The 57,350-nt window shown below is 64.6% G+C and carries 51 protein-coding genes and 2 pseudogenes (1 of these 53 running past the window's edge); 26 read left to right on the top strand and 27 right to left on the bottom strand.

The genetic code is table 11. The features are described 5' to 3' along the window. The 3 genes in view from nirB to MKL11_RS25785 are tightly spaced (at most 40 nt apart) and all read left to right on the top strand, a layout consistent with a single transcriptional unit that may run on beyond the window. Positions 1–1,187 carry the end of a nitrite reductase large subunit NirB gene (nirB, locus tag MKL11_RS25795; protein ID WP_243948473.1) on the top strand. 1,261 nt of this gene lie to the left of the window's left edge, so 1,187 of the gene's 2,448 nt are visible here — the last part of the coding sequence; the start codon falls outside the window, past its left edge; it ends in the stop codon at positions 1,185–1,187. After that, positions 1,187–1,525, top strand: a complete 339-nt coding sequence (locus MKL11_RS25790) for a Rieske (2Fe-2S) protein (protein WP_243948472.1) — start codon at positions 1,187–1,189, stop codon at positions 1,523–1,525. Before nirB ends, MKL11_RS25790 begins: the two co-directional genes overlap by 1 nt. Before the next feature lie 40 nt (positions 1,526–1,565). After that, complete coding sequence (locus MKL11_RS25785) at positions 1,566–2,918, top strand: MFS transporter (protein WP_243948471.1); 1,353 nt, start codon at positions 1,566–1,568, stop codon at positions 2,916–2,918. Between the two features lie 221 nt (positions 2,919–3,139). Here MKL11_RS25785 and MKL11_RS25780 read toward each other — a convergent pair whose 3' ends face one another. Continuing rightward, complete coding sequence (locus tag MKL11_RS25780; RefSeq protein WP_243948470.1) at positions 3,140–3,418, bottom strand: DUF6522 family protein; 279 nt, start codon at positions 3,416–3,418, stop codon at positions 3,140–3,142. A 1,356-nt stretch (positions 3,419–4,774) separates the two neighbouring features. On the opposite strand from MKL11_RS25780, the gene MKL11_RS25775 reads away from it, so the two are divergent. Further along, positions 4,775–6,352 (top strand): ABC transporter substrate-binding protein, encoded by a 1,578-nt coding sequence (locus MKL11_RS25775; RefSeq protein WP_243948468.1) that lies wholly within the window; start codon positions 4,775–4,777, stop codon positions 6,350–6,352. 622 nt (positions 6,353–6,974) lie between these two features. Here MKL11_RS25775 and MKL11_RS25770 read toward each other — a convergent pair. From MKL11_RS25770 to MKL11_RS25745, 6 genes are all read right to left on the bottom strand, one after another. Continuing rightward, positions 6,975–7,313 carry a DUF6285 domain-containing protein gene (locus tag MKL11_RS25770; protein WP_243948466.1) on the bottom strand — a complete coding sequence of 113 codons (339 nt, stop codon included), beginning with the start codon at positions 7,311–7,313 and terminating at the stop codon, positions 6,975–6,977. Between the two features lie 2 nt (positions 7,314–7,315). Then, a complete protein-coding gene (locus MKL11_RS25765) occupies positions 7,316–8,326 on the bottom strand; it encodes a phosphotransferase family protein (RefSeq protein ID WP_147907804.1) in 1,011 nt (336 codons plus the stop codon). A gap of 3 nt (positions 8,327–8,329) precedes the next feature. Continuing rightward, positions 8,330–9,097, bottom strand: a complete 768-nt coding sequence (locus MKL11_RS25760; protein WP_243948464.1) for an SDR family NAD(P)-dependent oxidoreductase — start codon at positions 9,095–9,097, stop codon at positions 8,330–8,332. A gap of 1 nt (position 9,098) precedes the next feature. Further along, positions 9,099–10,277, bottom strand: coding sequence for a beta-ketothiolase BktB (gene bktB / locus MKL11_RS25755; protein ID WP_243948462.1), 1,179 nt, complete (start codon positions 10,275–10,277; stop codon positions 9,099–9,101). A 160-nt stretch (positions 10,278–10,437) separates the two neighbouring features. Continuing rightward, on the bottom strand, positions 10,438–11,643 hold the full coding sequence (locus MKL11_RS25750) for an acyl-CoA dehydrogenase family protein (protein WP_243948460.1): 1,206 nt from the start codon (positions 11,641–11,643) through the stop codon (positions 10,438–10,440). 38 nt (positions 11,644–11,681) lie between these two features. Continuing rightward, entirely contained in the window at positions 11,682–12,401 is a 720-nt protein-coding gene (locus tag MKL11_RS25745) for a GntR family transcriptional regulator (protein ID WP_243948457.1), read from the bottom strand. A 298-nt stretch (positions 12,402–12,699) separates the two neighbouring features. Here MKL11_RS25745 and MKL11_RS25740 point away from each other — a divergent pair, with 298 nt between their 5' ends. The 5 genes from MKL11_RS25740 to MKL11_RS25720 are packed head-to-tail and all read left to right on the top strand — an operon-like array spanning position 12,700 to position 20,092. After that, on the top strand, positions 12,700–13,764 hold the full coding sequence (locus MKL11_RS25740) for a TRAP transporter substrate-binding protein (RefSeq protein WP_409565913.1): 1,065 nt from the start codon (positions 12,700–12,702) through the stop codon (positions 13,762–13,764). A 52-nt stretch (positions 13,765–13,816) separates the two neighbouring features. Beyond that, the gene (locus MKL11_RS25735) at positions 13,817–15,394 is read left to right on the top strand and encodes a class I adenylate-forming enzyme family protein (RefSeq protein ID WP_147907799.1); all 1,578 of its coding nucleotides are present in this window, start codon (positions 13,817–13,819) and stop codon (positions 15,392–15,394) included. Positions 15,395–15,452: 58 nt separating this feature from the next. Next, complete coding sequence (locus MKL11_RS25730; protein ID WP_243948455.1) at positions 15,453–16,385, top strand: AEC family transporter; 933 nt, start codon at positions 15,453–15,455, stop codon at positions 16,383–16,385. 24 nt (positions 16,386–16,409) lie between these two features. Continuing rightward, positions 16,410–18,140 carry a thiamine pyrophosphate-binding protein gene (locus MKL11_RS25725; protein WP_243948452.1) on the top strand — a complete coding sequence of 577 codons (1,731 nt, stop codon included), beginning with the start codon at positions 16,410–16,412 and terminating at the stop codon, positions 18,138–18,140. Positions 18,141–18,199: 59 nt separating this feature from the next. Beyond that, a complete protein-coding gene (locus MKL11_RS25720) occupies positions 18,200–20,092 on the top strand; it encodes a TRAP transporter large permease subunit (RefSeq protein WP_243948450.1) in 1,893 nt (630 codons plus the stop codon). Between the two features lie 501 nt (positions 20,093–20,593). On the opposite strand, the gene MKL11_RS25715 is transcribed toward MKL11_RS25720, so the two are convergent. Genes MKL11_RS25715 through MKL11_RS25695 form a run of 5 tightly spaced genes read right to left on the bottom strand, consistent with a single transcriptional unit; the run spans position 20,594 to position 27,794 of the window. Continuing rightward, positions 20,594–21,682 carry a PfkB family carbohydrate kinase gene (locus MKL11_RS25715; RefSeq protein WP_243948448.1) on the bottom strand — a complete coding sequence of 363 codons (1,089 nt, stop codon included), beginning with the start codon at positions 21,680–21,682 and terminating at the stop codon, positions 20,594–20,596. Then, positions 21,679–22,794 (bottom strand): hypothetical protein, encoded by a 1,116-nt coding sequence (locus MKL11_RS25710; protein WP_243948447.1) that lies wholly within the window; start codon positions 22,792–22,794, stop codon positions 21,679–21,681. Before MKL11_RS25710 ends, MKL11_RS25715 begins: the two co-directional genes overlap by 4 nt. A gap of 1 nt (position 22,795) precedes the next feature. Continuing rightward, complete coding sequence (locus MKL11_RS25705) at positions 22,796–24,703, bottom strand: hypothetical protein (protein WP_243948446.1); 1,908 nt, start codon at positions 24,701–24,703, stop codon at positions 22,796–22,798. Positions 24,704–24,714: 11 nt separating this feature from the next. Further along, the gene (locus MKL11_RS25700) at positions 24,715–25,854 is read right to left on the bottom strand and encodes a hypothetical protein (RefSeq protein ID WP_243948444.1); all 1,140 of its coding nucleotides are present in this window, start codon (positions 25,852–25,854) and stop codon (positions 24,715–24,717) included. Next, positions 25,851–27,794: a trehalose-phosphatase gene (locus MKL11_RS25695; protein ID WP_243948441.1), complete on the bottom strand. Its 1,944-nt coding sequence runs from the start codon at positions 27,792–27,794 to the stop codon at positions 25,851–25,853. The genes MKL11_RS25700 and MKL11_RS25695 overlap by 4 nt, the downstream gene beginning before the upstream one ends. 829 nt (positions 27,795–28,623) lie before the next feature. Between MKL11_RS25695 and MKL11_RS25690 the strand changes: the two genes are divergently transcribed. The 3 genes from MKL11_RS25690 (at position 28,624) to MKL11_RS25680 (ending at position 31,487) form a co-directional block, all read left to right on the top strand. Continuing rightward, complete coding sequence (locus tag MKL11_RS25690) at positions 28,624–29,817, top strand: tyrosine-type recombinase/integrase (RefSeq protein ID WP_243948439.1); 1,194 nt, start codon at positions 28,624–28,626, stop codon at positions 29,815–29,817. Between the two features lie 432 nt (positions 29,818–30,249). Then, on the top strand, positions 30,250–30,636 hold the full coding sequence (locus MKL11_RS25685; protein WP_243948437.1) for a hypothetical protein: 387 nt from the start codon (positions 30,250–30,252) through the stop codon (positions 30,634–30,636). Positions 30,637–30,827: 191 nt separating this feature from the next. After that, positions 30,828–31,487 (top strand): carboxymuconolactone decarboxylase family protein, encoded by a 660-nt coding sequence (locus tag MKL11_RS25680; RefSeq protein ID WP_243948435.1) that lies wholly within the window; start codon positions 30,828–30,830, stop codon positions 31,485–31,487. A gap of 230 nt (positions 31,488–31,717) precedes the next feature. Here the strand turns inward: MKL11_RS25680 and MKL11_RS25675 are convergent, their stop codons facing one another. Then, positions 31,718–32,704: an SDR family oxidoreductase gene (locus tag MKL11_RS25675; RefSeq protein ID WP_243948433.1), complete on the bottom strand. Its 987-nt coding sequence runs from the start codon at positions 32,702–32,704 to the stop codon at positions 31,718–31,720. 245 nt (positions 32,705–32,949) lie between these two features. Between MKL11_RS25675 and MKL11_RS25670 the strand changes: the two genes are divergently transcribed. The 4 genes from MKL11_RS25670 (at position 32,950) to MKL11_RS25655 (ending at position 37,103) form a co-directional block, all read left to right on the top strand. Then, positions 32,950–35,151, top strand: coding sequence for an ATP-dependent RecD-like DNA helicase (locus MKL11_RS25670; RefSeq protein ID WP_243948430.1), 2,202 nt, complete (start codon positions 32,950–32,952; stop codon positions 35,149–35,151). A 256-nt stretch (positions 35,152–35,407) separates the two neighbouring features. Then, the gene (locus MKL11_RS25665) at positions 35,408–35,638 is read left to right on the top strand and encodes a hypothetical protein (RefSeq protein WP_243948428.1); all 231 of its coding nucleotides are present in this window, start codon (positions 35,408–35,410) and stop codon (positions 35,636–35,638) included. 451 nt (positions 35,639–36,089) lie between these two features. Next, a complete protein-coding gene (locus MKL11_RS25660; RefSeq protein ID WP_243948426.1) occupies positions 36,090–36,605 on the top strand; it encodes a hypothetical protein in 516 nt (171 codons plus the stop codon). A gap of 66 nt (positions 36,606–36,671) precedes the next feature. Then, complete coding sequence (locus MKL11_RS25655; protein ID WP_243948424.1) at positions 36,672–37,103, top strand: response regulator; 432 nt, start codon at positions 36,672–36,674, stop codon at positions 37,101–37,103. A gap of 470 nt (positions 37,104–37,573) precedes the next feature. On the opposite strand, the gene MKL11_RS25650 is transcribed toward MKL11_RS25655, so the two are convergent. The 4 genes from MKL11_RS25650 to MKL11_RS25635 form a co-directional block, all read right to left on the bottom strand. Beyond that, the gene (locus MKL11_RS25650) at positions 37,574–37,840 is read right to left on the bottom strand and encodes a hypothetical protein (protein WP_243948422.1); all 267 of its coding nucleotides are present in this window, start codon (positions 37,838–37,840) and stop codon (positions 37,574–37,576) included. Between the two features lie 112 nt (positions 37,841–37,952). Next, complete coding sequence (locus tag MKL11_RS25645; protein WP_243948420.1) at positions 37,953–38,153, bottom strand: hypothetical protein; 201 nt, start codon at positions 38,151–38,153, stop codon at positions 37,953–37,955. 8 nt (positions 38,154–38,161) lie between these two features. Beyond that, on the bottom strand, positions 38,162–38,344 hold the full coding sequence (locus tag MKL11_RS25640; RefSeq protein WP_243948418.1) for a hypothetical protein: 183 nt from the start codon (positions 38,342–38,344) through the stop codon (positions 38,162–38,164). Positions 38,345–38,534: 190 nt separating this feature from the next. Next, positions 38,535–38,852 (bottom strand): hypothetical protein, encoded by a 318-nt coding sequence (locus MKL11_RS25635; protein WP_243948416.1) that lies wholly within the window; start codon positions 38,850–38,852, stop codon positions 38,535–38,537. A 1,171-nt stretch (positions 38,853–40,023) separates the two neighbouring features. On the opposite strand from MKL11_RS25635, the gene MKL11_RS25630 reads away from it, so the two are divergent. The 4 genes from MKL11_RS25630 (at position 40,024) to MKL11_RS25615 (ending at position 42,958) form a co-directional block, all read left to right on the top strand. Then, positions 40,024–40,287 (top strand): hypothetical protein, encoded by a 264-nt coding sequence (locus MKL11_RS25630; protein WP_243948414.1) that lies wholly within the window; start codon positions 40,024–40,026, stop codon positions 40,285–40,287. A gap of 780 nt (positions 40,288–41,067) precedes the next feature. Next, positions 41,068–41,223, top strand: coding sequence for a hypothetical protein (locus tag MKL11_RS25625; protein WP_243948412.1), 156 nt, complete (start codon positions 41,068–41,070; stop codon positions 41,221–41,223). A 64-nt stretch (positions 41,224–41,287) separates the two neighbouring features. Next, positions 41,288–42,529, top strand: coding sequence for a DUF2806 domain-containing protein (locus MKL11_RS25620; protein WP_243948410.1), 1,242 nt, complete (start codon positions 41,288–41,290; stop codon positions 42,527–42,529). A gap of 201 nt (positions 42,530–42,730) precedes the next feature. After that, entirely contained in the window at positions 42,731–42,958 is a 228-nt protein-coding gene (locus tag MKL11_RS25615) for a hypothetical protein (protein WP_243948408.1), read from the top strand. An 84-nt stretch (positions 42,959–43,042) separates the two neighbouring features. Here the strand turns inward: MKL11_RS25615 and MKL11_RS25610 are convergent, their stop codons facing one another. Beyond that, entirely contained in the window at positions 43,043–43,231 is a 189-nt protein-coding gene (locus MKL11_RS25610; RefSeq protein ID WP_243948407.1) for a hypothetical protein, read from the bottom strand. A gap of 660 nt (positions 43,232–43,891) precedes the next feature. Between MKL11_RS25610 and MKL11_RS25605 the strand changes: the two genes are divergently transcribed. From MKL11_RS25605 to MKL11_RS25585, 5 genes and pseudogenes are all read left to right on the top strand, one after another. Next, positions 43,892–44,752: a hypothetical protein gene (locus MKL11_RS25605; protein WP_243948406.1), complete on the top strand. Its 861-nt coding sequence runs from the start codon at positions 43,892–43,894 to the stop codon at positions 44,750–44,752. Between the two features lie 338 nt (positions 44,753–45,090). Further along, entirely contained in the window at positions 45,091–45,348 is a 258-nt protein-coding gene (locus MKL11_RS25600; RefSeq protein WP_243948405.1) for a hypothetical protein, read from the top strand. Between the two features lie 14 nt (positions 45,349–45,362). Next, on the top strand, positions 45,363–45,617 hold the full coding sequence (locus MKL11_RS25595; protein WP_243948404.1) for a hypothetical protein: 255 nt from the start codon (positions 45,363–45,365) through the stop codon (positions 45,615–45,617). Positions 45,618–45,752: 135 nt separating this feature from the next. Next, positions 45,753–46,387, top strand: a pseudogene (locus MKL11_RS25590) (SOS response-associated peptidase). 102 nt (positions 46,388–46,489) lie between these two features. Then, complete coding sequence (locus tag MKL11_RS25585; protein WP_243948403.1) at positions 46,490–46,633, top strand: hypothetical protein; 144 nt, start codon at positions 46,490–46,492, stop codon at positions 46,631–46,633. Positions 46,634–47,182: 549 nt separating this feature from the next. Here the strand turns inward: MKL11_RS25585 and MKL11_RS25580 are convergent. The 9 genes and pseudogenes from MKL11_RS25580 to MKL11_RS25535 all read right to left on the bottom strand — a co-directional run bounded on the left by MKL11_RS25580 (position 47,183) and on the right by MKL11_RS25535 (position 55,835). Continuing rightward, positions 47,183–47,578: a response regulator gene (locus tag MKL11_RS25580; protein WP_243948401.1), complete on the bottom strand. Its 396-nt coding sequence runs from the start codon at positions 47,576–47,578 to the stop codon at positions 47,183–47,185. 372 nt (positions 47,579–47,950) lie between these two features. Next, the gene (locus MKL11_RS25575; protein ID WP_243948400.1) at positions 47,951–48,127 is read right to left on the bottom strand and encodes a hypothetical protein; all 177 of its coding nucleotides are present in this window, start codon (positions 48,125–48,127) and stop codon (positions 47,951–47,953) included. 177 nt (positions 48,128–48,304) lie between these two features. After that, positions 48,305–49,465 (bottom strand): alpha/beta fold hydrolase, encoded by a 1,161-nt coding sequence (locus tag MKL11_RS25570; RefSeq protein ID WP_279600715.1) that lies wholly within the window; start codon positions 49,463–49,465, stop codon positions 48,305–48,307. Continuing rightward, positions 49,360–49,845, bottom strand: coding sequence for a hypothetical protein (locus MKL11_RS25565; protein ID WP_243948398.1), 486 nt, complete (start codon positions 49,843–49,845; stop codon positions 49,360–49,362). The genes MKL11_RS25570 and MKL11_RS25565 overlap by 106 nt, the downstream gene beginning before the upstream one ends. Before the next feature lie 1,802 nt (positions 49,846–51,647). Next, positions 51,648–52,016 (bottom strand): annotated as a pseudogene (locus tag MKL11_RS25555) (hypothetical protein). Positions 52,017–52,105: 89 nt separating this feature from the next. Further along, on the bottom strand, positions 52,106–52,318 hold the full coding sequence (locus MKL11_RS25550; RefSeq protein WP_243948397.1) for a hypothetical protein: 213 nt from the start codon (positions 52,316–52,318) through the stop codon (positions 52,106–52,108). A gap of 2 nt (positions 52,319–52,320) precedes the next feature. Beyond that, entirely contained in the window at positions 52,321–53,430 is a 1,110-nt protein-coding gene (locus tag MKL11_RS25545; RefSeq protein WP_243948396.1) for a hypothetical protein, read from the bottom strand. 267 nt (positions 53,431–53,697) lie between these two features. Next, positions 53,698–53,871 carry a hypothetical protein gene (locus tag MKL11_RS25540; RefSeq protein WP_243948394.1) on the bottom strand — a complete coding sequence of 58 codons (174 nt, stop codon included), beginning with the start codon at positions 53,869–53,871 and terminating at the stop codon, positions 53,698–53,700. Between the two features lie 365 nt (positions 53,872–54,236). Next, on the bottom strand, positions 54,237–55,835 hold the full coding sequence (locus MKL11_RS25535) for an ABC transporter substrate-binding protein (RefSeq protein ID WP_243948494.1): 1,599 nt from the start codon (positions 55,833–55,835) through the stop codon (positions 54,237–54,239). Positions 55,836–55,963: 128 nt separating this feature from the next. Here MKL11_RS25535 and MKL11_RS25530 point away from each other — a divergent pair, with 128 nt between their 5' ends. After that, entirely contained in the window at positions 55,964–57,094 is a 1,131-nt protein-coding gene (locus MKL11_RS25530) for a serine hydrolase domain-containing protein (RefSeq protein ID WP_243948392.1), read from the top strand. The last annotated feature ends 256 nt before the right edge of the window (positions 57,095–57,350 follow it).

Below are 57,350 nucleotides of genomic sequence, written 5' to 3'. Positions count from 1 at the left end.
CGGCGGAGACTCAGGTCTGTAACTGCAATGGCGTAACCAAGGCCGGCATCGCGGCCTGCGTTATAGCTGGCGCTAATAGCTCCAAAGCGGTGATGACCCAGACCCGCGCCGGCATGGGCTGCGGCGCCTGCAAGGGTGAGGTGACCGAACTTGTTTCGTGGCTCCTGGGCGGTGAGGTCGAGGAGGACCCGTCGGTCCACTACTACGTGCCGACTATCCCGCTGCGGAAACCGGAACTGATGAGAGAGGTGGTCGCCCGCGGCCTCAAGTCGGTCTCCTCGGTGTTCCGCGAACTCGGGAACGGCGAGGTCGATGCCGGCGCTAAGCCGGCGCTCGCCTCATTGCTGATCACCGTATGGAAAGGCGAGTACGACGACGAGCGCGACGCCCGTTTCATCAACGACCGCGTCCACGCCAACATCCAGAAGGATGGCACCTTCTCGGTGATCCCGGAGATGCCCGGCGGCGTCTGCACGCCCGACGAGCTGGTCCGCATCGGCCAGGTGGCGCAGAAGTACAACGTCCCGCTGGTGAAGCTGACCGGCGGGCAGCGCGTCGACCTCGTCGGCCTCAAAAAGGATGATCTGCCCAAGATCTGGAGCGACCTGGGCTTCAAAGCGGGCTATGCCTGGGGCAAGAGCTACCGCACCTGCAAGAGCTGCATCGGCACCGATTTCTGCCGGTTCGGGCTGGGCGATTCCATGGGCTTCGCCCAGCGCATCGAGCGGCGCTACCGCGGCATCGACAGCCCGGCTAAACTCAAGCTTGCCACCGCTGGATGTCCGCGTAACTGCTCCGAAGCCTACGTGAAGGATGTCGGCTTCGTCGCGATCGGCGACGGTAAGTGGGAGATCTACGTCGGGGGGGCTGCCGGCGCCCATATCCGCAAGGGCGACCTGCTCACCACCGCCAAGGACGAGACTGAGGCGATGCTGATCGGCAGCCGCTTCATGCAGTTCTACCGCGAAAATGCGAAGTGGAAGGAGCGGACCTACACCTTCATGGAGCGGGTCGGCCTAGAGCGGGTCCGCGCCGTGGTGGTGGAAGACAGCGAGGGGATCTGCGCCGATCTCGACGCGGCCATGGAGGCCTCGATCGCTGCCTGTGTCGATCCCTGGCTCGAGGCGGTCGCCCCGAAGACTGCCAACCAGTTCACTTCGGTGATCCCAGCAAAGGAGGAAGTGTGATGGCGGCCGGCGAAGTGCTGCTCGGCGCGGTCGAGCAAATCCCGACCGGTGAGGGGCGCACCTTCCGCGTCGGCGAGCTGGAGATCGCCGTATTCCACACAGCAGAAGAACAAGTCTACGCGACACAGGCTCTCTGCCCGCATCGCCAGGGGCCGCTGGCAGACGGTCTCCTGGGCGGGACCACGCTGATGTGCCCACTGCACGACCGAACTTTCGACCTAAAATCCGGTTGCGGCACGAGCCACGAGCATCTCGGTCTCGTCACCTATCCAGCTTGGGTCGTCGACGGCCAGATCTGGGTGCGGCCGGAGCCCGTCCAGGCCGAGGCGGCGGAGTAAAATCGGCGACTTCTTTCCAAACAATCAAGGAGTCTCTGCCATGGTCTCGCAGAAAGCGATCCGGATCGAGCTCTTCAATTTTAGGACTCCGCAAATGCGGGCCTTTCACCTGACCTGGATGGCCTTCTTCGTCTGCTTCTTCGCTTGGTTTGCGACCGCCCCGCTAATGCCGATCATTGGCGCAGACCTCAAACTTACCAGCGGGCAGATCTACAACATCACCATCGCCGGCGTGTTCGCTACCATCTTGGCTCGAACGATCATCGGGCCAATGTGCGACAAGTACGGGCCACGGCTCACGTATACGATCCTTTTGGCACTGGGCTCGCTGCCGGTCTTTGGTGTCGCGTTCGCGTGGGACTACAGCTCGTTCCTGATGTTCCGCCTTCTCATCGGCATCATCGGTGCGAGCTTCGTGGTCACCCAGTACCATACCTCGGTGATGTTTGCGCCAAACGTCGTTGGGACCGCCAACGCAACCGTCGGCGGTTGGGGCAATGCCGGCGGAGGATTTACGCAAAGCGTGATGCCGCTCGTCCTCGGCGCGATCGTGGCCGCGGGTGTCAGCACAGGTACCGGTTGGCGCTACTCAATGATCGTACCTGGTGTGCTCATGCTTGTCATGGCAGGTCTGTACTGGCGGTTCACACAGGACACTCCAGAGGGCAACATCCCGGAACTGCGCCGCCAAGGGGTTTCGGTCGATAGCGGCAAAAAGGGCGGCTGGGAGGTGATGAAAACCGCCGCACAGAACTATCGGGTCTGGCTACTCGCGGCCTGTTACGGAGCCTCGTTCGGCGTCGAGTTGTTCGTGCACAGCATCGCGGTCACGTACTACTACGACCACTACCATCTCTCAGTGATCGATGCCGGGTACGCGGTCGGCGCGTTCGGACTGCTCGCACTGTTCGCGCGTGCGCTTGGCGGCCTGTTGTCCGATCGTGTCGCCCACACCAAGGGACTCGACGGTCGCACATGGCTGCTGTTTGGCCTGATGATGGGCGAAGGTGTCTTCCTTGTAGCCTTTTCTCAGGCCAGCGCCGTAAGCTTGGCCATTACGGCCATGCTCGTGTTCGGCCTATTCACGCACATGGCCTGCGGCTCGCTCTATGCGCTCGTGCCGTTCATAGATCGGAAGGTCCTCGGTGGCGTTGCCGGCATTATCGGTGCTGGCGGCAACATCGGTGGCGTCGCGGCAGGTTTTCTGCTTCGCGGTACCGGCGACGTGCAGCTCTGCTTTCTCATCCTCGGCTGTGCCGCGATCGCGTGCGCGTGCGGAGCCGCCCTCATCCGATTCTCGATCAAACATAAGCAGGACGAGCAGGCGCTCTACGATGCGGCCATCGCACAGCGCTATGCCTTGATGGGCGGCAGCGCATCTGTCCTAACTTAATCTTCAGTCATCCGTAACGCATCAAAACAAGCCACCTATATCAATGCATTTCTAAGACAGGTATTAATGGTCATTAACGACCAATGCAGTACGGGAGTAGAATGACTACTGGTAAATTTAACATAATTTTTACTATCGTCAAAACAATCCACCGTCACGCATCTGAGATGCTGCCGTCCGTCAATCTGAGCTCAGCATGAATAGTTGTGATTGCATAATAATTACGCACTTGTTTTTCTTATGGTGCCAGGCTGAGATTCCCACCGAAATTCGGTGAGCAACATGCCGTCGGCTGCGAATGTGCCTTGCCAACCCAGCCTGCCGACGATGATCGTAATCCGTGATCGGCCTTTGTCTTTGCCATATCCGCGCGCGATGCGGCTCTCAACGCACCCAAGATCAGCTTGTCTTAACAGCACCCATTCTTCTACGCCAAACCGCTGCGCCAGTTCTGCAGGCGTTATAAGCCAACCTCCATGCTCGTCGAGATCGAGGCGCACTGGCTAGTCCTCCGCTTCTCAAGCGGTTTTGCAAGCACCAGACCACGTTCAAACGGTGTGTACCCACGCATCTTCACCAACGAGTGCCTCCGCCAAACTTTGTGTCGTAGTCGACGGCCCTCATAGCGCCCCCAAGCATTTCGATCGCAATCGATCAGACTCGAACCGGGAGCCCTAACTGGAACGGCGCTCCGTCTTGATTTTCCTGTGCACGGGCTGAAGTCGACGCAGCGCGTCCTGAACTCGCCTGTGTAATGCTGGGGTCATCGACGGGTCCAAACGTTCATGTTGGGTTCGATCTCTGTGCTCAAATGGGTCCGAGTTGAGACGTACCTCGCGCTTCGATCGTGCAGGACAGGCTCTCGGTCTCCATGATCTTCCCGCCCCCATAGGAGCGCCCGAGCAACGCTGTAGACCGCTGTATGGCCCTTCGATGACACGTCTCAATGGCGCACCTTGAATGGCCGGCAGATGAAGCTTACGACGAGTTGGCTGATCATACGCAGGAGATACCGCAGACTGCTTCAGATTTTTTTTTGCACTGCCCGCGGCCATGTCATGAAGGCTAACCTGGCCTTGCGTCTATCGCCGCTGAGAAGGTGGTTGTGATCTGCAACCCTTAAATAATGGGCCGCCACATTATCGGTGGGTCTTGATCGGGCATCGTGCTGCCGTCCAAAGGAGCCCACTCTTTTTGGATGGCCGCTATGTTCCCGCAATCGGAGAAGACAAGGTCCCGCCTCTTAAACCTGGCTTCGATTGTGATACCGCTCATGAGTTTGAGCACGACGGGCTTACCATCGAAGGGCCCCACGATGTCCATCCATTCTGGCATCGCCTTCCACTCAGCCAAGTCGGTCACGGTTCACCTCTGCCGATGATCGCGAACATCATCGGCAGATTCCACGCACGAGATGGGCCAGGTGCAATTGTCGGGCTTGATCTCAGTTTTACGCAAATCCCTACTGCGTGGCGCGGCAGATCATCCCGTGATGGGCTGGAGGCCGGTCTCGGGGAAGCCGCGGGGTGTTAACGCGGTCCCTGTGACCAGGCGTTTCACTTGATAGAGCGCCTACCCGGACCGATGTCCGTTCGCTAATTCGCTCGGATGCGAATGGTCCTGCGTCGGGGCCGTTTTACGAATGTCCGCAATGCGGAAGAGACCGATGCCTATGAAATAGCTGGGATGGGCGCGAAGCGGCCGGAAGGTACTGGTCTAGAGCGGCCTCTGGACGAATGAGGCGGGCAACAGACGCTGCCTCTCACAGGGGGATCTGGTAGGTCACCTCAGCCGCCGTCAATCCCCTGGCATGCCATCTGCACAATAGACGCCACCCATAGGATTGGAGGCGCTCAATGAGGCGACGCGATGTTCTTGCTGGCGCCACGGCTTCCCTCATCGCCGCGCCGAGCCTCGTGCGTGCACAGGCTGCTACAACGCTCAAGTTCATCCCCTACGCTGACCTTGCTCTGCTCGATCCGCTAGTCAGCGCCTTCGTCACCCGCAACCACGTGATGATGGTCTTCGACACCCTCTACGCCCTCGACGCCGCCGGTGTGCCCCGGCCGCAGATGGTTGGGGCTGAGAACATTGAGGACGGCGGCCGGCGCGTGCGCCTTACCCTGCGCGACGGCTTGAAATTTCACGACGGTAGCCCTGTGCTCGGTCGGGATGTCGTTGCCAGTCTCAAGCGATGGGCGAGCACCGACTCCTTCGGCCAAGCGCTGATGGCGGCAACCGACGAACTCTCGGCGTCGTCCGACACGATGGTCGAGTTTCGCCTGAAGCGCGCGTTCCCGCTCCTGCCGAACGCTTTGGCCAAGCCGACGAACCTCATGGCGGCCATCATGCCGGAGCGGCTGGCCGCGATCCCGCCTACCACCCGCCTGACTGAGATGGTCGGCTCAGGCCCATTCCGCTTCGTCGCCAACGAGCGCGTGCCGGGCGCGCGCAACGTGTACCGCCGCTTCGAGGGCTACGTGCCGCGGACTGACGGAGCGCCGAGCTTCTGCGCCGGCCCCCGCATCGCCCATTTCGAGCGCGTCGAGTGGTTGACGAACCCGGACCCGGGCACGCAAGTCGCTGCTCTCCAAGCCGGCGAGGTAGACTGGGTCGAGCAACCGCTGATGGATCTCGTCCCCAGCCTGCGCACGAATAAGGCGATCAAGCTGCAGGTCGTGGAGGACAAGGGTCTGATCGGCGTCTTGCGCTTCAACTTCCTCCACCCACCCTTCGATAACCCGGCAATCCGGCGCGCCGTACTGCGAGCTGTCAATCAGACTGAGTTCATGCAGGCGGTCGCGGGCGACAACGCCGCCGTGGACATCCGCGTCGGCGTGTTCGGCCCCGCCGGCCTGCCGATGGCCAACGACGCCGGAATGGAGGCCCTAGGTGGGAAGCACGACCTCGGCACGCTCAAGCGCGACATCGAGTCGGCCGGCTACAAGGGCGAAAAGGTCGTATTCCTGACGGCGACGGACGTCCCGCGCATCAACGCGATCTGCAGCGTGGGCGTCGAGATGATGCGTCAACTCGGCCTGAACGTCGACGAGGTCTCCACCGACTGGGGGAGTGTCGTGCAGCGTTCCACGAGTCAGCAGCCGATCGACAAGGGCGGCTGGAGCGTGTTCGGCTCGTTCTGGGGCGGCTACGACATGATGAACCCAGCCGGCCACCTGCTCCTGCGCGGCACCGGGCTAAGGGCGTGGAACGGCTGGCCCACGGACGAGCGGCTCGAGAACCAGCGCCAATCCTGGATCGACGCGGCGGACCAGGCCGGGCGGCTCGATATCGCGCGGCAGATCCAGGTCCAGGCGTTTGAGGACGTCCCGTTCCTGCCTTTGGGGTCTTACCTCCAGCCGACTGCCTATCGTGCCGACCTCGAGGGGATGCAGGTTGGTCTGCCGCTGTTCACAAACATCCGGCGGTGTTAAATACGGATCTTGCGCCGCGAACCTGCGTATGTCCCGGGCTGGCCGAAAGCCGCCGATCCGCTTTTGGACGGCTGATGCGGATAAGCGGACAAGCCGCTACCGACCCAACCTCGTCGTAAAAATCGATCTATGGTGCGCCCGAAAGCGGTTGTTCAACTCCGTCGGGCGAGGATTGGCATGACGTCGGCACCGAGGTCGTTTACGCGGCATGGGACTAGAGCCGAGCGGAGAGTGCGCGCGATGCCCTGCGTTTTCAGGGGCAAGAGACGCGGGTAATCGCGTTGTTTGGTGCTCTGAACGTCGGCCTCATTGATCCATCAGATCCAGGCGCGCGCTAGGTGGGGCTAGGGCGAACCTGCGTGAGGACGATCCGTACAGGGATTGGCACGAACCGGAGGTGCCCTGGACAGAAGCTACATCCTTCGACCTCTAACCAATTGACTGCGTCTGTCAGTCCGGCGCCGTCGAGCACGCGAGCTACCTCGCGTTCGCCTCTCGCGTGGTCGACGGTCCTTCGACATAGTCGACACGATCAAACTACATGATCGGATTTTGATTCAATTATAATCTATGTAGATCGGCTTTGCAGAAAAAGTACTTTATTTATCGTGTATTATAAACATTATTTATCTGGCGCCGACGGCTTCCAAATTTGTGCTGCTACTTCGACCGCTTCGGTAAGCGCTGCTTGGAGATCCTCATCCGCATCGTGCTGCCCCTCTCGGATGGTTCGGACCAGATTCTCCATCGGATTGTCGGGCGCGCCTGCGCCATCGAGCACGCGCGCGCCGGCCTTTGCGAGCCGGTCCGCCTGCACGATTTCGCGGGCGGCAATGCCGATGGCGTTGGTGACCATCAGGGCGACGTAGCGCGGGCGGCCGGTGAGGCCGGGCACGACCTCCTCGGTGAGGGCGCGGCGGGCCGCGTCGAGGAGGGCGGCGCCGGAGGGTTCGTCCTGCATGCTCAGCTCCATGCCGCGGGGGCGGTCGCCCGCAGGATCGCCCGTTCCAGGTCGGGCACCATCCGGCCGGTCAGTGCCAGTTCGAGGGAGAACTCGCGCCCGGAGACGTGGCGCGCGCCCTGCTCCAGCGCGATCACCGCCCAGCGCACATGGGCCATCACCTCCCAGTAGGCCACGCGCGCCGGATCGACCGTCCGCCCGCTCTCGGACGTGTAGCCCCGGTAGAAGGCCGCGCGGGAACCGACGCCGCCCGCCTCACGCTCGGGCCGGCCGAAGCGCCAGCAGGCGGCGCAGAACCAGCCGAGGTCCTGATCCGGGTCACCCCAGCCGGCGAACTCCCAGTCCAGCACGGCCGTGAGGCCGGATCCGTCGACCATGTAGTTGCCCGTCCGGAAATCCCGGTGGACGAGGGTCGGCGCCGGGCAGGCCGGGGCGCGGACCTCCCCCCAACGCAGCCCCCACTCGATCGCCGGGCGCCGGACACCAATACCGTCGAGGCTCGCGCGCAGACGCGCGATCTCGGCTCGTGCGGGATCCGGTTCGGGCGCGCCCAGGAAGGCGAGCCCGCCCGGCAGCGCCCGTGGGTCGAGCGTGGCGTGGATCTTCGCCAGTTCGCGGCCCAGGGTCTCGGCGAGCTGCTCCCGGTCGCCGCCGAGGCTCGGATCCTTGGCGATCCGCGGGCCCAGCCCCACGCCCTCGACCAGCCCCATGACCGCGAACGGGGCGCCGATCACTTCCGGATCCTCGCAGAAGGCGACGGGTTCGGGCACCCGGACCCCGGCGTTCCAGACCGCCTCTAGGATCCGGAACTCCTCGGCACGGGTCCGGCTCGACGCGATGGTGGCGGCCGCATCCATGCGCAGCACGAAGGCGCGCACGTCGTCGCCGACCCGGCAGCTGACGAGCCGATTCTCCTGAATGGAGCCGCCGCCGAGGGGACGCGTATCCGCGATGGCGAGGTCCGGGCAGCCGAGCGTCCCGGCCAGCCAGATGCGCAGCCGATCCTGATCCATCCGCTACAGGCCCGACACGAGGTGGCCGCCATCGACCGCCACGACGCTGCCGGTCATGTACGCCCCGGCATCGGAGGCGAGCAGGAGGAGCGGCCCGTCGAGTTCGGCCGCCTCCCCCAGACGCCGCTGCGGCACCCGCTTGATCAGGGCCTTACCGGGCTCCGATTCGAAGAACGCGTCGTTCAGCTCGGTCTTGATGTAGCCGGGCGCCAGGGCGTTCACCCGGATGCCGTAGCGCGCCCATTCGAGGGCGAGGCTCTTGGTCAGCTGGACGACCCCGGCCTTCGAGGCCGCGTAGGGCGCCAGTCCGCCGGTGACCCGCAGGCCCAGGATCGACGCGATGTTGACGATGCTGCCGCCCGCGCCGTGGCGGACCATGCGCCGGCCGGCCGCCTGAGCCACCAGCCAGACGCCCTTCAGGTTCGTATCGAGGACCCCGTCCCAGTCGGCCTCGTCGAGGTCGAGGGCGGGCTTCGTCGCGGTGATCCCGGCATTGTTGACGACGACATGGACCGGACCGAAGCGGGCCTCGGCGGCGTCGAGGGCCCGCTCGATGCTGGCCGCGTCGGTGACGTCCATGACGACGGCCTGCGCTTTTCCGCCCTCCCCGGAGACGCCGGCGACGGTCTCGGCGAGGGCGTCCGCCCGGCGCGCGCAGAGGGACAGGTGCGCCCCCGCGCGCACCAGCGTCCCGGCGAAGTGGCGGCCGAGGCCGCTGGAGGCGCCGGTCACCAGGACATGCCGGCCGGCGAGATCGAAGAGGTCGGCCATCTCAGCGCAGCCGCTCGACGGCCATGGCGATACCCTGTCCGCCACCGATGCACATGGTCACCAGCCCGTAACGTCCGCCCGTCCGGGCCAGCTCGTAGAGCGCCTTCACGGTGATGATCGCCCCCGTCGCGCCGATCGGATGGCCGAGCGCGATGGCGCCGCCGTTCGGATTGACCTTCGCGGGGTCGAGGTCGAGTTCGCGGGAGACGGCGCAGGCCTGGGACGCGAAGGCCTCGTTCGATTCGATCACGTCGAAATCGGCGGCCCGCAGGCCCGTCCGCTCCAGCAATCGGCGCACGGCCGGGACCGGACCCATGCCCATCTCGGACGGGTCCACGCCGGCATGGGCGTAGCCGACGATGCGGGCCAGGGGCGTGCGGCCGTCCCGCTCCGCCCGGTCGGCGCTGGACAGGACGAGGGCGGCGGCGCCGTCGTTGAGGCCCGAGGCGTTGCCGGCCGTCACGCTGCCGGTCTTCGAGAAGGCCGGGCGCAGCTTCGCCAGATCCTCGGCGCTCGCGGCCTTGGGGTGCTCGTCGGTGTCGAACGCCACCGTCTCGCGCTTGCGCTGCACGGCGACCGGCAGGATCTGGTCGCGGAACCGGCCTTCGCGGATCGCCCGCGCGGCCCGGGCCTGGCTCTCGGCCGCGAAGGCGTCCTGCTGGTCGCGGGAGACGGCGTAACGCTCCGCCACGTTCTCGGCGGTGACGCCCATATGGCCGTTGCCGAACGGGTCGTTCAGCGCGCCCAGCATGTAGTCGACCAGCACGGCATCGCCCATGCGCTGGCCGGTGCGCCCGACCTTCAGCAGGTGCGGCGCGCGGCTCATGCTCTCGGCTCCCCCGGCGACCGCCGTGTCGGCATCCCCGAGGAGGATCGATTTCGCGGCCGAGACGATCGCCTGCAAGCCGCTGCCGCAGAGGCGGTTGACCGTCATGGCCGGCACCTCCTTGGGGATGCCGCCCTCCATGGCGGCGACGCGCGCGAGGTAGGCGTCCCGCGGTTCGGTAGGAATTACGCTGCCGAAGACCACGTGGCCGATCGCTTCGGGTGCGGTCGCGGCGCGCTTAAGTGCCTCCGCCACGCACTGGGCCGCCAACGCCGCCGGCGGGATCGCCGCGAGCGACCCCCCGAACGTGCCGATCGCGGTCCGTACCGCCCCTGTGATCACGACATCGGTCATCGTCATAAACTCTACGCTTCGGTGCGTCTGTCAGGTCCTGTCGCGAGACGCGGACATCCGATCCCGGCACCGCGTGCCGCGGTGCCGGGCCGCGGGCGCGGGCAGATCAGGATGCGGGTACGGGGGCGTGACCACCGGCGCGTCGTCCCCGTCCCGGCGGTCACGCCCCGACGGTCCACGTCCAGAAGGCATCGCCCTCCGCCTCGAGATTGCGGTTGAGCACCATCTTGTGGACCTCGTCGGCGCCGTCCACCAGCCGGGCCTGCCGGGCGTAGCGGTAGATCCACTCCAGGGGCGTGTCGGTCGAGTAGCCCCGGGCGCCGTTGATCTGGATCGCCACGTCGGCCGCCGCGTGGAGGAGATTGGCCACGTGGACCTTGGCCATCGAGACTTCCTTGCGGGCGAAGCTGCCCTGGTCCAGCGCCCAGGCGGCCTTCATGACCAGCAGCCGGCCGATCTCGATCCGCATGGCGAGGTCGCCGAGCATGAGCTGGATGCTCTCCCGGTCGGCGAGCCGGATGCCGAAGCCATGGCGCTCCGCCGCGTAGGCCCGGGCGATCTCGACGCAGCGCTTCGACAGGCCGAGCCAGCGCATGCAATGGGTCAGCCGGGCGGGGCCGAGGCGGATCTGGGTCAGCTTCAGGCCGTCGCCCTCGTTCATCAGGACGTTCTCGGCCGGGATCTCCAGACCGTCGAACAGCAACTCGCAATGGCCGCCATGCTCCTCCGGGCCCATGATCGGGATCCGGCGCAGGATCTCCCATCCGGGCTGGTCCTTGTGGAACAGGAAGGCGGTCAGCCCCCTGCGCGCATCGTCGGAAGTGCGCGCCATCAGGATGAAGTGCGCGGCCTCCTCGGCCCCCGTGATGTACCATTTGCGGCCGGTGACCACGTAGGTGTCGCCCCGCCGCTCGGCCCGCGTCTGGATCATGCCGGGATCGGAGCCGCCGCCGGGATGCGGCTCGGTCATGGCGAAGGCGGAGCGGACCTCGCCGCGCACGATCGGGGCGAGCCACCGCTCCTTCTGGGCCTGCGTCGCGACCTTCTCCAGCACCATCATGTTGCCGTCGTCGGGGGCGGCGGAGTTGAACACGACCGGCCCGAAGATCGAGCGGTTCATCGCCTCGTAGCAGACCGCCATGCCGACCTTGTCGAGGCCGGCCCCGCCGGTCTCCGGCCTGAGCTGGAGGCACCAGAGACCCTGCTCCTGCGCGAGGCCGCGCAGCCGGGCCAGTTCGCCTAAGCCGATGTTCCCGTGCCCGTCATAGGCGGGCGGGTCCGCCTCCAGGGGCAGGATGTGCGTGTCGACGAAGGCCGCGATTCGGGCGCGGTACGCCTCGACGCCGGCAGAAATGGTGAAATCCACGTCGTACCCTTTAGTCCTGCTGCGCTCGATGCGCCCGGTCACCCAATTCTGGAATGCGCGGTCAGCGAACGGCTCTTGTGCCGGGCCGCCGTCTGCTCCTGGAGCGCGCGCAGCTGGCCCGAAAACTTCTTCGAGGCGCGCGCGATGTGGGCGCGCCCCAGCGTCTCGGCCTCCGCGGGCTCCCCCGCGATGATCGCGTCCAGTATGGTGGTGTGCTCGTTCCAGATGTCGCTGGAGATGTCGCGCTCGACCCGCAGCACCGCGCCCATGATCCGGCGCATGAAGTGCCAGTGCGGACGGGCTGCCTCCTCCACCGACCGGTTGCCCGATATTGCGTAGATGAACTGGTGGAAATCCAGGTCCGCGGCGATCTGCCGGGCGACTGATCCGCCGCTGATCGCCTCCCGGCCCCGCGCGATGAGGGCAGGGCCCTCGGCCTGAGCGCGATCGGAGCCCCGCTCGGCTGCCAGCCGGCAGGACAGGCCGTCCAGTACCTCCCGGGTCTCGTAGACGTCCCGCAGCACGTCAGCGTCGAGCGGCGTCACGATCACCCCGCGTTTCGGGGCGTCGGCCACGAAGCCGCGCTCGCGCAGCAGCATCAGCGCCTGCTGCACCGGCTGCCGCGAAACCTCATAGGCGGCCGCGAGCTCGTCCTGGATCAGCCGCGCGTTCGGCGCGAGCGTGCCCTCGCAGATCTCGGAAAGGATCCGCTCGTAGACCTGCTCGACCAGACTTAGCACTGGCGCCCCGCCCGCCATCTTTCCCGCCCGCCGTCTTTCCCGCCACCCGTTAAAGCGATCCTGCACCATTTCAGCGCTTGTGCAAATTCAAAACTCGCATACCATATTCGAATTCAAAGTGAGTCGGCGAGGGTTCCTAAGGCGCTGGGCCTGGAGACGCGATTGGGCGGATGCTGAGCGCCATCTCAGTGTTCACGCCGATGAGGTCTTTGCCCGGCCGCTGGATGCGTCACCTGACGCTGTCCGGCGGGAGCCGGCGGACTTATACAAAGCCGCGTGCGACGGTTCGCAACGCGGCGAGCATGGGAGGAACGCCGTGACCACGCCAACCAACGCGTCCATTCGCCCGGATCGGACCGCTCCCCTCGGCCGCCGGGCTTTCCTCGGGCTCGCCGGCGCGGCAGCGCTCGGCGCAGGGACCGTGCTCAGCCCGGCGGTCCTACGCGCGCAGGGGGCGCCGCTTAAACTGAAGTTCGGCAACGACGTGCCGCTGACGCACTCACTCAACGTCCGGCTCGCCGAGGCGGTTGGCGCGATCGAGAAGGAGACGAACGGGCGCCTGTCGATCTCCGTGTTCCCGAACAATCAGCTCGGCAGCGATACGGACATGATCTCGCAGCTGCGCTCGGGGGCGCTCGAACTCGCGACTATGCCCACGACCCTGCTGTCGACGCTGGTGCCAGCGGCCGCGCTGCCGGCCATCGGGTTCGTCTTCCCGAGCTACGACAAAGTCTGGCCGGCAATGGACGGCGAGGTCGGTGCGTACATGCGCAGCAGCATCGAGAAAGCCAACCTGCATCCGTTCGAGGCGATGTGGGACAACGGCTTCCGCCAAGTCACGACGAGCACCAAGCCGATCAGCCGTCCCGAGGACCTCAGGGGCTTCAAGATCCGCGTGCCCGTCGTCCCATTGTGGGTCTCGCTGTTCACGGCGCTGGGTGCCGCGCCGACCAGCATCCCCCTGAGCGAGGCCTACGCCGCACTTCAGACCAGGATCACTGACGGGCAGGAAAACCCGCTGGCGATCATTAACGCGACGAAGTTCTACGAGGTGCAGAAGTTCTGCTCGCTCACCAATCACGCCTGGGACGGCTTCTGGCTGCTCGCGAGCGGCCGCGTCTGGAAGACGATCCCCGCGGACTTGCAAGCGGTAATGGCCAAGCACTTCAATGCCGCCGCCCTCAAGCAGCGCGAGGACAACCTCAAGGATAGTGCCGACCTGAAAGTGGCGCTGGAGGGAAAGGGGCTGGCCTTCAACACCACCGATCCGGCGCAGTTCCAGCAGGCTCTCGCCAAGACGGACTTCTACAAGACCTGGAAGGGCAAGTTCGGGACCGAAGCGTGGGCGTTGCTGGAGAAGTACGCCGGCGCCATCGGCTGATGCGTCCGAAAGGCGGGAACCACCAGGCGAGAACGATCGAGGAGATGGCGCCATGAAGGAGCTCCTGACGCTCGGGCAAATGCTCTCGGTGCATGCGCGGCTCGCGCCGGAGCGCCTCGGCGCGCGCGACCTGGAACGATCGATGACGTTCCACCTGTGGAACGCGCGCGCCTGCCGCTTGGCGAACGCGCTGCTCGGCCTCGGCCTCGGGAAGGGCGCGCGCGTCGGGGTGCTCGCCTACAACTGCGTAGAATGGGCCGAGATCTACGCGGCGACCGCCAAGGCTGGCCTCGTCGCCGTGCCGATCAACTTCCGCCTCGTCGGGCCCGAGATCCGCTTCATCATGACCAACGCCGAGGCGTCGGCCCTGATCGTTCAGGACGAGCTGGCCGGCGTCGTCGAGGATGTGCGAGCTGATCTCGGCCTGCCCGAGGGCAACGTCGTCCATTTCGGGCCCACGCCTTGCCCGAAAGGCTACCGGGACTACGAGGCATTCCTCGCGGCCGCCAGCGACGCCGAGCCGGACGTGGCCGTCGCAGCGGCCGATCCGTGGATGCTGATGTACACCTCGGGCACCACCGGCAACCCGAAGGGCGCAATCCGCAGTCACCGCGGTGCCAGCCTCATGGCCCTATGCACGGAGATCGAGCTCGGCATCCACCGCAATGACAGCGCGCTGCTCGTCATGCCGATGTGCCACGCCAACTCGCTCTACTTCTTCGGGGCGTTCAGCTATTGCGGCGGTGCGACGACGATCTACTCGCGCAAGAGCTTTGACCCAGAGCACTGCCTGCGCACCCTGGCCGAGGGCGGCGCGACCTTCACCTCGCTCGTGCCGACCCACTACATCATGATGCTCGGCTTGTCCGCGCAGGAGAGCTCGCGCTACGACCTCGACCGCGTCACCAAGCTGATGATCTCCTCCGCGCCCGCCCGCCAGGAGACCAAGCGGGCGGTGATGGGGCTGTTCCACAATTCCGGGCTGTACGAGCTCTACGGGGCGACTGAGACCGGCTGGGTGACGATGCTACACCCCCGCGACCAGTTCACGAAACTCGGCTCGGTCGGCCGCGAATGCGTCGGCTCCGCCCCAATCCGGATCCTCGACGCGGATGGCGACGAGGTGCCGGACGGGGAGCCCGGCGAACTCTATTCCTGCAATCCCTACACCTTCGACGGCTACTGGAAGCTGCCGGAAAAGACCGCCGCCGCCTTCCGCGGCGCGTACTGCACGGTGGGCGACATGGCCCGGCGCGACGCGGACGGGTTCATCCAACTCGTCGACCGCAAGAGCAACATGATCATCTCGGGCGGCGAGAACGTCTATCCCTCCGAGATCGAGGCGGCGCTCGGCACCCATCCCTGCGTGCAAGACGTTGCCGTAGTCGGTCTGCCGGACGCCAAGTGGGGTGAGCGCGTCCACGCCGTCGTCGTACTGCACCCGGGCACCGCCCTGACCGAAGCCGACCTGATCGGCTGGAGCCGGGACCGACTGGCCGGCTACAAGCGGCCGCGCACCTGCTCTTTCATCGCCGCCGAGGCCGTGCCGCGCAACGCCACCGGCAAGGTGCTCTACCGCGTCCTCAAGGCGCAGTTGAGCGCCGAGGCCGGCGCGGGCACGCCGGCTTGATGGGTGCCCGCGATGCCCGTCGATTCCCCCGCCCCAGTCCCCGTCGACGGCCGGTGCGATGCAGGCCGTCCTGAACGCGGCCGTCCCGATCTTTGCGCTGATCCTGGTTGGGTTCCTGTGCGGCCGCTTGGGCGGGTTCACGCGCGAGTCGACCGACAGCATCAACCGCTTCGCGGTCTACCTCGCGCTGCCGGCGCTGATCTTCACGACGATGGCCCGGATCACGCCGGCCGAGATCGGGCAGGTCGGCTTCGCGGCGGGATTTGCCGGTGGCATCAGCCTCACCTTCGCCTTGGCCTTCTGGTTCGGGCTACGCCGCGGCGGCTCGATGGCGGATGCCAGTATCGAGGGGCTGGATGCGGGCTACGGCAACGTCGGCTTCATGGGCATCCCGCTCTGCCTGCTGGTGTTCGGGCCGGAGGGCCTCCCGGCAGCGGTGATCGCCACCCTGTTCACCGCATGCGTCCTGTTCCTCACGGCGATCGTGCTCGTGGAGTTCGACCTCCGCCGGGGCGTCGACCGCCGCAACACCGTGCGCCGGGTCCTGGTCTCGCTCCTGCGCAACCCCTTGTTTCTGGCGCCGGTCGCGGGGCTCGGCGCCGGCCTCACCGGCCTGCCGCTGCCCCAGCCGCTGGAGACCGCCGCCAAGCTCCTCGGCGGCGCGGCGTCCCCGTGCGCACTGGTTTGCATAGGCCTGTTCCTCGCCCAGGAGAGCGCGCTGTCCGGCGACCGGAGCCGGATCGGCCTGCTAGTCGTCCTGAAGCTGCTGTTCCAGCCGGCCGTGACGGCCCTGCTCGTCTTCTGGATCTTCGACGTGCCGCCGCTCTGGGCGCGGGCGGCGGTGCTGCTCAGCGCGCTGCCGATCGGCTCGGGCCCCTTTACCATCGCCAAGCTCTATGGGTTGCGGGCGGGCGTGACCTCCGGGGCGATCCTGATCTCGCACCTCGTCTCCGTCCTCACCGTCTCGACCCTCGTGGCATGGCTCGGCTGAGCCCCCTGAGAAAGGATCATCCGCATGCAGGTCACCCCAGATAGCGTCGCCGCCCTGATCGCCAAGTCGCTGAAGGCGCGGGGCGTCGAGCGGGTCTTCGCCCTATGCGGCGGCCACATCATGCCGATCTGGATGCGCCTCGACGCGGAGGGCATCGACATCGTCGACGTGCGCGACGAGCGCGCCGCTGTGCACATGGCGCAGGCCCATGCCGAGGTGACCGGGAGAATCGGCGTCGCCCTGGTGACGGCGGGCCCCGGCATGACGAACGCGGTCACCGGCATTGCCAACGCCCACGTCTCCCGCGCGCCCGTGCTGGTCATCTCCGGCACCAGCCCGCGGGCCCAGGAGAACCGCGGCGGCCTGCAGGACCTCGACCACACGGCGATTGTGCGCTCGGTCACCCGCTACGCCCGCACTGTGCGCGAGTCGACGCTAGCCCTGGCCGAGCTCGACGAGGCGATCTCCCGCGCCTTGGGCGAGGGCGGCGAGCCGGGACCCGCCTATATCGACTTCCCCACCGACACGATGCGCCAGCCCGTGCCGAAGGCCATGCAACTGCCCGAGCACCTCGCGCCCCGGCCGCGCGCGCAGGCGCGGCCAGATCCCGACCGGATTGCCGAGGCGGTGGAGTTGCTGTGGTCGGCCCGGCGCGTCCTGGTGATCTCGGGGCGCGGCGCCCGCGGGGCCGGGCCGGAGCTGACCGCGCTGCTCGACCGCCTCGGCGCCGTCTACCTCGACACCGGCGAAAGCCGCGGCCTGGTGCCCGACGGCCATCCCGCCGTGGTCGCGGCCATGCGCGGAGCGGTGATGGGCGACGCCGACGTGGTGCTCACCGTCGGCCGCCGCCTTGACTTCCAGCTCGCCTACGGGTCGCCGGCCGTGTTCGGGGACGCCAAGTTCGTGCGCATCGCCGACATCCCGCAGGAGCTGCGCGACAATCGCCGCGGCGCGGTGGAGATCCTCGCATCTGCCGGCCCGGCACTCAGCGCGCTGGTCGAGACCGCTGGCAACCGGCCCTCGGCGGTCGACCCCGACTGGGCGGGCAAGCTCCGCGCGAGCCATGTAGGGCGCGCGAAGAAGCTCCGCCAGACGATGGCGGAGGCGCCCAACGGCAGCGATGGCCGCCTTCACCCGAACCGGGTGATCTCCGCCCTCCAGGACGCGATCGGTGACGACGCCATCGTGATCACCGACGGGGGCGATTTCCTGAGCTTTGCCCGCGTCGGCCTGTCGGCGCCGACCATGCTCGATCCGGGGCCGTTCGGCTGCATCGGCGTCGGGGTGCCCTATGGGATCGCCGCGAGCCTGGCGCGGCCGGACAAGACCGTACTGGTCGCGACTGGCGACGGCGCCTTCGGCTTTAACGCCATCGAACTCGACACGGCCGCGCGCCACAAGGCGCCGGTGCTGATCGTCGTGGCTAACAACGGCGCGTGGCAGATCGAGGTGCATGATCAGACAGTCACGCACGGCAAGGTCGTCGGAACCCGGCTTCAGTTCAGCGATCACGCCGCGATGGCCCGCGCCTTCGGCATGCATGGGGAGCGCGTGGAGACCGCAGAGCAGCTTGGACCGGCCATCGCGCGCGCGCTCGCCAATCGGCCGGCGCTTCTCGACATCGTGGTGACCCCCGAAGCTGTCTCATCCGACGCCAAGACCGGCCTCGCCTGGGTCCCCGATCTTCAGCCACTGGCCGCCTGGGACGAGGCGGAACGGACATGGCGTGCGACGCGTACGAGCGAGACACCGTAGATCGACGATGCGACGAACCGGGCGGCAGTCCCGGCGTCGCCGCCTGATGGGAGGGCAGCATGCAGATCGATATCGCGGCGGTCGAGAGCGCGGCCGGGCTCGAGCTTTCGGGTCCGCCCCTGCGCGCCCGGGGCTGGCTGCGCCGCCTCGACGACGGGCTCGGCTACCTCGTCGAGATCCCCGCCGCCCTGCTCGTGCTCGCCGAGATCGCGGTGCTGCTCGGCGGCGTCGTGAGCCGCTACGTATTCCGCGAACCCCTCGTCTGGTCCGACGAGCTCGCCTCGATCCTGTTCCTGTGGCTCGCCATGCTGGGCGCCGTGGTCGCCTTCCGCCGGGCCGAGCACATGCGGATGACCGCCTTCGTGGCCATGAGCGGGCCGCGCCTGCGCACCTTCCTGGAGACGGTCGCCCTGGTGGCGGGCCTGATCTTCGTGGCGCTGCTGCTGGAGCCGGCTTGGGAGTTCGCCAGCGAGGAGACCTTCGTCCAGACGCCCGCGCTGGAGCTGAACAACGCGTGGCGCGCCGCCGCCCTGCCGGTCGGGCTGGGCCTCATGCTGCTCGTCGCGGCGATCCGGCTCCTGGAGACGGCCGACTGGAAGCTGACCGCGGGGGCGCTCGTGCTCGGCGTCGCGGTCGCCGCCGGACTCGTGGCCCTCCAGCCCTGGCTGATGGACCTCGGCAACCTCAACCTGCTGCTGTTCTTCGTCCTAGACGTCGGCGCGCTGGTCTTCTCCGGCGTGCCAATCGCCTTCGCGTTCGGCCTGTCCACCTTCGCGTACATCACGCTGACCACCCACGCGCCCGCAATGGTGGTGGTCGGGCGCATGGACGAGGGCATGAGCCACCTGATCCTGCTCGCCGTGCCGCTGTTTGTGTTCCTCGGCCTGCTCATCGAGATGACCGGCATGGCCCGCGCCATGGTCGGGTTCCTGGCGAGCCTGCTCGGCCATGTTCGTGGCGGCCTGCACTACGTGCTGGTCGGCGCGATGTACCTCGTGTCGGGCATCTCCGGGTCGAAGGCCGCCGACATGGCCGCGGTCGCCCCCGTGCTGTTCCCCGAGATGAGGGCCCGGGGCGCCAAGGAGGGCGACCTCGTGGCGCTGCTCGCCACCACCGGCGCGCAGACCGAGACGATCCCGCCCTCCATCGTGCTGATCACCATCGGCTCGGTCACCGGCGTGTCGATTACGGCCCTGTTCACCGGCGGCCTGCTGCCCGGTCTCGTGCTCGCCGCGACCCTCTGCGCGCTGGTCTGGTGGCGCTACCGCCGGGAGGACCTCAGCCACGTCGCCCGGCCGTCCGGACGCATCATCGGCCGCGCCTTCCTGGTCGCGATCCCGGCGCTGGCCCTGCCGTTCGTGATCCGCTTCGCCGTGGTCGAGGGCATCGCCACCGCCACCGAGGTGTCCACCATCGGCATCGTCTACGCGGCGCTGGCGGGTCTGCTGATCTACCGCCAGTTCGACTGGCGGCGGCTCTACCCGATGCTGGTGACCACCGCCACGCTGTCGGGGGCGATCCTGCTGATCATCGGCGCGGCCACTGGCATGGCCTGGGCGCTGACCCAGTCGGGCTTCTCGCAGACGCTGGCCGAGGTGATGAAGAGCCTGCCCGGCGGCGCGCTCGGCTTCCTGTTCGTCTCGGCCCTCGCCTTCATCGTCCTGGGCTCGGTGCTGGAGGGCATCCCGGCGATCGTGCTGTTCGGCCCGCTGCTGTTCCCGATCGCCCGGGCGGTCGGGGTGCACGAGGTCCACTACGCCATGGTGGTGATTCTCGCGATGGGCATCGGCCTGTTCGCCCCGCCCTTCGGCGTCGGCTACTACGCGGCCTGCGCCATCAGCCGGATCCACCCCGATGCCGGGATGCGCCCGATCGTCGGCTACATCGTCGCCCTCTTGATTGGCCTGCTCGTCATCATCCTGGTCCCCTGGTTCTCGATCGGATTCCTCTAAGCCAGCGAGATGAGAGGACACGCAGCGCACTGAGGCAGTTCCAATCCATGTTCGGCTCATGGGGAGATATGAACCGTGCTGTGCACCGCTTGGACGTCCGCTTAAGAGAAGCGCATCGTAAGGGAGGAATGTCTGAGATGGGCGCAAAGCTGCCGAACTTTGTGGCTCAGCCAACCTCAGCTTCGCGCCAGAAGTGGAACTCCGGTGCTTGCCGGAAAGCGGACACCTACAGTCGCGCAAACGAGGATTTTCGAGACATGTACTATGGCCTAGCTGGCCAATCGCTTCGGTCGCATGAGACCGTGTCTGTTAAGGCTGTTGCGCAATCTATGTCACGCGCAGATTGCGCAAGGGGTGTTATTGCAGAGAATCTGACCTCTGCCCCCAGGCGAGTTAGATCAGCTCAATGGACTACGTTCACATCGCCATTCCCGCAATGATCAGGGAGCAAGCGCGAAACCTGCTGGCTGTGGTCACTGATCGAGGCTGCTCAGCCCACCATCAAGCTGCATGCTTCCGACGTCCACTTTGGGCGGCGCGGGCTGCCAGAGGGCTTGGCGGACAAGCCGGACATCCTATGGGCTGGGCGGAGGCGGTCTCGATGGTTCTACCCATTGGCGCGTCAAACTGGCCGTCCACCAATTGGTCGATTTGAACAGCGAAGTCTTCTGGTTGGACCGAGTACATCCCCCCACGCGCGCCTTCAAAGCCGCAATTCCACGAGGCGAGCGCCTGTCCATATCGCAGAGCTGACTGGACGCCACTCGTGCCGATCCTGCGCAGCCCATCCTGTCCCCCGACGGCCGCTCTAGCTATGAAGCCAGCGGTGCACCAGTCGCCGGATCCACAAGTGTCCGCAAGTCGTGGAGCAGGGATGGCGCTCATTTGCTCCCAATCGGACACGCCTCTATTGAGCCGGTGACGATATTTGAGGCCCTGTTCACCCAAAGTTTGGACTTCGAGCAGCGTGGCCGAGCTATCCGCCATGACGCCCTCGATGCCTGTCAACCGCTCGTCGGCGTACTTGACGACGTGGGCAAGAGCGATCGCCTCCGCCATCAGCTTGTCCGTTGATTTGCCCGATGGCTCGAACACGACCAGTGCACCCCGGGATGAAGCCTCGGCAGCAAGTGTGAGCGTTGCACGCGAGAGCCGGTCCAGGAAAAACACCGACGCGCCGTCGAGCGCCGGTATGATCGCGTCTGCCGCAGTGACGGTGATCGCCTTAAATGACGGCAGCCACTCGCCGCAATGCGGGCACGCCCACGAGAAGCGGTGCTTGGGCCGACCGTCCCGTCCACGGCGGATCTCTTGAACGATGATGGGCGTGTGGCTCGTCGGCATGCAGTTCGCCCAGTCCAGATGAACGCCCCACCGAGCCATGTCCGAGCGCACGCGATCGGATGCCGGATCGCTGTTCATGCGCGCGATCGGGTAGGCGTCCCAACCAAGGAAAGCTAAGATCGACAGGACGTTGCCGCACGTCCCACCGGCCCAGGAGCGCACTGGCTCGCCAGGGTCGGGACCAATCACCAAGTCGAGCGCGATGAGACCAGCCCCGAAAACCTTAGGAGTTGTGACAGAAGTCATGGCGCACTCTTCCCTTCTGCCAACAACGCCGATCTCGGCCGAGGATAGACCTCGCCCTCCAGCCAGATATGAACAAGATTCGGCTCGGCGATTTGCGCCGGAATCGACCCCTCCATCTCGTAGCCGATCGGCTCGAGGTGGGCGACGGGCAAATCACGCTCCAACGCCGCCATCAACGCTCCGAGTGCCATGACCTTGCTGCCGAGCGGCGAAAGGACGAGCATCGAGCCGCCGGTTTCAGTGAAAACCGGCTGACGCAAGTCATCCAGCCGCAGGATCGTCCGATAAAGATCCACCGGATCGCTTTCGTCGGCGTAAACGATGTTGCGCGTGTCCACTGACCAGGTGCTCTCCAGCTCGGTAATGTACTCCGCAGCCAGGGCGTCGCCGAGGCGCGGGTCGCTCGCCGGGAAGGGAAGGATGGGGCAGGTGTCGTGCGGCTCGACAAAGTCGTACAGCCGTCCGAGCGCGCCCCGCCGTCCGCTCGCGAGTTGCGGAAGCCAGAGTCGCGCCGCTTCGGCGGCGGCGAACAGCGTCGAGCCGCCCTTGAAGCCATGAACATAGCCCGGCGCGTCGCTGGGGATCGAACGGATATTGGCGTCGAGCCGAGGATCGTGCGCAACGAACACATGCAGGTTGGCCGGTCCCCTGCCGCGGCCGATCCGCTCGGCGAAGTACCGGATGATCGGAAAGCTCGTCCCCACCGACAGGGCGCTGACGTCGACGACGATGTCGGTCAGGCCTTCGTGGTTCTGCCGGTTGAGGATCCCGATGATGTTGCGGCCGCCGATGACGGCGCCGTCGGGACCGAAGATCTCCACCGGCGCGATCTCCCGCTCAGGAACGGCCGCCAGTAGCGCCGTCGTGTTGGCGCCCGCTCGATCAACCTGGCCTTGAGGCGGGTTCGGTCGGTTCTCCTGGACGAAAAGAGCTCGAACAGACGCTCCAACCTCAGATAGCCGTGAAGCGACGGCGCGCGAGCGCGGATCGAAGCCGGCGCCGGCCAGCAGGAGGATTCGGCGATCCTCCTGGGCGAAGTAGTCGGCAAGGAAGCTATCCACCTCTCCCCCGCGGTGAGCGACACACGGATCCCAGCGGCGCAGGCGAGTCACCTCAGACCTCCGCGAGCAGGCGGACGAGATCGTCGGTCCGCCGCTCAAGGAAGCCGCCGCGCTTTAGAGTCAGCCCGTGGTGGAGAAGCAGGACGCCGCCGAGCTCGATCAGACACCATAGCCGCTTCTTGGTGCCGTGGTTGGGTACGAGGACGAAGGCGTTATAGGCCACCCCGAATTGCAGAACCCTCGCAAGGTGCGGGTGGGTTTCGGGGATGGTGTCGAATTCCTCCTGGAGGATGCCGAACGCGGTGGCGCCGCCGCCGAGGGACGCATTGCCTTCCAAGCTCTTCGCCAGACATTCGGCCGCAAGCCCATCAGCGAGGCGTCGAACGAGCTGGAACTGCGGGAAGTCCCACTCGCGAACCATCTCGCTCGCCCGCTCACGGAGCAGCTTGTTCTGCACGCCGCTTGACAGCATGGCGTCCTTGCCCCGCCGGATTAGCTGCGTTTCCGATTGCGAGACGAGCCGCGCAGCCAGTTGCAGAAATTGCTCAGCATTCTCGGAGCTCGCGTCACAGAGCGTGTCGATGCTGAAGAAGTAGGGCCGATCGTACCTGTGAAGGAGGTGGATTCGAGCGCCGTCAGCGATCCCTGCGTCCGCCGTCAACGGGCGGCTGGGTTCGGCGTCGCCGTCGGCCTCCTCGAACAGGCCGCGTTGCGGGATGCGTTTGGCGTAACGCTCTAGTAGAACCGCGAGCATGCCGAGACGCAGATCCTCACCGTTGTCCTCGGCGGTGGCGAGATAGTTGTCGACCTCTCTCTCTAGACCCCGCCGCCGCTCCGCAGACACGCCGTATCGGCGTTGCAGCGCATCGACGTGCTCGGCAAGCTTGGCGCGCTTCCCGGGTGCGATCACCTCGGAGGTCGTTGACAGGAGATCGCCTAGATTGTGCAGGCGACGCCTGTTGAAGACCTCCATCTGGCTCAGGTAGCGCCCCGCCATGTCCTTCGCCATTTTGCGGAAGGCCCGACGCTGGTTGCCTCTTTCCTCGCCGCTCTGCATCCAGATGTCGGTGATCTCGCGCGCCCGTTTCAGTCCCGGTTCCTCAGCGTCCGCCGCACGGTCCAGCAGCACGTCGCCGGGTGTCAGCGCATCGAGGCGGGTCAGCACCCAGCGCGCCACCTTCAGCTCGCGCCGGGTGAGCCAGCGGCGGAGGGCGGCGAGCTGGGTGGGATGCAGACTGTGGGCGTCGTCGAAGATGACCAACGGCCGGAGTTCGAGCACCTCCGCGCCGTCGGCGATCCGAAACGCTTCGATCACATCGAACGGGCGGTAGACGGCCACCGCATCGCGGTCGATGTCCTCGACGTCCGGCGGCACCAGCGCGGCCGAAATCTGGTAGATGGCGAACTCCACCTCACGGGCGCGGGCGAGCAGAGCCGGCCCGGCGGTGCCGCCGATGGCAGCCAGCGCGGCGTCGGCGTCCACGCGCGGGACGATCTCCACGTGCTCGAGCGGCACGCCCGAAGCCTGAATGTTGCGCAGCCAGGCTAGCACAGTGCGGGCCTGGAGCAGCGCAATCATAAGACCCGTCTTGAGGTCATCGGAATACGGGAACTCCCAGAACTCCCGGTACTCCGCCTCAAGCGGAAGCCGTCCGCCGACAAGCGTCGGCCGCTCGTCAACGATCGCCCCGCAGGCGGTGAGCGTGTCGATCAACGGCTTGTAGCTCGTGATGCCGCGGTTGCGCAGCAGCGTCCGCAACGTCGTGAACTGGAAGAGGCGCGCCAGCGTGGTCTTGCCGCTGCCGGGCGTGCCGATGATCATCGCCAAGCGGTCGTAAAGTCGCCCCTCCTTGGCAGGTTTCTGGAAAAAGGTGGCGAGGGGCTCAGGGGTGACGACGGCGAGAAAAGCTTCGTCGTCTCGGAGATACTCGGTCGCACGCTTTTCGAAAGGGTTAGCCATGTTGCGTCCCCCTACGCGTGCCGTTGGCGCCGCCGAAAGAGCGGACGCATGGCTGGCGCGTTGACGCCTTCGCGATCGCCGCCGTCGGTCTCCGCCCATAGCAGGGCGACCGCGTTGTTGGGCGTGTTGTGGTCGAGCACGAGCGGAAGCGCGCACGCGCCGTACCCGAGACCGAGATAAGTCGCGCCGCCGACGTCGGTGTGTTTCGTCCGGATCTTCGGGTCGTAGTACGACTCGGTGAGCTTTAGAAAGTCGTCGTAGCGGCCGGGCACCGAGTCTATCGGCAGGTCGGGCGGCAAAATCGTGCCGAAGGAGGCGTGCATAGCGCGGGCCCAACCGGCGCCGAACACCTCGGCCGTCCTGGCCAAACGACCCTCGATTGCCTGAGCCGCCGCCGCTGACGCGACATAGTGATGGATGCAGAGTTCCCAGCCGTCCTCGAACAGCGCGTCTCCTTCCAACGCCTCCGTCGCATTCTGGACAGAGTCTTTAAAGCGGAGGAGCTTGCCCTTCCACTTCTCCTTCTTCTCGTCATATCGCAGGAACGAGGTGCCCGTGCCGGCGAAGTCGTCGACAAGGTATACAAGGCGGAAGCGCGCCTCAGGGTCGCCCAGGTCACTGCGGAGATTGTCTAGCAGGTCCCTCCACTTTTCCGTGTCCACCTGCGTGCCCTGGACGAGCTGCTCGTTGTTGAGAAGGCCGGCGTTGGCGTGTCGGATCGTGTCGATCCTCGCCCCGTCGCTAAGGCCCATGAACAAAGTCTGGCGGCGCAGACGTTCACCGGCCGCGCGGGCCTCCGGATCGGCGAGAATACGGTAGGGCGGCATGTTGCGTTCAGCGGCGACCGTGCGGATCAGGCGGTCGCGAACTGTCCGCGGGTAGAACTGCTCCACTAGCCGCTGCATCTCGCCGGCGCCGATGTAGACGAGGGTGTCGCGCACGAACGCATAGGCGGTCTCCCGCTCGTGCGGCTCAAACTGCTGGAGCCACGTGGCGAGGCTCTCGATGAACCGCATGCCCGCCTGAAAATCGCGATAGCCGTCGTACTTTAGGCGCGCCATGAGCCTGAGCCACTGGAACTCCTGGCGGGCGCGGTCGTCGTTCCAGTTCATGATCTGGCCGAGGACCTTGAGAGCGAGGTCCTGGTTCATCGAAACGATCCTTGGGCGAACCGCAGACGCCCGCCCGCCACCTCGAGCGCGGTCAGATAATCCAACGTGACGGACGGGCCGCGCTGCCCGGGCTCGCCCAGGTGCCAGCAGGTCGTGGGGTCGACGCTGATCTCGTCGACACCGAGCGCGAATGGCTCACGCAGCAGCTCGTAGTCGTTGCCCGGCCAGCGGCCGCGATCCCCGATGGCGAGGATCGGCTCGTCACCGACCGACTCACGTAATCGACGAATGACGTTCAGCTTTGAGACGCCTCTCGCGACGATGTCCACCGAATGGCTGGAGCGGGTCACGTTAACCCCTTCGGCGCTAGCCATGAGAATGACTTGGCGGGCCAGGTCCCAGAGGCGGCTCTCCGGCATCACGCGGGTCGCCTCCAGCGTGATCTGGAACGGGCGATCCTCCTGGCGCGCGCACTCGGCGAGTTCCGGTTGACGACGCAGCGCCTCGGAAAGCGGCAGGAGGGCGGCGCAAGGTTTCGCCGACCCGTCAGGCGCTCCGTCGTCATCGAGCGAGGCCACCTCGGCGCCATTGTAGTAACCGATCAGGATCCGAGGCCACAGTAGACGAGGAAGACTCTTCTGCAGGTCGAGCCGCACCGATCGACCACGTCCCGTCGCCACGGCGATCCTCGCGCCTGCATCTGCAAGGCGAGCGAGTTCGGCGATCATAGCTTTTGGGGCGGGTTCGAACCGGTGGCGCGTGTCGACCACGGTGCCATCGTAGTCGAGCACGATCCCGGCGAAGCGCGCCTCGGCCAGCCGACTCTCGAACCCTGTGAGTGCTTCGTGCCAGCGGTCGAGTTCGCCAGAGGCCGCCAGATCGCCAGGCTTCACGCCCGACTTCCGCGCGATCGCGGCGGCCTGGCGCGGGCTCAGGCGACCCGGCGTGGCGCTGCGGCGCGACCTAGGCAAGGAAAGGTTGTAGAGCTTGCGCCCGAACTCGGGTACGCCTGGACGGCCTGGATCAATACCGCGCGTGAACCCGGCCCACCCCGTGATCCGTAACGCCGCCACCAGCGATGCCAGAGCACAAGCGCTCGGCCCACTGGCGAGCTCAATGCGTGCTTGGGGAATACCTGTCGGAATGTGCTCGAGTGTTCGCTCCGCGAGGACCCGATCCGCCTCGGTGACGAACGCGAGCACGCCGCTCGTCTCCCCGCGCTTGGCGAGCCAATGATGACGGCCGTGGGCGAAATTGCGATAGTCCGCGACCTGGAGGTTGCCGATAGCCGCTTCGGTGAATTTGGATTCGAGGTCCACGGCGCCGATTCGGGTGGAGGGGCCGTGCAGGACAAGGGTGGTCGATCGCGCCCAGAGCGGCGCCGTCGCCGCCTCCCATGCGGCGACAGTGCCACTGGCTTCCACGAGCAGCGCCTCCAGATGCGCGGCTGCGTCGTCCCAGTCGGCGTCGGCCCCAAATTCACTAGCGTAGGCGCGCGTGAGGACGGCCGTGAATGCGAGGAGAGAGTTGGTAGCGAGGAACCCGTCCTTGCCCGCTGGCGGAGGGTAGAGCATCAGGTCGACGAACGGATGCTGGCGGCAGAGCTCGGCCAGCGGGCTGTCTTCGCGGCCGCACAGGATGCCAAGCTGCCGAGGCTCGCGCAGGATCAGCCCCTTCGCTGCCGCCATGATGTCGACGTTGCCGCCGCCCGCGCTGAGGAGCCACGTCGCAACACTCGGGTCGAGCGGCTCATCGGTGGCCTCAAGGGGCGTGGCGACCGCGGCCAGCCGTCCGGTAAAGCGCTGGTGCAGCGCAGCTAATGCGTGAGCCGCCGTGAGCGAGCCGCCTGACCCGATGGCGCGGAGCGACGAGCGACCAGCAGTACGGACGGCGCGGCGCATGGCCTTGAGATCGGCCGCAGCCGCCCAGGCGAACGTCTCACCCAGTTTCGACATTTCGTTCGCATAAGGGCGCGCCATGGTCCTCCAGCAGCTTCATCCGGTGGTTCACAGGCCGGATTTTAGCAGCGACCATGAACGGAACGGGAACGGGGCTCAAGCCGAGTTTTGGGCCGCTGTCCTTTTAACAGAGCGGCCCACCCCCCCGCCTAACCCGCTATGAGCCACTTTCAAGAGCTTTCCCGTGCGCACGTTTACGAGCCCGACGCGGCGCACACCGGGTAGGGTTTCTCGACACGAGCACAGCAGGAGCGTAGCGGTTTCACCCAGGTCATCCTGAAGGGTTCATGTCGCTGTGAGAAGGTCCGCTGAGCGTGTTTGTGGCCGCTCTCGGCGACCATCGCGTACGTTGCGCCGCCCTCACGTGCCTAGGGTGAGGGCAATCTCAGAGTAGAAGGTATTCGTTTCGTCCAGCTAAGGGCGGCTGGATAGATCCGAACTTTCGGTATCGTTTCGATCCGCAACTCAGCCATTCGCGCTGAAAAGCGGACATCCTGAAGTTCGGCCTAGGGTCAGCATGCGCCATGTTTGGGCGGCGGCATCACGATTCGGATGATTCGCCGGCCGCCCGCAGCTGGCAAATCCGTGAGTAGCGCGCAGCGCTGGCTATGTGAGACGGTTCTGTGAGCCAGCTCGAAAAACCTAGCTAAGTGCTTGATTTTATTGGCGCGCCCTACGGGAATCGAACCCGTGTTTTCGCCGTGAAAGGGCGTAGCCAATCGTCCAGAAACGTCCAACTACGTCCATCTAACCCATTGATATATCGATATTCTAGTCCAAACTGGCGTTTGGCCTATCCAACTTTGTGTGTCATGGTCCGAGCACGCCCACGGGACACTGGCGGGACACCATGGTTCGTAACACGCGCTCATCGAAGCTCGAAACTCGCACCAGCCGGCTACGCCTGCCAGTGGCCAAAAAGCCCGTCTTCGCTCGTGTCGCGCCCGGTGTGTCGCTGGGCTACCGCCGCAACGAGACTGCAGGGACCTGGGTGCTACGTGTTGCTGACGGGAAGGGCAGTTCCTGGACCAAGCGGATTGGGCAGGCCGACGACTTCGAGGATAGCAACGGCCGGAGCGTGCTCAACTTCTGGGAGGCACAGCAGCAGGCTAAGGCGACAGCGGGTGGCGAGAAAGGGGAGGGGGCTCAGAAGACGCCGCTCACCGTCGAGGTTGCTGCTCAGACCTACCTTGCTGGGCTTGAGGCCCGAAACCAACGTACAGCTTACGACGCCCGCCGCCGCTTGGAACGCCTCTTCCTGCCCCGCTTCGGTTCGAGCCGCATCGAGAACCTAACGCGCCGCCAGCTCGAGGCTTGGCGCGATGGCTTGGTGCGGACCGTCAGTGACGCTGAGCAGCGTCGCCGCAGCCAGGACACCGCCAATAGGGTGCTCAGCATTGTCAAAGCGATGCTCAACCACGCGGTGGGCGATCCAACAAATGGTTTATCGGACGACAGCGCTTGGCGGCTGGTGCGCCCGTTCCAGCGAGTTGGCCGAGCCCGTGAGGTCCACTTCACGCCCGTGGAAGTGCTGCGTCTCCTTGAAGGCTGCAGCGACGCGAGCTTCCGCGACCTGCTAACGGCCGGGTTTCTGACGGGCGCTCGCTATGGCGAACTCGCTGCCTGTCAGGTCCGCCACTTCGATGTCGAGGGGGAAACGCTGAACGTGCCACGGGGCAAGACGGGTGCGCGAATCGTCATCCTGCAGCCCGAAGCAGTAGGGTTCTTCTCACGGCTGGTGGGCGACCGCCCGCAGGAGGCCCCGCTTCTGTGCCGCATCGATGGCGGAGCCTGGGGGGCAAGCCACCAGGTTCGGCCGATGAAACGGGCGCTCGTGGCCGCCAAGCTCGATCCGACTGGGACGTTCTATGCGCTGCGGCATTCGTACATCTCACGCGCGATCGAGGCCGGAGTGCCTCTGAACGTGGTGGCGGAGAACTGCGGCACCAGCGTGCGGATGATCGAGACAACCTACGCCAAGGTGCTCGCGGCCAAGCGGCGCGAGTTTATCGTCGCCGGAGCCCCAAGGTTGTTCGCCGCCTGATATTTGTGCCCGGAGATAGCCCCAAAAGGAAGTTGAATGCGTCCGCTTTAGGTGGTTCTAGGGGCCGCGTAGAACAGCCGCCTTCTAAGCGGCAGGTCGTTGGTTCGAGCCCAACCGGGGTCGCCAGAAATTCACCCGCCCAGTCAATGACTTGGCGGGTTTTTCTTGGCCCGTATCCGGCAGCCTAATCGCGCAACACGTAGCAACACGGATCGTTGTTTTACAAAGGCTTACAACTTGAGCCGAGGCGCTTGCGGGTGCTCCACGCAACACGGATGCAACACGAAAGGCATGTCTGTACGCCTCAGCGTGAGCCTCTACGAGCGGCCGACCACATGTCCCAAACCTGAGCGTTATGCCTTGCAGCCGCCGTCGTCACCGCTAGCTGGCGGAACGACCGGCACAGTCCGGTGTCCGAAGCCGGAGAGTCTGATGCGTGTTCTGATGGTGGGCTATGAGCCTGACTCGGTCGATTTCTCGGACCCAGCTCTCCCGCCCGGACTAAATGCCGAGAAGATCCACCATGGGATCGAGGTGGCGCTTAAGGATATGCGCGACCGCGGCTGGACGGCTGAGCAGTGCTTCATACAACCGGACGATCAAGCCGGCCCAATCCTGCAGCAGATGCTCACTTCCGGCTCCTACGACTGCCTTGTGATCGGCGCCGGCGTGCGTTCCTGGCCGCGGCACCTGGCGGTATTCGAAGTCCTCATCAACGTAGCTCGGGAGGCTGCGCCGACAGTTCCGATCGCCTTCAACACGCGACCTGAGGATAGCGGTAATGCCGTCGAGCGCGTGTGCAGCAGGCATCGGATCTGAACGTACGCCGCGACCCATACTTCACCGCCGCCCGACCAGCACGACAGTATCGAAAAACGCGAAGGTTATAGCCATCATAACAACAGATTTCAGGACCAAAAGGGGTCTGCTGGATCTTCTCTGACGCTTGGCGGACTATGCTGGAGCACGACGGCTCGCTGAGACGAGTCCGCGCGTTTGGAGGAACTTCGATGGGCGTGCTCAAAACCGGCCAGACTGTGGCGCTGGCTGTCGTCGCGGCCTCAGGTGGCTGGCTGTCTGCCCAGACTTCCTGGGGAGCATCCGACCACCCACCGCGGTTCCCGCAGCTAACCCTCGAACAGCTTACGCCTGCTCAGCGTCCGGTTGGCGAGAAGATCATGAAGGTCTCGAGCGTCGGACTTGCCGGCCCGTACAACCCGATGATCCGAAGCCCCGAGATGGCTCAGCGGATGTACGACCTGCTCGACTACCTGCGCTGGCACACCTCCGTGCCGACGCGACTGAATGAGTTCGCGATCCTGATCCAGGGACGCCTCTGGCGCTCGCAGGTCGAGTGGTACGCCCATTACCCGCTGGCGATCAAAGCGGGACTCACCGAGCAGGTGGCGGCGGATCTCAAAGCGAACAAGCGGCCGGAGGGCATGAAGCCCGACGAGGCGGCCGTGTACGACTTCTGCATGGAGCTCTCCACGCAGCATGCAGTCTCGGATGAAACCTTCGCTCGGGCGAAGGAAGTGCTGGGTGAGCAGGGCGTAGTGGACCTGACGGCTCTCACCGGCACCTACGTGACGGTGGCCATGCTGCTGAGCATGGCCAAGGAAGGCGTGCCGCCGGGCAAGGAACCTCCGTTCAAGCCGGGCGAACGGTAGGGCGAGCGACCGCCGGTCTTGGCGGATCGCTGCCGGGACCCGCTGGACCCTGGCGCGGCGGACATCCGCCCGCGCACGCCTTAACACCTGTCGTAGCGCCCGCTCCATGGCCGAACGGCAGGTTTGCTCGCGCGTCTGCCACGGCGGCGGGGCGACATCGTTCCAGGATCGACGCTCGGCGCGGTTGACGGTTCACGGATCGCCGCCCGAGCAGACGAGGCTACAATCCGCTATCGGGCCTTCCGCGTGCTCAGGGCAACGCCAAGCAAAACGGCGGCGCCGACACCGGCCCAAACGATCCCGGCGCTCATCGTCCCCGCCGACGGTACACCCTTGCGCGCCCGCCAGCCGCCGTCAGCACTCGTTCCTTGTGGGATCGGTTCCCGCAGCGCCCCATGGGTCCGTGGTCCTGGATCGGCCCGGTCCAGTGCGAAGCGGAATCCAGCGCCCATCACACGCTCGGTCAGCGAGGGCGCAAGCGCGTAGCCGGCTTGGGCGAGGCGGGCCGGCCAGCCGACCGCCATCTCGTGTCGGGGATGCCGAACCAAGCGCAGGTAGGCCTCGGCCACATCCTCGGGCGCGTAGTAGACGTGGCCTGGGTTGAGTGTCTTGCCCGTGACGTTGGCCCCGTGCTCCAGACCGGGTGTATCGACGATTGCCGGGAACACGCCACAGACGTGGATGTGCTTATGCCGGGCGAGCTCCTGGCGCAGACTGGCTGAGAAGCCACGCAGACCGAACTTGCTCGCGGTGTACGCGGCCGCGAACGGTGTCGGGGCCCAGCCGCCCATCGAGACCGTGTTGATCAGCGTGCCGTGCCCTTGGCGCAGGAAGTGTGGCAGCACGGCGTAAGCACCGTGAATCGCACCCATCAGATTGATCTCGATCGTCTGCCTGTGCAGGTCGAGCGGAGCGTCGAGGAGCGGCCCGAATACGCCAGCACCTGCATTGTTGATCCAGACATCGATGCCACCGAACGCCCTCGCCGCGCCTTCCGCCAGCGCGAAGACAGCGTCGGTGTCAGTCACGTCGGTTGGGATCGCGATCGCCGCACCACCACCGTCCCGGATCTCGCGCACGATATCGTCGAGCACATCGGCACGCCGGGCAGCGAGGACGACGCGGGCACCCCTGGCAGCAAAGGCATAAGCCGCGGCACGCCCGATGCCGCTCGACGCGCCCGTGATCACGACCGTAGATCCGCGCACTTGCGCCATGTCTCGCCCTCCCGCTCGTTGATCTCGATCAGCGAACCAGAGCAGGATTGTCGTGTTCCTGCGGCAGAGAGACCGCGGGTCGTCAGGTGTAGCAGATAACCTGGTGAACTCGCGAGCGGGGCAACGCGTCGCCATTGTGCCTTCATCAGGCTTGGCCGATCTTCTCGTAGTCGCTGCCCGTCTGCTCCGAGATTTCGAGCCAGTAGCGGTTTGAAGCGTCAGCGAACGCTGCCTGGACGTATCCCATGACTGAGAGAGGGCGGCCGCGGCAGTTTGAACGCGGTCAGCCCGTTGAGGCGCTGGCAGGTACCATCGAGCGCGTCACCTTCCACAGCCCCGAGACCGGCTTCTGCGTGCTCAAGGTCCAAGCTCGGGGCAAGCGTGACCTCGTCCCCGTGATCGGGCATGCCCCCGCCATCGCGGCTGGCGAGTGGATCACCGCCACCGGCATCTGGCACACGGATCGCCAGCACGGCGTGCAGTTCAAGGCCGACACCCTCAAGGTCACGCCGCCCACCGGGGTGGAGGGCATCGAGAAATACCTCGCCTCCGGCCACATGCGCGGCATCGGTCCGGCCATGGCCAAGCGCATCGTCGCGGCGTTCGGGGAGGGCACGTTCGAGATCATCGAGGCCGAGCCGCAGCGACTGCCCGAGGTCGCCGGCATCGGCCCGAAGCGCGCCGCCCGCATCATCGCCGGCTGGGCCGAGCAGAAGGCGGTGCGCGAGATCATGCTGTTCCTGCACGCCCGCGGCGTCGGCACAGCTCGAGCGGTGCGGATCTTCAAGACCTATGGGCACGACGCCATCGTGGTCATGACCGAGGATCCGTATCGGCTGGCCAAGGACATCCGCGGCATCGGCTTCAAGACCGCCGACGCCATCGCGATGAAGCTCGGGCTGACCCCGGAGGCGCCCCAGCGGCTGCGCGCCGGCATCTCGTTTGCCCTGCAGACGGCGACCGACGGCGGACACTGCGCGCTCCCTGTGGCGGAGCTGATCAAGCTCGCCGGCGAGCTGCTCGGCGTCGAGGCGGCGCTGATCCGCTCGGCGCTGCTCGACGTGCTGGAGACCGGCGAGGTCGTGCAGGACATCCTCGGCGACAAGGCGTGCATCTTCCTGGCTGGGCTGCACGCCGCCGAGCGGATGATCGCCGAGCGGCTGCTCCGCCGAATGAAAGGCGCACCGCCCTGGCCGGAGATCGACCTCGCCCGGGCGCTGCCCTGGGTCCAGGACAAGACCGGCAAGACGCTCTCGCCCTCGCAGGGGGAAGCCGTGCGGCTGGTGCTCGGCGCCAAGCTCGCGGTGATCACCGGCGGTCCGGGCGTGGGCAAGACCTCGACGCTCGACACGATCCTACGCATCCTGCGGGCGAAGGGTGTGCAGGTGCTGCTTGCCGCCCCGACCGGCCGGGCGGCCAAGCGCATGACCGAGCAGACCGGGCTCGAGGCCAAGACGATCCACCGCCTGCTGGAGATCGACCCGAAGCACGGCGGCTTCTCGCGCAACGAGGACAACACGCTCGTCTGCGACCTGCTGGTGATCGACGAGACCTCGATGGTCGACGTGCCGCTAATGAACGCCCTGACCAAGGCGGTGCCGGAGCACGCCGCACTGCTCCTCGTCGGCGATGTTGACCAGCTGCCCTCGGTCGGGCCCGGGCAGGTGTTGGCCGACATCATCGCCTCGGGGGCTATCCCGGTGGCGCGGCTGACCGAAGTGTTTCGGCAGGCGGCCGAGAGCCGGATCGTCGTGAATGCGCACCGGATCAACGCCGGCAAGATGCCCGAGCCGGCCGCGCGGGGCACGGACAGCGACTTCCACCTGATCGAGATTGACGAGCCCGAGCCCGCCGTGGCGACGCTGATTGAGGTGGTGACCAAGCGCATCCCGGCGCGCTTCGGCCTCGATCCGGTCCGGGACGTGCAGGTGCTCACCCCGATGCAGCGCGGCGTGCTCGGCGCGCGCAATCTCAACCACGAGCTCCAGGCGGTGCTGAACCCGAACCCCGCCATCTCGATGGAGCGGTTCGGCTGGCGCTTCTCACCCGGCGACCGAGTGATGGAGAGCCAGAACGACTACGACCGGGAGGTGTTTAACGGCGATCTCGGCACGGTGGCGCGCATCGACGAGGACGAGGGCGCGGTGATCGTCGATTTCGACGGCCGCGAGGTTGTCTACCCGTACGGCGAGGTCGACACGCTGGTGCCGGCCTACGCCACGACCATCCACAAGTCGCAGGGCTCGGAGTACCCGGCGGTGGTGATACCCCTCGCCATGCAGCATTGGACGATGCTGGCGAGGAACCTCCTGTACACAGGGGTCACCCGCGGCAAGCGGTTGGTCGTGCTGCTCGGGCAGCGCAAGGCACTGGGCATCGCAGTCCGCGGCGGCAACACGCGACCGCGCTGGACTAAACTGCGCGAGTGGCTGGCGCGCACAGCGTGATGGATATGGTGTTCCAGGCAGGAAGTCGGAACGAGACCATTGATCCGGAGTAGCAAATTATGGTGCCCCGGAAGGACGCCTACCGCGCGTTCGCAGAGACCGTAGAGAGGCGGCATCGCATCGTTTGGCGCACGGTCAGCAAAGTGGTGCACTGACCCTATCCGCCGCCTCGCGGAAGAGGCGCTAAGGGTCAAGCGGTCGTAAATGGATGAACGGAACCCCATCTATCTACCAAGATGCTGGCGAGGTTTAGGCGATGTCAAATCTGCCGTTCCACCTCCTTGGTCATATCGCGACACTGGCCGATCGAAATGTATTCCGGGAGGAAAACGCTCAAAACATTCGCGATGAGGTTGAAGCTGAGCGGATTGATTTCGATGAGCGGACCATGCGGCTCAAGGCATTGCGGACGGCGCGAGATGCAGAGCTCAAGATCCGACAGTTGGCTCGCCCGATAAAGCTTCGTCCGGGACCGCGACGATCGTGAGGGGGCAGTCCGATGCCAATCCTTACCATAATCCCGTCCATTGTCCCCTGCGCGCTCGCCGTGAGCTGAGCCCACATTGAGTGTGCTGAGTTTCCGCGATTGAAAGCCAAGCCCAAGCCTGCCGACCCGCTCGTGGGTGCCCAATAAAAAGGACCCCATTTTTTATTCGGAGATAGGGATACCCCTCGGGAGAAGCGCTCATTCCCGCGACCTCTAAAAGGCCCCTTTCCCAGAGCGGTCTGTATCGGCGTGGTGTACCGATAGGGGAGGCCGGCGGTATCGGGAGACAGTTGCGAAAGCGGTAATGATTAGCGCGTAGAGGCCTTTAACGCCCAATCAACCGCACTCGACTTCGGATCGCTCATCAACTCAATAATTGTTGATCAGAGCTTTAACGATCCTTTAAGCACTCTAGTCTGCTAGTTAGACTATGGGTCGTGGAACGTTTCCCGTGGGCGAATTGCAGCGTCTCCTAAGAACAGCATATGCGTCATCGGTCGACACGGCCGATGAGCCGCTAGTCGCGCCTCGAGCCGATCTGAGTAACCTTCTTCGCATCGTCTCGTCGACGGACGCTCAGACGCATGTGTCGATCCCGCAGCCGTCCCCGAAAGATTGGAGTGGGCTGATCGATCTCGTGCGGGCTGCCGCACGCCAAGCGCGCGAGGTACAGGCGCAAGCTCGCCAACAGGAAGCCCGTTTCGAGGAGGCACTGCAGCGGGCACGCGACGGCATCATCGCCTCTGACGAGCGGGCACACATTGCCGAAGCAATAGGGCGTGAGGCCCAACTTTGTGCGGAAGTTCACGTCACGGCCGCCGAAGGTTGGGCAAAAGCCGCTGAAGAGCGTGCTCGCAAGGCGGAACAGCATGCTCGCGACGCGGAAGGCTGGCTGGCTCGTGTGCAGGAAACGATCCTGTCCGAGTTCGCGGATTTGACGGTTCTCCCGGATCAAGCGGCGGCATGAGAAGGCGATCTAAGCCGTCCATTGCTTCCCTGACCGAGATCAAACCCAACGGTGCCTCGAACGACCATGCCTGATTTGCGCCAACTGCCGGTACTCGTGGTCGACGATGTGGCGATGATCCGTGCTGTCGTGCGTGCCGTACTCAATCAGATCGGGGTTCACGACGTGCATGAGGCTCCTGACGAGGCAGCAGCGCTCGCCATGCTGAATGAACGGCCCTACGGCTTGGTGATCTCGGACTGGAATATGTTCCCGATGTCCGGCCTTGAACTGCTACGCACCGTGCGTGAAGACCGGCGTCTGCGTGAAACTCTCTTCGTGGTGATGACCACGAAGGAGCAAGCTCATGCCTTCACGGCCGCCCGGCGCGCGGGGGTAAACGCCTGCCTGATCAAGCCCTTCATGCCCGCGGCTCTGCGCGAGGTCATCGAGGACGTTTGGCCCAGCGACCAATTATCGGCGCTGGCAGCCAGTCAGACCGCAACCACACAGCTGTAGACCCCGCCAGCCCGTGATCAGATCGGGCGGCGGGGCCGAGCGTCCTACGGTGTGACCTCAATGGCCTAGCCGTGATGGTGCTGACGCAGCATGATTGGATATGCCAACGCCATCATCCCTTACCTGCGATGTCCTGTCCGACGGGGCATGGGTAGCCATGCCGGTCGATGAGGCTCAGGCTCGCCACCGTGATGCTGTTAAACGCTGCCCGGCCTGTGGCGGACGGATAATGGTCATGGGCGGCTACACGCCGATGAGGCGCACGTCGCTATCGCACTTTCGCATCCACGATGGCTGCCCATTGACCCCGCAGCACTTCAAGGGTGAGGCGAGGCCACACCCGGAGGCGATCAAGTAGCGGGCAGCGGTTGAACGAGATTTGTGTCCGCGTGCTTCCCATGAGCCAACGAGGGCCCTGCGTCCCAGGCGGGGAGGGATCCCATGCGTCCCTTGGCTTGTCTGCTGGACGCCTACGACAACGCCTTCGCCGAGGATCGCAGCGACTGAACCGGTATCGCTTGATCGCCCTCGACCACCTCGTCCACGCCCTCCAGGGGAGCGATTGGGGTGCTTTCCACCAAGACTCGGATCATCTTGGAGCGATCTTCGAGCATCGCGGCGGGCGGCTCTCCCACCAGGGCTTTCCAACCTGCAATGAACTCGGGATGCGACATCTGGGTGAGCGTGTCCTCGGGCTTGGGAACCGGCTCGGTCGGTATGATGCGTTCGCTGCTCATGAGCGAGGTACGCATGATGCCACAGGCATGTTTCAACACGTTGTGGCCAGGGTAAAGGCGGCGTTGCCTTGATCGGAGCGGCAAGACCAAGCTGGTGGCCAAGGCCAACCCGTCATCGCGGCTCGACCCACAGCAGCAGGAGCGCAGACGTCACCAGCAGCGTCCCGAACAGCAGGAGCGTGAGGACGTCGCGCCGCTCGATCGCCTGGCCCTCCCACGCATCGTCGAGCATGGCCGCAGCGGTCGAGCCTGCGGTCATACCTGAGATGAGGATGGCGGCGAACAGGATCCAGCCAGAGAGCGTCTGCGGCACGATCTACGCTACTGCAGCCGGCCAACGCCGGCGTTCAGGCCGAGCACAATGGCCCAGGCCAGGAGGTCGCCGGCGGTGAGCCAGTCGCCGCCATCGACGCGCCAGCGCTCGAAATCGTCGTCGGCCTCGACGGTGTGGCCGCGGGACATGAGGACGGTCACGGCTTCGGCAATGGGATCCTCCTCAAGCACGAGGCTACGATCATCCGGCGGCGCGCCTCGGCAAGGCGTTCCTCGTCCGGCTGCTCGGGCATGTCTCCAATCACCTTCTCGACGATCGCCCGCGTGGTCGACTCGTCAAGCCCCAGGCCACTAGCAAAACCATCGAGGCGCGCCATCGCCCGGTGGGCCGCGGCTTTGTCTAGAGCGTTGGACGACTCGCTCATCCTTGGACCGGGAAACCCATGATGACAGCGGTCATGACCATCGTGCGCCGCAGGCCGGGCGTGGCGCCCTCCTGCGCCAGCAGCTTCTTGGCCTGGGGGTGCATCTCGATCGCCTTGGCCACGTCGACGCGGAGGCCCGATTTGAAGACGAACGGCTCGGCGTTCCAATCCTTCAGGTAGGCGGCCGTCGCCGCTGCGATCCGTCGTCCGTCACTTCGGAATTGCGGTGCAGGTCGCCGACGCTTGGGATCTCTTTGGCCATTCAGGTCGGTAGCGCGGAGCGACGAATGCGTCGAGCATTTCAGCCACCGCACCGCCCAAGGCTCTTCGCATCACAGATCGAAAACTCGAACTCATCGGGCGCGAGGCGTGTGCCTGACAGGATTGTGAGCAATCGAAGCGTGGGCTTGGCGTCGGTCATGCACCGTGTTCGGAATGCGATCTTTGACCGATTTAGAACAAGCCATTCTAAAGGTGCTGACGGACCACCCGGTCAGCACGAGTGTGGTTAAGTCCCGAGCTGGCGTACCGGTGAGCCAGCGCAATGGCCCGACGCTGGCAGCCTGTCTGGCGCTGGAACGGCATGGCTTGGCTCGAAGTGTCGGCTCTGGATTGTCCCAGCGGTGGAGCCTCCCCGACAGGGCTGACACTCAACAAAGCGTCTCAGCTTAGCAGCAGCGTGTAACCGGCCGGGCGGCCATGTGATCACGGCTCGCGCGGCCATGCGCGCCCGATCAGCGTTAATCGGTACAGCCAAAGTGAGCAGATTGAGCGCACGGCAGCGAGATCTGACGGCGCGATATGACTGGAAGCGTTCTGTGAAGCTCCTAACCGAGCACCTGAAAGCGAAGGGCTACCTGAAGTGATTGTCACGCTCGTCGGCGAGCTGGGAGCGGGCAGATGCGTGCCATCCTGATTGCCGCCGTAGTTGCAATTGCCGTCGTCGCGGTTGTAGTCCTCGGCGGCCTGGTGACGCGCAATGCAGTTTGACTTTCAGACGCTGTGGCTCGCGAACCACGCAAATGCTGAATTGACGAACCGTTAAGATTTATCGCTGGCGGGGGAATGTCCTTCATGGGCATCAGTTGCTCCGCTACTGCGAGCACCCATCCATGCCGATACCTATCTACGATTGCTTGCACCGCTACATTGTAGTGGCGTTGGCGTCCGGCGGTACCGCCATGATGGGAGCGGCCTGGCTCTGGGCTGGGCTATAACGGACTGGCTCACCGGCCAGGGCTACGTGTGGCACCGTAAGGATCCTGAGGGGCGAACTGATGACCCTCACCGACCACTTGAAGGCGAAGGGCGGCCGGAACCACTGGCCGTGGGACTGGGCGTCATGGTCGTCGCAGTGGCTGCGGTCAGGCTCCTCCACGGTGCGGGCTACCACTATGCCGGCGCCATGATCCTGCTGACCGGGCTGCTTGTCGGCGGTCTCATCACGGTATTGGGTAGGGCACGGGCGAACTGACGGAGGCGACTGTGGAGGACGAGGACCGCGAGTTCGAGCTCTCTCCGTTGTCTGGTTCGTTCACCCGCGAGGGTGAGACCGTCGACGTGGAGATCTATCGGACCGCGGGGACGCAGGATCCTTGGGAGCTGGCTGTCATTCACATGTCGAGTGGCAGCACCGAATGGCCGGAGCGCTTTGCAACCGAGCAGGACGCCTACCGTGCATTCGCCGAGGCCGTAGAGCGGGACGGCATCGCATCGTTCGGTGCCGTGCCCATCAGCACGCGGCACTGACCCCATCCCCGCCTCGTGGAAGAGGCGTTGAGGGCAGAATACCTCGAAAGTGCCGGTCTCAGGCTCCACAAAATTGCTTAGCCGATATCACCCACGGCACGCGCATCGACGCGCAACCAAACCACGCATGGGAAGGTACATCCCTCAACGATATGTTGGAGGACGCCATGCTGATGTTTTTGATCGGGGTTGCCTGCGGTCTGATGATACCGCTGGCAGTTGTGGTTGTCGGCGCAGGCACCCTTGGTGCAGCAACTAGCATCTTCGGCGAATGATACTGTTCTGCCCGCAATTGGATTGGAAAAGAGAGATACGGGCTGACCTACCCCTCGAAGCCGCCGGCGTCATCTTCATCAAGGTGGATGGCGAGGGGCCGGGAGTGCGGCTGAGGAAGACCTAGATTAGTCCACCCGTGACGAGACAGCTCGGCGCCCTACTTCTCTCGCCCACAGGTTGAGAGGAGCGCCGATGTCCGAGAACCCCAGTCACGTCCAGGGATACCGGGAGACCAAGGCCGCCAGAGTGGCGGAGAGGAACGATCAAGCCAACACGGTGTGGGCCGAGGTTGAAGCGGAGCGCCGAGATGTCGAAGAGCGGACCGCTAAGCTCCGAGCGATGCGGCTGGCACGTGCAAGCAAAGCGTCCTGATCGGTGGGACTGCGCCGCGTTCTGATCGCCGGCGTCCTGTTGACCTCATGCGCCACCGCGGCCGCCGCGTGCCAGTGCACCGGCTGCGGCTGCAAGGGAGGCCCAGGCTTCCGCGGGCCCACCGGCCACTGCGTGAGCTACAAGCAGCTCGACAAGGTGTGCGGCTCGCCTCCGACAACGCGATGCACGTTCGAGCACCACAAGCAGGAATGCGCGCACGAGGGCTCCATGCCGGACGAGAAGGGCATGGAGCACTACTGGCGCAGCATCGAGGGCCTCACGCAATGAGCCAGCCGGTTCGATAACGATGGCGTAGCAAGCTTTTCAAGATATTTTGTCAAAGGACACAGCAATGGCCGGCAAACGCAAGAGTGGTAACGTCAACGCTCTTGTGAATGCCGAGGTAAGCGGCAAGGCCGATGTTAAATTAACTGATGTCGTAGGTTTAGGTGCCGCTGCGAAATCACCTGCAGGACTGGAAATCGCTCGCGCTATTGCCGCGCCACTAGGCAATGCGTTCGATACGGCCACCACTGCTTTGCTTGGACGAAGAGCAGCTCGCGTCCGCTCCGAAGCGCGAGTTCTCGAAGCGCAGGCAGATGCCCAGGCTCGAAGTATCGCGGCAACGGCTGACGAAGAAATCAAACAACTTCGAGCAGCCGGCCGAAGATTTCGAGGAGAAGAACTTCGGCGACAGTCGTACATCGAGGAGGCTACGTCCGAAGCAATCCAAATCGCTGATCAACGCGCGCAGGAAGGCGCGAAGCCACTTGATGATGAGCTTACATTAGTGTGGGTTGACGGCGTCAAAGAGACCCATTCTGCAGAAGTTCGAAAGCTATATTCGCAAATCCTGGCCAATCAGACAGCGAAAGACTCAGAGAAACTTAGCGGCCCGAGTATGGCGCTTCTCAAAAATCTCGACAGCCGCCTTGCCGAAGCTTTCAAGCGTTATGTAGTATTTATGTGCACATATGGATGCTATCCGTTCATGGATATGGTTGTGCCAGAAGATAAGCATGCACTTGAAACCACCGAAGTGCTCATGCTTTCTGAGCTGCGCTTTATAAAAATCGAAACTCGAACAGAATATGACTTCGGAGAACTTATACTAGCACCAGGACAGAAGTTGGCGTTGTTTCATTACCAAGCACGATTTTCGGAGCGATCTAGAGAACTGGCTTTTGCAATTTACGGCAAAAGCCCACTCAAAGAGGGCTTGAAAGACTCGAAAACTTCGTCGAGCGAGGCCGTCGAGTTCATAGTCAACATAACAAAAAAATATTCAGACGCAATGGCTGGCAACTTCGAGATAATAATTAAGTCGCCGGAGTCAGGACCTAAGCTTCGGCTGTTGATTAAGGCTGGTCTATTGCCGTTAATTATCGGTAATCAGGTAAAAAGACCCGACGAAAGTCGCGATGCTGCCGCATACATACAAGCGGATACCGGAATTTCGAGTGCTCTTACTGGCGCGCTCGAAAAGCTTATCCACCAGTTTTCCCTGGTAGAGATCTACGAATATGGGCCAGAGGGTGTTAACGCTTCGACAGCGCGATTTCGCGCCGCAAAAGGCGCACAAGACAATACATGATTGAGGGATCAGGTTTGCAAAGCGCCGTGGATTGATGTTCTTGAAAAAGTTGCCAGCGGGAACAGCTCCGCTATCATACCGCCATGCGCACAGCCCTCGCCGCCCTCGCCTTCGTCGTCACTGCCGGCGGGGCGCAGGCGGCCGCGAACCGAGCCTGACGTTGCGGCCGCCTATCGGTGCACTGACCGGCGATGCACAAGCTTGCGCCCAACGCTGTCCCGTCTCCGCAGCCTCGCGACGACCGGCCCCCGCTTCTATCAGATCAGCGTCTACATGCGGCGCCTTGAGACGCTCGGACTGGTCGCGGCCACCGGTCGAGAGATCCCGGCGGAAGACAGCCTCGAGTACGAGATCACCGCGGCGGGACGCCAGGAACTGATCGAGCGCTATGGGGCGTCATGGTCAGAGCCTGCCGGAGATAAGGACTAATCCGCCTTCTCCATCTGCTGACCGTGGTTCTGCAATCTCGGCCCCGCCCCGATCTGCTCACGGGGCGGGGTAGAAGTCGGCCCATTAAAAGCGGCGCATGTAATCTCCGAGTTCGAGGGTCATCCCCGCTTGGAAGCCGATGTGCCATGCCTGGACATCAGCAGTTCGCATGCCGGCCTCCTGATGCCCCCGGGCCACAATGATCCCGACCTGCTCGATCCGGCGCACGACGCCCTCAACGCTGCCTGTCTCCGGGCTCAGCGTCTTGATCATCTCGCTCGCTGCAAGCCGGCCAGCTTTTTCGCCTCGAGCGATGGGAGCTAGCGGCTTGTTACGCGGCGGCATGGGTCTCGATTGCCTCACCTCATTGAGCCGATACGCAACGCGGCTCGTGAATCAGGATGGGGCCGGGCGGTTACCGGGGCGTGCCGGTAGTTCGATACCGCTGTCTCGGACCGGGAGCGCGACACGAAAAAGCCCGCGCCGGCGGACCGGGCGGGCGAAGGTTGTGATTCCCAGCTCGGGGGAGTCGAAAATCGCGGGGACCATACCGAGGCCCGAGCTAAAAGAAAGCCCCGCGCGGCGGCTGTCGGCGGGGCTGAAGGTGTCATTGGGCTTCGAGCGCTATGCATGGCTCAGCCGACGCTGATTCGCTTCGCCCGTTTGGATGACGTCAGGGCCTCAGTGCGTCTTCGCCATCTGCCGGCGATCGTTTTGCGAGACGTTGCGAACGCCTTCAGCGGCCGCTCGCGATGTCGTTAAACCAGCCGCCAATCAGATTCCACGAAGTGCTAGGGCTGCCAAGGTATACTACTTAAGCGTAAATTGTTTCTGGTCAGTTTCTCGGAGTATGGGAGATCCAGGCCCATCGAAGCACGGCTTTTAGAAATGCTTCTTCAAATAAAATTACCCAGAATCAGCCTGCGACAAAAAATGACTTCCGATGGAGAATATTGGTCGAAATGTGTGTCGAACTTTTGGCGGCAGCACAAAGAGTCGAACAGCAGAATAAGAATGTTTGTAATTAGAAACCCAATAACTTCGTCAAAGGCAATTTTGGGTCATTTATTTCTTCCAAGATTGACTGCTGATTTAAATCAAACTCGTGTAGGATCGACAATCAAAGAAGTAATTAATCGGAAAATCTTGTTTGGAACATTTTCGCTTGGATTTTTTGGGGCCTGCGTTTTACATATCCCTGTCAACGCCGCCGATTACAGCGCCGGATCACGCAAGCAGACGCTCCGGCGGAAAGTGCGTGCGGCCCGTAAATTAGGCGTGACTTGGCGTTCGGTCATAGATCCTGAGGAGCAAAGAGCATTGATCGACACGCTCCATGCTTACGTGCCGGCCAAAACACGCATTCGGTTGGAAGGTAACGATTGGAGCGGTTTAGTCGGGTCCAAATCATGGACGGTCGGGTATGGGCCGGATGAAAAGCCTCTCCTAATTGCAGTCACGCCACACGATGGCCAATGGGCAATAATAGATTTATTTGTAACGCTGGGCGAGACGCAAATTCATTCCGATGCGCGCTACTATCTCACCCAAGTTGTAGTTGAAAAATTGTCCGCGTTGGGTGTCAGGTATCTTCTCGACACGGATAGTGCGAATAACTTGCCCGCTGGTTTGTGGCATTTTCAGCGAATGATTGGTTTTAGGGTGGCTCGCGTGCGGGTTGCGCGTAGTGCGACAAAAGCTGATTTTCAAAGATCCACCAATAGCCCGTATGTCTATGGGCCTTCTACGAGGCACACCGTGCAATCAGAAGCAGAAATGGCGCGGACAAGCTGAATATAGTACCTGCGTGAGATAGAGATGGATGAACATCTCCAATTCGCCATCCGCTCTAGCCATAGTCTGTCCGCAGGTTCAGCACCACGTCCTTGAGCAGGTTGCCGGCGCCCAGCCTCAATCCGCCCGCCGCATCTGCGCGCCGCTCCCCTGCACACCATCACGTGCCACCAGCCTTCACCAGCTGCCCCCGTGGTTCTGCACGCTGTCGCGGAAGAAGTTGTCACCTCCTGGCTGCGCGTTGGCGTGACGCAGGAACGGACCCTGAGGCGATCGGTTGGCCCCGCTCAATCGACGAGGGCTGCCTTTACCGAGCCTTCGGTCACGGGAGAGCGACGATGGCGAACGCAGGTAAGCACGGGATGCATCCCGGGACCCAGGGTAAGGGGTCAGGTGCGGGCGCGATGACCGAACTGCCAGAAGGCGTGCTCGGCGAGAACGAGGTGCTCAGCAACCGCGACAAGGCTCAGCACGACGACGAACGCGGTCTCGATAGCAAGACGGTTCAGACTGAGCAGTACCAAGACCACGCAGCCAACAAGACCGGCTCTGACAAGGCAGCCAAGCCGGTCGACACCAACGCCGCGGATACCTGAGATCGCACACCGCCATGCTTGGAAAGAAGATGCCGAGAAAGCCAGTACCGGCCAAGCCGAAGCTGGTCGAGAAGGCGCCGGCAAAGGTCGGCATGGCGACCCAACTGGCTGCGGTCCAAGATCGATATCGTCGCGCCATGGTGGCCGCCCTTGATCAACCCTACCGAGAGCAAGGCGATCAGATCCGGGCTGCGTTGGCGATGCTCCTGGGTGAAAAAGCTGCGCTAGGCGTCGAGGACGGCGAGGAGGCTGCGGAGGCTTCCGAATAGCCTTTCTACCCCGCCAGCCCTGAAATTATGGGCGGCGGGGCAGCGATCGTCGCCTCGGGGTCTCAATCTCCACGGCGCCCTTGGCGAGCGAGCCGAATGTGCAACCTCTACAGCCTGACGCGCCCGCAGTCCTAGATCGGCAAGGCGTTCAGCGTCGAGCGTGACGGCACCGGCAACTTGCCATCGCTGCCCGGCATCTTCCCCAACACCGCCGCGCCAGTGATCCGCATGCGCGACGGTGCCCGTACCTTGTCGATGATGCGCTGGGGCATGCCGTCCCCGGCCTTCGCCTTGAAGGGCAAGAAGGTCGATCCGGGCGTCACCAACGTGCGCAACACGGCCTCGCCGCACTGGCGCAGCTGGCTCTCGCCCGCGCACCGTTGCCTCGTGCCGTTCACGAGCTCAGCGAGAACGAGAAGGCCGCGGACGGCTCGCACCCGCCCGTGTGGTTTGCGCTGACCGAGGATCGGCCACTCACCTGCTTCGCGGGCATCCTGGTCGAGAGCTGGCAGAGCGTGCGGAAGGTGAAGGACGGCGAGACGACCGACGACCTGTATGCCTTCCTGACTACCGAGCCTAACGCGGAGGTGGGCGCTGTGCACCCGAAGGCGATGCCGGTGATCCTGACGAAGCCGGAGGAGTGGGAGACATGGCTGTCGGCACCCTGGCCGGAAGCGAAGGATCTCCAGCGGCCCCTGGCCGATGATGCACAGGTCGTCGTAGCTCGTGGCGCTCGCCGGGATGGGCAAGCCGACGATATGGATTTGTGACGCCAGCCTAGCTTCATCACAGTCCTGCCGCGATCGGCGCGCCTCCTGAAAGCGATGGTGGGGGCGGCCCACCGAGAGTATCGAGCCGCCGGGAGTACCTGCATGCGCAACACCCTGTTGGCCCTGCTGGCTGTCATCACCGTCATGGTGGCCCACGCCGCGTACAAGCTCGTGCGGCTGCCCTTCCGGCTCGTAGGCGGCCTATTCCGACACAAGGTGCCCCCGGCCCAGCTGACGGCCCGCTAACCCTCCACCGGCATGATGCAGTCGAGCCGCGTCGCGTAACGGTCGGGCTCACCGTCGGTGAGATGCACAACCTCCCCCGCCAGCCCGTGATCGGATCGGGCGGCGGGGCCGAGCCGGCCAGCGGGAGGCAGGTCGCTATGCAGGTCGAGCCAGACAGGAAGCTATCCGACCAGGAACTCGACCAGCTAGCTCGCGAGCTCTTCGCCGAGGTCCGCGGGGAGACGTCCGAGGCCCAAGCAGAAAGGGCGCTACAGAGCGCTGGCGAGGTAGCCGGGGAGGTCGTCCCTATCCTGCCCGATTGGATCCTCGACGTCGGCGGCGACGATGCCGGGGCGACAGCGGAGGCTGAGCCGGTCGAGGCTCAGCAACCGGCCGCGCGCAACCGAGCGTGGCCATAAGCGTTCATGGGGAGCTGCGCCGCTTGGCGCTTGAGGCTTCCGTTATGCTCATCATCGCATTGCTCGTCGCCGGCACGTTCATGCTCGCCGGCTCGTTCTCGCTTATTGCCATCTTGACGGACTGAGCTTGCGCCCGGCGTGGGTGGTCGGCTTACGAGCCGATCCCCCGCGCCGCCAGAACGGTTCGAAGTGCTTCGGCGAGCCCCTCAGCCGCGAAGGGCTTACGCAGGAAGCGAGCGCCCATGGGCATCTGGTCCGCGCCCGGCCACTCCACCCCCGATACAATCAAGATGGCGAGTTCAGGCCAGCGAGCAGCGACAGCTTTGGCCAAGGTGAAGCCGCTCAGAGGTTCACCGGCCAAGTCCACGTCCGCGACCATGGCCACGAGCTCCGGGCGTGCTGCCAGGTGGGCCTGAGCCTCCTCGATGGTCGAGGCTTCGGCCACCTCGTACCCCGCATCCCGCAGGGCCGCAGCTGCCTCCATGAGCTGCACGGGGTTGTCCTCGACAACCAGCACGGCAAGCCGCGGCGCAAAGGCATCCGCCATTCGGGATCTCCACACAATCGCCGCCGCACTAACGCGGCTGGACCCGATTGCGCCCCGTGGTCATGGAATGGTGTTTGGCTGAACCGGCGTCACCCCATCGCCTGCGGGTGCTTTGATGGCGTGCCGGAGTACGCGGCAGACGTCACCGGGCAGCCCGAATGGCTGCGGCGGTGCTGCAGCTTGTAGCCCCCGCCGGGGGTGTAGTTCCCGGCGATGTTTACCTGGCCGTGGCAGGCCGGGCAGCGCTTGGGCAGCGCTTGGGCAGCATCCCATAGAGGGTGCGCGCTTCCACCAGGCTGACGGCGTTCCACACGCCATCAACCTTCACCTCGCATGTCTGCTGGTCGGCCGCCGGCATGCTGCTCGGAGGCGTCAGACGCGGATCTCTTCCGCGTGCAGGCCACCGGCCCGCAGGTGGTCCGGGATGTCTGCATGGTCGTAGTACCCGGCTTCGTGGGCCATGGCGTCGAGGGCAGCGATCGGGTCTGCGGCTGAGCCAGTCCAGAGGATCGTACCCGTCGCTGCCTGACGGATCTGAAACACCTTCATCACCACACCCTCCCACCGTTGCTGAGCGCTCAAGCGTAGCGGCGTCTCTGACGTTCCAGCGCTACCTCAATCGGTCAGCATGCCGCATGCGGCGCAGGCCGTGGGTGGCGTTGGAACCCACCGAGTGCAGGATGGCATCGCGCAGGCCGCCCTGGCGCATGTCGCACGGCAGCCCTCTTATCGGCTGGCCGCCTCAGGCAAATGCTGAGTGTCTTGAACGGAAAGGTTGCTCAGGAATGTGCCCAGCTGATCCGCCCAGAGATCGGCGTGGTAGATACCCGCGTGGCCCCATCCACCAGGCAAAAGCACGAAGCGCCCTGCGGGCAGGCGCGCGATCGTCTCCCGGGCCACGGGCAGCTGCGCCGGGTTCACCTGGTCGTCCGCGAAGTTGATGGCGAGCATTGGTGCCTTGATGCGGGCGACGTCAGGGGCCGGGTCGTAGTCGGCCGAACTCTCGTAATCGTAGAGGGCGTCCCCGGCGTCTCGCCCCCGGTACTGTGCTGAGAGCTCGTCCTCGTAGGCCAGCGTTTTGGCACGGTCCGGACCGGCGGCCTGCAGCCGATCGGGGGTGCTGACCATGAGCGCGAACATGAGGGCTGCGCTGCGCGTCCAGGCCGTCGGAGGGTCAGCCCGGTCGTACTCACCGCCGTTCCACTTCGGATCGCTGCGCACAGCGTCGGAGACGATCTGACGCCACATCAGGTTCCGCCCGCTGATCTGCATCGGCATGCAGGCGATCGGCATCACCCCGTCCATCGCGTCCGGGAACTGCTCAGCCCAGAGCCAGGCCTGCATGCCACCCTGTGAGATACCGGCGACGAGTTTCAGGTGGTCGATACCCATGGCCTCAAGCATCGCGTGCTGGGCGGCGACCTGATCGCGGTAGCCGTAGTGCGGGAAGCGCCCGTGCAGGCCGTCAGACGGCTTGGTAGAGCCGCCGAAGCCGATGCCGTCCGGCAACACGATGTAGTAGCGCTGGGGGTCCAGCGGCTGGCCCGGCCCAAACAGATGGTGGGCGATCGTCGGCACTAGGAAGGTCTTGCCGGTACCGGTAGTGGCGTGGAGCAGCAGGATCGCGTTCGTGATTTTGCCAGCCGCATCGCGCTGGGGTTTGCCGAGTGTCGAGTAGTGCAGGTGCAAAGGGGACAGGTGCTCGCCATTCCGGAACGTGAACTCGGGCAGGTCCACATCGCCTTCCTGCAGAACGGCTTGAAGATCGGGCCCAGCAGCCGCTATTGGCGCGGCCGCCGGCGGATCCGCGAGGGCGGGCAGGACCGGTGCCGAAAACAAAATGGCAGCTGAAAGGAGGCCCCAGCAATACCTGCCGTGATTGTCCATGCAGTGTCTCCCTCGCCCTCGATTTTTTTGTTGACCGAGCCTCTTTCAGCGCGAGAGCAACCGCAAGTCATTGGGGGCGTGGGCGGTAACAGGGAGAGCATCTGCTCAACGTGGACCTTGGTGGGCTCCTGAGCCTGGGCCAACTGCTGGTCGAGCGTGCGACGAACGATGCCGGGCGACACCGCCTCAGCGTTGCGGATCTGCCGGGCCTCGTGCACCTGCTTGCGGGTCAGGTCCAGGTCCGTGACGGTAGCCCGATCATTGTTCCCGGCCGGAACAATGGTCTTGCGGTCGCCGCCCGGGGTCTGCACCTCACCCCACGACTGCGCCGCGCCGTACTCATCCGCGATCCGGCGCTTGGCCTGCGCCTCAATCTCCAAGGCATCGGCCTGGGCACGGTGGGCTGCTGCTCTGAGGTATGGTGTGGAAGCGCACCTGAGAGGAAAAGTAGCGCCAGTTATGCGCGGGCCACAACCTATGGGCGGTTGTTCGCTGCCCTGCAGGTGCATAGGTTGGTGCTGTGGGACGGCGACGACGTCGTAGTCCTGCAGCCCTCCCAAGGGCGTTTCCTCCCAAGACTTCGGGCCGCTCCTTCGGGGGTGGCCTTTTTTCTGCCCAGGCACCTGCTAAAGCAGCGCTTCCCCCGCTGATGTGCCCGAGGCGTTCGCGACACCACACGGTGCTGTTGCGGGTGGACACGCGATGACAGGCGATGTGCGGGCCAGTTCCTTGCACCTCGCCCTTGAAGCCTTGGCCGGGCGATCGCGTGAGGGTTGGCGCATGCGGGGGAACTGGACACCGCGGGGCGCCAGCCCACGGCCCGTTATTGTAGGCGGTTCGATCCTGTGTTGGCCCTGATCCATCGAGGCGAGAGAATGTCGCCGTCCTCTGTGATGATCCAGGGCTGCGCGTCTTCTGCGTCTATGGCCTCTGCGGCTGCCGCGAGAGCTTGGCGTAGCGTCGGGAACTCGCGACCCTGTCGACGTGCGCTGGCCCCCGGCCGGGCCACACGGTCAGCTCTGCGCGCTTGTCGAGGTCGGCTCGCGTCATGCTCTACTCACGGCTGTTGCGAGAGCGAGAGTGCCTACCGCCGACATGCGGCGAGCGAGTGACAATCCGGTTAACGGTCGGTGTCTACAGGACCGTATCGCGACCAGGCAGCTGTGACCGCGCGCTGAACCAAAATTGCTAAGCCGTGAATGGGGAGGCGGTTAGGCCGCCCCACTCGACCGATGCTCAGCGGTTGCCAGGCGTTCCGCTGGTCCCGCTCGGCTTCGAGCCTGACCCGGCGTCGTTGGCCCCCGTGCTGTTCATGGTGCCGGAGCGGCTCATCCCGCCAGTTGAAGGGCCGCTGCCGGCCGCACCGGGTGACGAGCCTGAGCCCGCATCGTTCGGGCCGGTACTGTTCGCGGTTCCTGAACGGCTTGAGCCGCCAGTTCCACTTTCTGCAGCGAATGCGGTGCTGCCCAGGGCGAGAATGGCTGCAACAGCAAGCAGTGGTGCCTTCATAAGCGTTCTCCCATTGACCCGCCTCTCGGGTGCTTGGAGACCCTTGGACGGCTCAAGGGGTAATCGTGCTTCCGTGAAGCTGTTCCTCTTTTGGATCTCAGCTGTCGGTAGGGTTCGCCAACTGTTCGTGGCTCCTGGCAAGAAGCCGCGATGAAAGCTCGGATCGTTCCCACAACCAGGCTTAACGGCGCCTGTAAAGTCACGGTTAGCTATCCCGAGAGAGCGAGCGGAACGGCAAGCTTGGCCGTCTGTTCCGCCTACATGGAACACTACAGATCCACACTCGCCACCACCGCAATCGCTGCCTTCGGGCTGTTGGTCGCCGCCCACGTCCTACATCCGGGCAACTACGACAGGTCGGAACGCAATGTCCGGGTCGTTGTAGTCGCTGATGAAACGGCGGCTGTACCGATGATCTGGGTCAATCCTCCGAATAGACTACACGGCAGTGAACCTGCTGCTTTAATGGCGGACAGCGGTGCACTGTTGGCACATCGCCCAACGATGCCCCTGCCGCCGGGGGTGAGGACATTGCCCAGGTTGTCGAGCACCCTGGTACATCCAGCCGCCCAAAGCAGGACCACGGACGGCGATCCGATCGGTGACCTGATCCGCGATCTCGACCTCGATCAGGACAGTTGACGGCTCAAGAACAGCTTCCGCTACCCTAAACTCAGGCGTAGGAACCGCCGAACAGGTCGCCCATCGCCTTCCGCCGGAACAGCGTGCGCCTACGCCTGCGCTGATGCTCTGGCCGGTCGTGGATCATGTGGCAGCGCTGGCAGAAGGCCGCGAGGTTGGCGTCCGCATTGTTGGCCGTGTCGTGGTCCCGATGCGCGGCGGCCAGAACGACGTGTGTTCGGCGGGCGCGGCCGAGGATGTCGGTGCCCGACCTGATCCGGATCCGGCGCCCCCATCCATCGCGTTAGCGGGCGGCCTCAGCGTCCCACCAACGGCCATCGCTGAGGTGGTAGACCATCTGCCCATGCGGTCGCTTGCAGCTCTCGCAGCGGCCCTGCGACCGGTCAAGGCAGATCGCCATCGACAGCTCGTGCCGTTCGATCGGGTAGCCGGACCGAAACATTATAGACGTCGTCGGTATCCAGCTTATCACGCAATCTCAAGACCGCTTTAATCGGCCTGGATTTGCAAGCTGAGGAGATTGTCGGGCTGGAAACCCTTGTCGCCGACTTGGGCGGTAGGCTCTCCGTCCCGATCATCTAACAGCGCAACGATCCGCTCTACGACATCGAGCGCGAGCTCCGCGAGCTGCTCGAACTCTTCACGCGGAATGGTCTTGGCGGCTACGCGATGGCCACCCGGAAAGCGGACGACATTGCTCATGCTCAGCCCCAGGCCTTCACGGCTTCCATGAAGAGATCGCGGTCCCGGATCGCCCCCTCGCATAGGATCTCGCTCTTGATGCGCAGGCTCAAAGCGACGCTGCGCTCCCACTCATTCTGCGGTTCTCGCAGGCGCACCTCATCCGCTATTCGGTCTCGGATGAAGGCTGCACGCGTGCCCTCGGCGTCAGCCAGCGTGCCGGCTGGCGTATGGCCACGCACTCCCACTCGGTGATGATCGGTGCAGAAGGGAAGCTCTGAAACAGCCTGCCATTGATCTCTAACCGACGTGTAGACGTCCCAGAGATTGCCTAACTCCTGAATGCGGAGGCCGCTGAGATCGACCGCATAGGCGTGCGGCATCGCCCAGTCATTCTCGTCCTGGGCTTCAGCCGGGCGGGAGCCGGCCTGCCGCGCGGCGAACCGCTCGGCCGCGTCGAGGAGGATGGTGAGGGCTTCTTCCTGAAAGGTGTTGCCAACCTCGATGCCACTGTCCCGTAAGAACCGGCGTAGATGCGTGGCCAAAGCGCAAAGACCGGCTGGGGTCGTCGGTGTGATTGCGGCGAGCGCCTTGTACAGGTGGTCTGCGGTCTGGCAGGCCAACTCGGAGAGCTCCTCCGTCGGCTGTGAGTTGGCGGCGATGAAGGCCTTACGATGGGTAGCGATCGCCGATTGAATTAGATCAACAGGGTCCGATCGGCTCGTGGCGGCCAGGCTGTCGATGCCATCGCAGACTGCCTGGACGGTCGCGAATGGAACACCCTCGTCGAGCGAGTTCAAATCGAAGTTCGCGCGCAACACTTCCACCTGGCAGGCCAGATCATGGATCGTACGGATTGGCGCATTGATGATCGCTTGTTCGGCGTCGGAAACCACTGTGCTCAGTCGCCGGAAAGCCGCCTCAGGCAAGCCAGGCCGGTTCGCAGCTTCGAGTGCCGCACGCCAGCGGTCGCGCAGTTCAGAGATGGATGCGGCGGCGACTGGCTCTGCAGTCGCTTTCACCATGGACGCACGCTTCAGGACACGGGCGGCTGATGCCTCGACGTCGGCGGCGCGCTCGCGCAGGGATGTGCGCGGGCCAGCCGGTGCATTTCTGGAGAGGGATTTGCTCATGGCTCCCTCCCTCACGTGAGAGAAAGGTAGCCGTACCCGGGACAGCTTCCCACCCGTGCTGGGCTGCCGCTTCGGCTTGCTCAGGCGTCACGGCCATCTCACCGTGCACGAGGCGGTCTCCGAAGGCGTCGAGCCACAGATCGCCGGACGGGTCGGCGACTTCGCCCGGCTCAGTGATGGGCGTCGGAATGTGGGGCGATCCGCCAAGATCGAAGGTCGACGGCGGATCGAAGATCCCGAAGTCGGGCCCTGGTATGACGTCCTTCGTCACGATCGACCTCCGTCGCTTGATGTCCGCTCTGCGGTAGCCGAACCGGTCAGCCGGCGATAAGCGCTGGCGAAGGCTTCGGCCGCCTCACGCGAGAGGTCGCAAACGATGAGGCCTGGAAGAGTCACAATCCAGCGGCCGTCGATGTCCTGCGTGAGCTCAATGTTCAGCATCGACCGCCCCTTCTGGTCAGTCCAGATTTGGACGATTTCGGACGCAGCGGCACTAAGTCAATAGTGGGAGATGTCAAGCGCCATTAAAAGCGCAGCTTATCCCGGTGGTTTCGGTTAGATATTTGTACCGATCAGTCTTAGGGCTCCGCTTGCCCGTTCGCTTCTGGACCGCGCTGATCGCAAGCAGCTTACTCAGGCTAAGATTGCGTTGGGTATCGACTCACGCCAGTGTGATAGACGACCTCCTCCGTCAGCTCGTCATCAGATTAAGTGGCGTGGCTGCGGCGGAAGACTTCTGAAATAAAACGATCTTGCGACGCCTCCTACTCGCGCTTCAACTCACCTGGCCAAGCGGGAGCTTCGGATCATGCCTCCCTGCGCGCGTTCCAGGATACAAACTGATCCTCGACAACATCGCGAATGTCGCGCCGGTAGGCGGTTCGATAGAAGTACTGTCCGGTCGGCAGGTACGGCACCTGTCTCATGGCCACCGCCTGTAGATCACGCGCGATCGTCCGCCGACCGGCATCGTCGGGGGCCTCGATCCAGGCCTCGCGTAAGCTCTCGATCTCCGGGATGTCCGGCCAGCCAAAAAAGCCCTTCTGGCCGCCGCAGCGCAGGACCTGTTCGCCGACCGGATTGCTCATGTCGAGACCGGTCCAGGTGGTATTGAAGATGTTCCAGCCGCCCTGGTCGGGGGGCGCCTTGCTGGCACGGCGTGTGACCAGGGTGCCCCAATCGGAAACGACGTATTGCACGTTCATCCCGAGGCGCTTGAGCAGGTCGTTCATCACCTCCCCGAGCGCCCCGAGGACGGGATTGTCGCTTGCCGACATCAGCACCACCGGTTCGCCCTTGTAGCCGGCCGCGATCAGGTCCCTCTTCGAGCGCGCAATGTCACGCACACCCATTAGCACGTCGAGGCCCGCATCGTTTGCCATGGGCGTTTCCGGTGTGAAGAGCCCGACATTGATGCGCCAGAGCTTCCGATCGTCGCCGCCAGCCGCGGCCATGAAATCCTCCTGCGACAAAGCTTCGAGCACCACGCGGCGGATCGCCGGTTTGTCGAAGGGCGGGTAGAGGTGGTTCAGCACCGCAGTGCCGAGATTACCGAGGCGGCTGGCAAGCTGTGTCACGATCTGTGGGCTGCGTTGGAGCGTCGGTAGCAGATCGTTGATCGGGTTCTCCCACCAATCGACTTCGCCGTTCTGGAGTGCTGCGGCGGCGGTGCCGGGATCGGGCATGACATGCCACTCGACGCGATCGAAATGGACCCGCTTCGGGCCCGCGGCCCAGGATACGGCGCCATCCGCGCGCGGCTGATAATCGGGATTGCGGTCATAGACCACACGGGCGCCGACAAGCCGCTCTTTTGTGTTGAAGCGGAACGGACCGGAGCCGATCACCTCCGGGATCTGCTGGGCCGGATCGGTCATGGCCAAGCGCTCGGGCATGATCACAAGTGCCGGCGGACCCAGCTTGGCCAGGGTCTCCAGCATCAGTCCGTAGGGGCGCTTGAGGCGAATGACAAAGCTGCGGTCGTCAGGTGTGGTCATGGCGTCGGTACGTGCCACAAGCGCCTGGCCGAGGCTGTCGCGCTGGGCCCAGCGCCGGATCGACGCGATGCAGTCCCGGCCCCGCACCAACTCGCCATCGTGAAATTTCAGCCCGTCCCGGAGCCGGAAGGTCCAGAGTTTGCCGTCATCCTCGACGGTGTGACCCTCTACCATCTGCGGCTGGGGCTTCAGTTGCGCATCGAGCCCGTAGAGCTGGTCGAACACCATGAGGGCATGGTGGCGGGTGATGTAGGCGGTAGTGGTGACGGGATCGACGATGGTCAGGTCGGATTGTGGGACGAAGCGCAGCACGCTGGCCCGCCCAGCCTGCGCCAGGGCGGACCGGGCGGGCAGGAACGGCGCGGTGCCGGCCGCGGCCGCGCCGCCGAGGAAGGTTCGTCGCAGCATGGTGTCAGACTCCAGACACGGGGTGACACCAAACCGGACTGCAAGAGCCGTTCCCCATACGCCCTGGCGCGGCACATGCCTGCCTTTCGATGGCGTGAAGATCTGCCACTACCGATAGGAGACTGGGCGTGACGCAAGGGACCGAGCCGTACTACCCCGCGGGGACTTGGGGAGGCGTGGATCCTGAGGCTGCCGGCTTTGATCCCACGGCGCTGGCCGGAGCGGTTGCCTATGCCGAAGCGAACGAGAGCCCTTGGCCGAGGAGCCTCTACTACCCTAACGGACGCTATGTTGGTTTGGTCGAGTGGAACGAGCGCGGGCCGTGGAGCGACATCGTCGGGCCAGTACAGCCACGGGGCGGCCCGGCCGGGGTGATCCTGAAGGGCGGTCGGCGCGTCGCGGCCTGGGGCGATACGCGGCGTCCAGACATGACCTTCTCTATCGCCAAGAGCTACTTGGCGGTGCTGGCCGGCCTCGCGCATGATGACGGACTGATTCCGGACGTAGATGCACCCGTACGAGACAGCGTCCCGGATCCGCTGCTCAATGGTTCGCAGAACGGCTCGATCACTTGGCGCCATCTGCTGCAGCAATCCAGCGAGTGGCAGGGCACGCTGTTCGGCAAGTCCGACCAGGTCGATCACTTCCGCCAGATTGGTCCTGGGGCGGACAACAGCCGCAAGGGCGAGCGCCGTGCACTTCATGCGCCGGGTAGCTATTACGAGTACAACGACGTGCGGGTGAACCTGCTCGCGTACTGCTTGATGCGCCTTTTCCGCTGCACATTGCCGGAGGTCCTGCGCACGCGGATCTTCGATCCGATCGGCGCGTCCCACGACTGGGCATGGCACGGCTACGACAATGCCTGGGTCGAAATCGACGGTGCCCGGATTAAGTCCGTACCAGGAGGCGGCCACTGGGGCGGCGGCCTGTTCATCGGCGCGGACGACCACGCGCGCTTCGGACTCCTCATCGCTCGCGGTGGCGTCTGGGCAGGGCGCCGGCTTTTGTCGGAGCGGTGGATACGCGCGATGCTGGCTCCGTCACCCACGCTCTCCAATTACGGCTACCTGTGGTGGCTGAACCGCGGGCCGACGGCCAAGCCTGAACTGTCGGCTACCTCGTTCAGTGCCCTCGGTGCAGGCAACAACGTGATCTGGGCCGATCCCGATCGAGACCTTGTCGTAGTCCTACGTTGGATCGACAAGACCGCGCTGGATGATTTCCTACGCCGCCTCGTCGGAGCTACGCGGGCTTAATCGATCATCGCAAGCTGATATGGATGGATCGCACTCACAGTTCGTTTCCACTCTTGGCCTTTTCATCGGACTTATCTGCGACCGCATCGGCTTGGTGGAGTTCCGAAGCAGTTAGGTGACCTGACCGGCTGGCTTTGGACCGGGCTGATTGAGAGGATCAGCCAGGACCGGAGGAGTCGGACATGCGGCGAGGTCAGAAGACGAACGCGGAGCAGGTGGTGCTCAAGCTGCGCCAGATCGAGGTGCAGACAGCTCA

The sequence above is a fragment of the Methylobacterium sp. J-077 genome, from assembly GCF_022829365.1.
Classification (GTDB): Bacteria; Pseudomonadota; Alphaproteobacteria; order Rhizobiales; family Beijerinckiaceae; genus Methylobacterium.
The sequence above is the reverse complement of the archived record's forward strand: the minus strand, read 5'-3'. Positions and strand labels throughout refer to the sequence as shown.

Excerpts from the sequence above, each read along its gene's own strand:
- MKL11_RS25790 (WP_243948472.1), top strand. The coding sequence starts at position 1,187 with ATGGCGGCCGGCGAAGTGCTGCTCGGCGCGGTCGAGCAAATCCCGACC.
- MKL11_RS25785 (WP_243948471.1), top strand. The coding sequence starts at position 1,566 with ATGGTCTCGCAGAAAGCGATCCGGATCGAGCTCTTCAATTTTAGGACT.
- MKL11_RS25775 (WP_243948468.1), top strand. The coding sequence starts at position 4,775 with ATGAGGCGACGCGATGTTCTTGCTGGCGCCACGGCTTCCCTCATCGCC.
- MKL11_RS25770 (WP_243948466.1), bottom strand. The coding sequence starts at position 7,313 with ATGCAGGACGAACCCTCCGGCGCCGCCCTCCTCGACGCGGCCCGCCGC.
- MKL11_RS25765 (WP_147907804.1), bottom strand. The coding sequence starts at position 8,326 with ATGGATCAGGATCGGCTGCGCATCTGGCTGGCCGGGACGCTCGGCTGC.
- MKL11_RS25760 (WP_243948464.1), bottom strand. The coding sequence starts at position 9,097 with ATGGCCGACCTCTTCGATCTCGCCGGCCGGCATGTCCTGGTGACCGGC.
- bktB (WP_243948462.1), bottom strand. The coding sequence starts at position 10,277 with ATGACCGATGTCGTGATCACAGGGGCGGTACGGACCGCGATCGGCACG.
- MKL11_RS25745 (WP_243948457.1), bottom strand. The coding sequence starts at position 12,401 with ATGGCGGGCGGGGCGCCAGTGCTAAGTCTGGTCGAGCAGGTCTACGAG.
- MKL11_RS25735 (WP_147907799.1), top strand. The coding sequence starts at position 13,817 with ATGAAGGAGCTCCTGACGCTCGGGCAAATGCTCTCGGTGCATGCGCGG.
- MKL11_RS25730 (WP_243948455.1), top strand. The coding sequence starts at position 15,453 with ATGCAGGCCGTCCTGAACGCGGCCGTCCCGATCTTTGCGCTGATCCTG.
- MKL11_RS25725 (WP_243948452.1), top strand. The coding sequence starts at position 16,410 with ATGCAGGTCACCCCAGATAGCGTCGCCGCCCTGATCGCCAAGTCGCTG.
- MKL11_RS25720 (WP_243948450.1), top strand. The coding sequence starts at position 18,200 with ATGCAGATCGATATCGCGGCGGTCGAGAGCGCGGCCGGGCTCGAGCTT.
- MKL11_RS25715 (WP_243948448.1), bottom strand. The coding sequence starts at position 21,682 with ATGACTTCTGTCACAACTCCTAAGGTTTTCGGGGCTGGTCTCATCGCG.
- MKL11_RS25705 (WP_243948446.1), bottom strand. The coding sequence starts at position 24,703 with ATGGCTAACCCTTTCGAAAAGCGTGCGACCGAGTATCTCCGAGACGAC.
- MKL11_RS25700 (WP_243948444.1), bottom strand. The coding sequence starts at position 25,854 with ATGAACCAGGACCTCGCTCTCAAGGTCCTCGGCCAGATCATGAACTGG.
- MKL11_RS25695 (WP_243948441.1), bottom strand. The coding sequence starts at position 27,794 with ATGGCGCGCCCTTATGCGAACGAAATGTCGAAACTGGGTGAGACGTTC.
- MKL11_RS25690 (WP_243948439.1), top strand. The coding sequence starts at position 28,624 with ATGGTTCGTAACACGCGCTCATCGAAGCTCGAAACTCGCACCAGCCGG.
- MKL11_RS25685 (WP_243948437.1), top strand. The coding sequence starts at position 30,250 with ATGCGTGTTCTGATGGTGGGCTATGAGCCTGACTCGGTCGATTTCTCG.
- MKL11_RS25680 (WP_243948435.1), top strand. The coding sequence starts at position 30,828 with ATGGGCGTGCTCAAAACCGGCCAGACTGTGGCGCTGGCTGTCGTCGCG.
- MKL11_RS25675 (WP_243948433.1), bottom strand. The coding sequence starts at position 32,704 with ATGGCGCAAGTGCGCGGATCTACGGTCGTGATCACGGGCGCGTCGAGC.
- MKL11_RS25670 (WP_243948430.1), top strand. The coding sequence starts at position 32,950 with ATGACTGAGAGAGGGCGGCCGCGGCAGTTTGAACGCGGTCAGCCCGTT.
- MKL11_RS25665 (WP_243948428.1), top strand. The coding sequence starts at position 35,408 with ATGTCAAATCTGCCGTTCCACCTCCTTGGTCATATCGCGACACTGGCC.
- MKL11_RS25655 (WP_243948424.1), top strand. The coding sequence starts at position 36,672 with ATGCCTGATTTGCGCCAACTGCCGGTACTCGTGGTCGACGATGTGGCG.
- MKL11_RS25650 (WP_243948422.1), bottom strand. The coding sequence starts at position 37,840 with ATGAGCAGCGAACGCATCATACCGACCGAGCCGGTTCCCAAGCCCGAG.
- MKL11_RS25620 (WP_243948410.1), top strand. The coding sequence starts at position 41,288 with ATGGCCGGCAAACGCAAGAGTGGTAACGTCAACGCTCTTGTGAATGCC.
- MKL11_RS25610 (WP_243948407.1), bottom strand. The coding sequence starts at position 43,231 with ATGATCAAGACGCTGAGCCCGGAGACAGGCAGCGTTGAGGGCGTCGTG.
- MKL11_RS25605 (WP_243948406.1), top strand. The coding sequence starts at position 43,892 with ATGACTTCCGATGGAGAATATTGGTCGAAATGTGTGTCGAACTTTTGG.
- MKL11_RS25600 (WP_243948405.1), top strand. The coding sequence starts at position 45,091 with ATGGCGAACGCAGGTAAGCACGGGATGCATCCCGGGACCCAGGGTAAG.
- MKL11_RS25595 (WP_243948404.1), top strand. The coding sequence starts at position 45,363 with ATGCTTGGAAAGAAGATGCCGAGAAAGCCAGTACCGGCCAAGCCGAAG.
- MKL11_RS25585 (WP_243948403.1), top strand. The coding sequence starts at position 46,490 with ATGCGCAACACCCTGTTGGCCCTGCTGGCTGTCATCACCGTCATGGTG.
- MKL11_RS25580 (WP_243948401.1), bottom strand. The coding sequence starts at position 47,578 with ATGGCGGATGCCTTTGCGCCGCGGCTTGCCGTGCTGGTTGTCGAGGAC.
- MKL11_RS25575 (WP_243948400.1), bottom strand. The coding sequence starts at position 48,127 with ATGAAGGTGTTTCAGATCCGTCAGGCAGCGACGGGTACGATCCTCTGG.
- MKL11_RS25570 (WP_279600715.1), bottom strand. The coding sequence starts at position 49,465 with ATGGACAATCACGGCAGGTATTGCTGGGGCCTCCTTTCAGCTGCCATT.
- MKL11_RS25550 (WP_243948397.1), bottom strand. The coding sequence starts at position 52,318 with ATGAGCAATGTCGTCCGCTTTCCGGGTGGCCATCGCGTAGCCGCCAAG.
- MKL11_RS25545 (WP_243948396.1), bottom strand. The coding sequence starts at position 53,430 with ATGAGCAAATCCCTCTCCAGAAATGCACCGGCTGGCCCGCGCACATCC.
- MKL11_RS25540 (WP_243948394.1), bottom strand. The coding sequence starts at position 53,871 with ATGCTGAACATTGAGCTCACGCAGGACATCGACGGCCGCTGGATTGTG.
- MKL11_RS25535 (WP_243948494.1), bottom strand. The coding sequence starts at position 55,835 with ATGCTGCGACGAACCTTCCTCGGCGGCGCGGCCGCGGCCGGCACCGCG.